59 protein-coding genes and 2 tRNA genes are annotated in these 56,262 nt (G+C 63.8%); 40 read left to right on the forward strand and 21 right to left on the reverse strand.

The features are described 5' to 3' along the window. The coding region (locus VLT15_07505) for a hypothetical protein (GenBank protein HSR45060.1) at window positions 1–1,507 on the reverse strand (1,507 nt) is incomplete at its 3' end. Between the two features lie 309 nt (window positions 1,508–1,816). Beyond that, window positions 1,817–2,326, reverse strand: a complete 510-nt coding sequence (locus VLT15_07510; protein ID HSR45061.1) for a hypothetical protein — start codon at window positions 2,324–2,326, stop codon at window positions 1,817–1,819. Window positions 2,327–2,597: 271 nt separating this feature from the next. Here VLT15_07510 and VLT15_07515 point away from each other — a divergent pair, with 271 nt between their 5' ends. Then, window positions 2,598–2,795 carry a hypothetical protein gene (locus VLT15_07515; protein HSR45062.1) on the forward strand — a complete coding sequence of 66 codons (198 nt, stop codon included), beginning with the start codon at window positions 2,598–2,600 and terminating at the stop codon, window positions 2,793–2,795. A gap of 25 nt (window positions 2,796–2,820) precedes the next feature. On the opposite strand, the gene VLT15_07520 is transcribed toward VLT15_07515, so the two are convergent. Together VLT15_07520 and VLT15_07525 are read right to left on the reverse strand one after the other, a co-directional pair. Next, the gene (locus VLT15_07520) at window positions 2,821–3,612 is read right to left on the reverse strand and encodes a hypothetical protein (GenBank protein HSR45063.1); all 792 of its coding nucleotides are present in this window, start codon (window positions 3,610–3,612) and stop codon (window positions 2,821–2,823) included. 88 nt (window positions 3,613–3,700) lie between these two features. Next, window positions 3,701–4,006, reverse strand: a complete 306-nt coding sequence (locus VLT15_07525; GenBank protein HSR45064.1) for a hypothetical protein — start codon at window positions 4,004–4,006, stop codon at window positions 3,701–3,703. A 305-nt stretch (window positions 4,007–4,311) separates the two neighbouring features. Between VLT15_07525 and VLT15_07530 the strand changes: the two genes are divergently transcribed. Continuing rightward, window positions 4,312–4,503 carry a hypothetical protein gene (locus VLT15_07530; GenBank protein HSR45065.1) on the forward strand — a complete coding sequence of 64 codons (192 nt, stop codon included), beginning with the start codon at window positions 4,312–4,314 and terminating at the stop codon, window positions 4,501–4,503. Between the two features lie 171 nt (window positions 4,504–4,674). Here VLT15_07530 and VLT15_07535 read toward each other — a convergent pair whose 3' ends face one another. The 5 genes from VLT15_07535 to VLT15_07555 form a co-directional block, all read right to left on the reverse strand. After that, on the reverse strand, window positions 4,675–5,625 hold the full coding sequence (locus tag VLT15_07535) for an LLM class flavin-dependent oxidoreductase (GenBank protein ID HSR45066.1): 951 nt from the start codon (window positions 5,623–5,625) through the stop codon (window positions 4,675–4,677). A 595-nt stretch (window positions 5,626–6,220) separates the two neighbouring features. Further along, window positions 6,221–7,105 (reverse strand): DUF1295 domain-containing protein, encoded by an 885-nt coding sequence (locus VLT15_07540; protein ID HSR45067.1) that lies wholly within the window; start codon window positions 7,103–7,105, stop codon window positions 6,221–6,223. Between the two features lie 41 nt (window positions 7,106–7,146). After that, on the reverse strand, window positions 7,147–8,109 hold the full coding sequence (locus tag VLT15_07545; protein HSR45068.1) for an SDR family NAD(P)-dependent oxidoreductase: 963 nt from the start codon (window positions 8,107–8,109) through the stop codon (window positions 7,147–7,149). Window positions 8,110–8,111: 2 nt separating this feature from the next. Beyond that, a complete protein-coding gene (locus VLT15_07550) occupies window positions 8,112–8,903 on the reverse strand; it encodes an anti-sigma factor (protein HSR45069.1) in 792 nt (263 codons plus the stop codon). Then, on the reverse strand, window positions 8,903–9,475 hold the full coding sequence (locus VLT15_07555; GenBank protein ID HSR45070.1) for a sigma-70 family RNA polymerase sigma factor: 573 nt from the start codon (window positions 9,473–9,475) through the stop codon (window positions 8,903–8,905). Before VLT15_07555 ends, VLT15_07550 begins: the two co-directional genes overlap by 1 nt. A 132-nt stretch (window positions 9,476–9,607) precedes the next feature. Here VLT15_07555 and VLT15_07560 point away from each other — a divergent pair, with 132 nt between their 5' ends. From VLT15_07560 to heR, 3 genes are all read left to right on the forward strand, one after another. Next, window positions 9,608–10,435, forward strand: coding sequence for a DUF4397 domain-containing protein (locus VLT15_07560; protein HSR45071.1), 828 nt, complete (start codon window positions 9,608–9,610; stop codon window positions 10,433–10,435). 68 nt (window positions 10,436–10,503) lie between these two features. After that, window positions 10,504–11,244 (forward strand): class F sortase, encoded by a 741-nt coding sequence (locus tag VLT15_07565; protein HSR45072.1) that lies wholly within the window; start codon window positions 10,504–10,506, stop codon window positions 11,242–11,244. Between the two features lie 65 nt (window positions 11,245–11,309). Further along, window positions 11,310–12,086, forward strand: a complete 777-nt coding sequence (heR, locus tag VLT15_07570) for a heliorhodopsin HeR (protein HSR45073.1) — start codon at window positions 11,310–11,312, stop codon at window positions 12,084–12,086. 52 nt (window positions 12,087–12,138) lie between these two features. On the opposite strand, the gene VLT15_07575 is transcribed toward heR, so the two are convergent. From VLT15_07575 to VLT15_07590, 4 genes are read right to left on the reverse strand one after another with little or no spacing between them, the layout of a single operon-like run. Further along, on the reverse strand, window positions 12,139–13,479 hold the full coding sequence (locus VLT15_07575; GenBank protein HSR45074.1) for a deoxyribodipyrimidine photo-lyase: 1,341 nt from the start codon (window positions 13,477–13,479) through the stop codon (window positions 12,139–12,141). Beyond that, window positions 13,476–14,489, reverse strand: a complete 1,014-nt coding sequence (locus VLT15_07580; protein HSR45075.1) for a lysophospholipid acyltransferase family protein — start codon at window positions 14,487–14,489, stop codon at window positions 13,476–13,478. Before VLT15_07580 ends, VLT15_07575 begins: the two co-directional genes overlap by 4 nt. 32 nt (window positions 14,490–14,521) lie before the next feature. Continuing rightward, complete coding sequence (locus VLT15_07585; protein HSR45076.1) at window positions 14,522–16,021, reverse strand: SDR family oxidoreductase; 1,500 nt, start codon at window positions 16,019–16,021, stop codon at window positions 14,522–14,524. Window positions 16,022–16,061: 40 nt separating this feature from the next. Further along, window positions 16,062–16,547 (reverse strand): DUF427 domain-containing protein, encoded by a 486-nt coding sequence (locus tag VLT15_07590; GenBank protein HSR45077.1) that lies wholly within the window; start codon window positions 16,545–16,547, stop codon window positions 16,062–16,064. A gap of 178 nt (window positions 16,548–16,725) precedes the next feature. Between VLT15_07590 and VLT15_07595 the strand changes: the two genes are divergently transcribed. The 4 genes from VLT15_07595 (at window position 16,726) to rsmI (ending at window position 21,011) form a co-directional block, all read left to right on the forward strand. Continuing rightward, window positions 16,726–17,319: a hypothetical protein gene (locus tag VLT15_07595; protein HSR45078.1), complete on the forward strand. Its 594-nt coding sequence runs from the start codon at window positions 16,726–16,728 to the stop codon at window positions 17,317–17,319. Between the two features lie 50 nt (window positions 17,320–17,369). Further along, complete coding sequence (locus VLT15_07600; protein ID HSR45079.1) at window positions 17,370–18,767, forward strand: NAD(P)/FAD-dependent oxidoreductase; 1,398 nt, start codon at window positions 17,370–17,372, stop codon at window positions 18,765–18,767. Window positions 18,768–18,882: 115 nt separating this feature from the next. Next, on the forward strand, window positions 18,883–20,172 hold the full coding sequence (locus VLT15_07605) for a hypothetical protein (protein ID HSR45080.1): 1,290 nt from the start codon (window positions 18,883–18,885) through the stop codon (window positions 20,170–20,172). Continuing rightward, complete coding sequence (gene rsmI / locus VLT15_07610; GenBank protein HSR45081.1) at window positions 20,169–21,011, forward strand: 16S rRNA (cytidine(1402)-2'-O)-methyltransferase; 843 nt, start codon at window positions 20,169–20,171, stop codon at window positions 21,009–21,011. The genes VLT15_07605 and rsmI overlap by 4 nt, the downstream gene beginning before the upstream one ends. A gap of 22 nt (window positions 21,012–21,033) precedes the next feature. Here rsmI and VLT15_07615 read toward each other — a convergent pair whose 3' ends face one another. Then, window positions 21,034–21,267 carry an AbrB/MazE/SpoVT family DNA-binding domain-containing protein gene (locus VLT15_07615; protein HSR45082.1) on the reverse strand — a complete coding sequence of 78 codons (234 nt, stop codon included), beginning with the start codon at window positions 21,265–21,267 and terminating at the stop codon, window positions 21,034–21,036. A 127-nt stretch (window positions 21,268–21,394) separates the two neighbouring features. Between VLT15_07615 and VLT15_07620 the strand changes: the two genes are divergently transcribed. The 7 genes from VLT15_07620 (at window position 21,395) to VLT15_07650 (ending at window position 26,756) form a co-directional block, all read left to right on the forward strand. Further along, window positions 21,395–22,147 carry a TatD family hydrolase gene (locus tag VLT15_07620; protein HSR45083.1) on the forward strand — a complete coding sequence of 251 codons (753 nt, stop codon included), beginning with the start codon at window positions 21,395–21,397 and terminating at the stop codon, window positions 22,145–22,147. Continuing rightward, window positions 22,144–22,956 carry a 16S rRNA (adenine(1518)-N(6)/adenine(1519)-N(6))-dimethyltransferase RsmA gene (gene rsmA / locus VLT15_07625; GenBank protein HSR45084.1) on the forward strand — a complete coding sequence of 271 codons (813 nt, stop codon included), beginning with the start codon at window positions 22,144–22,146 and terminating at the stop codon, window positions 22,954–22,956. Before VLT15_07620 ends, rsmA begins: the two co-directional genes overlap by 4 nt. Next, on the forward strand, window positions 22,953–23,792 hold the full coding sequence (locus VLT15_07630) for a hypothetical protein (GenBank protein HSR45085.1): 840 nt from the start codon (window positions 22,953–22,955) through the stop codon (window positions 23,790–23,792). Before rsmA ends, VLT15_07630 begins: the two co-directional genes overlap by 4 nt. Before the next feature lie 38 nt (window positions 23,793–23,830). Continuing rightward, window positions 23,831–23,902: transfer RNA gene (locus VLT15_07635), tRNA-Gln, on the forward strand. A 19-nt stretch (window positions 23,903–23,921) separates the two neighbouring features. Then, on the forward strand, window positions 23,922–25,313 hold the full coding sequence (gene glmU / locus VLT15_07640) for a bifunctional UDP-N-acetylglucosamine diphosphorylase/glucosamine-1-phosphate N-acetyltransferase GlmU (GenBank protein HSR45086.1): 1,392 nt from the start codon (window positions 23,922–23,924) through the stop codon (window positions 25,311–25,313). A 1-nt stretch (window position 25,314) separates the two neighbouring features. After that, window positions 25,315–26,286 carry a ribose-phosphate diphosphokinase gene (locus VLT15_07645; protein HSR45087.1) on the forward strand — a complete coding sequence of 324 codons (972 nt, stop codon included), beginning with the start codon at window positions 25,315–25,317 and terminating at the stop codon, window positions 26,284–26,286. Between the two features lie 65 nt (window positions 26,287–26,351). Next, window positions 26,352–26,756, forward strand: coding sequence for a YjbQ family protein (locus tag VLT15_07650; protein ID HSR45088.1), 405 nt, complete (start codon window positions 26,352–26,354; stop codon window positions 26,754–26,756). Here the strand turns inward: VLT15_07650 and VLT15_07655 are convergent. Next, a complete protein-coding gene (locus VLT15_07655) occupies window positions 26,737–27,567 on the reverse strand; it encodes a hypothetical protein (protein ID HSR45089.1) in 831 nt (276 codons plus the stop codon). The two genes, VLT15_07650 and VLT15_07655, sit on opposite strands and share 20 nt — an antisense overlap. Next, the gene (locus tag VLT15_07660; protein HSR45090.1) at window positions 27,564–28,334 is read right to left on the reverse strand and encodes a LysM domain-containing protein; all 771 of its coding nucleotides are present in this window, start codon (window positions 28,332–28,334) and stop codon (window positions 27,564–27,566) included. Before VLT15_07660 ends, VLT15_07655 begins: the two co-directional genes overlap by 4 nt. Window positions 28,335–28,442: 108 nt before the next feature. Here VLT15_07660 and VLT15_07665 point away from each other — a divergent pair, with 108 nt between their 5' ends. Genes VLT15_07665 through VLT15_07680 form a run of 4 tightly spaced genes read left to right on the forward strand, consistent with a single transcriptional unit; the run spans window position 28,443 to window position 33,238 of the window. After that, complete coding sequence (locus VLT15_07665) at window positions 28,443–28,721, forward strand: hypothetical protein (GenBank protein ID HSR45091.1); 279 nt, start codon at window positions 28,443–28,445, stop codon at window positions 28,719–28,721. Further along, window positions 28,721–29,011, forward strand: a complete 291-nt coding sequence (locus VLT15_07670) for a hypothetical protein (protein ID HSR45092.1) — start codon at window positions 28,721–28,723, stop codon at window positions 29,009–29,011. The genes VLT15_07665 and VLT15_07670 overlap by 1 nt, the downstream gene beginning before the upstream one ends. After that, complete coding sequence (locus VLT15_07675; GenBank protein ID HSR45093.1) at window positions 29,001–32,966, forward strand: FtsK/SpoIIIE domain-containing protein; 3,966 nt, start codon at window positions 29,001–29,003, stop codon at window positions 32,964–32,966. The genes VLT15_07670 and VLT15_07675 overlap by 11 nt, the downstream gene beginning before the upstream one ends. A gap of 44 nt (window positions 32,967–33,010) precedes the next feature. After that, window positions 33,011–33,238: a DUF3107 domain-containing protein gene (locus VLT15_07680; protein HSR45094.1), complete on the forward strand. Its 228-nt coding sequence runs from the start codon at window positions 33,011–33,013 to the stop codon at window positions 33,236–33,238. Window positions 33,239–33,414: 176 nt separating this feature from the next. Here VLT15_07680 and VLT15_07685 read toward each other — a convergent pair whose 3' ends face one another. Next, on the reverse strand, window positions 33,415–33,675 hold the full coding sequence (locus VLT15_07685; protein HSR45095.1) for a WhiB family transcriptional regulator: 261 nt from the start codon (window positions 33,673–33,675) through the stop codon (window positions 33,415–33,417). Between the two features lie 115 nt (window positions 33,676–33,790). Here VLT15_07685 and VLT15_07690 point away from each other — a divergent pair, with 115 nt between their 5' ends. After that, on the forward strand, window positions 33,791–34,501 hold the full coding sequence (locus VLT15_07690) for a glycerophosphodiester phosphodiesterase (GenBank protein HSR45096.1): 711 nt from the start codon (window positions 33,791–33,793) through the stop codon (window positions 34,499–34,501). Then, on the forward strand, window positions 34,498–34,953 hold the full coding sequence (locus VLT15_07695) for a GatB/YqeY domain-containing protein (protein HSR45097.1): 456 nt from the start codon (window positions 34,498–34,500) through the stop codon (window positions 34,951–34,953). Before VLT15_07690 ends, VLT15_07695 begins: the two co-directional genes overlap by 4 nt. Window positions 34,954–35,123: 170 nt before the next feature. On the opposite strand, the gene VLT15_07700 is transcribed toward VLT15_07695, so the two are convergent. Beyond that, the gene (locus tag VLT15_07700; GenBank protein HSR45098.1) at window positions 35,124–35,909 is read right to left on the reverse strand and encodes a Ku protein; all 786 of its coding nucleotides are present in this window, start codon (window positions 35,907–35,909) and stop codon (window positions 35,124–35,126) included. 94 nt (window positions 35,910–36,003) lie between these two features. Here VLT15_07700 and VLT15_07705 point away from each other — a divergent pair. Both VLT15_07705 and VLT15_07710 read left to right on the forward strand, forming a co-directional pair. Beyond that, window positions 36,004–36,075, forward strand: a tRNA-Arg gene (locus VLT15_07705). 496 nt (window positions 36,076–36,571) lie between these two features. Continuing rightward, window positions 36,572–36,817: a hypothetical protein gene (locus tag VLT15_07710; protein ID HSR45099.1), complete on the forward strand. Its 246-nt coding sequence runs from the start codon at window positions 36,572–36,574 to the stop codon at window positions 36,815–36,817. A gap of 14 nt (window positions 36,818–36,831) precedes the next feature. Here the strand turns inward: VLT15_07710 and lysA are convergent, their stop codons facing one another. Continuing rightward, window positions 36,832–38,103: a diaminopimelate decarboxylase gene (gene lysA / locus VLT15_07715; protein ID HSR45100.1), complete on the reverse strand. Its 1,272-nt coding sequence runs from the start codon at window positions 38,101–38,103 to the stop codon at window positions 36,832–36,834. A gap of 138 nt (window positions 38,104–38,241) precedes the next feature. Here lysA and VLT15_07720 point away from each other — a divergent pair, with 138 nt between their 5' ends. The 6 genes from VLT15_07720 to prfA all read left to right on the forward strand — a co-directional run bounded on the left by VLT15_07720 (window position 38,242) and on the right by prfA (window position 45,299). After that, window positions 38,242–39,528 (forward strand): homoserine dehydrogenase, encoded by a 1,287-nt coding sequence (locus VLT15_07720; protein HSR45101.1) that lies wholly within the window; start codon window positions 38,242–38,244, stop codon window positions 39,526–39,528. After that, a complete protein-coding gene (gene thrC / locus VLT15_07725; protein HSR45102.1) occupies window positions 39,525–40,910 on the forward strand; it encodes a threonine synthase in 1,386 nt (461 codons plus the stop codon). The genes VLT15_07720 and thrC overlap by 4 nt, the downstream gene beginning before the upstream one ends. Window positions 40,911–41,227: 317 nt before the next feature. Further along, window positions 41,228–42,967: a transcription termination factor Rho gene (rho, locus tag VLT15_07730; GenBank protein ID HSR45103.1), complete on the forward strand. Its 1,740-nt coding sequence runs from the start codon at window positions 41,228–41,230 to the stop codon at window positions 42,965–42,967. A 13-nt stretch (window positions 42,968–42,980) separates the two neighbouring features. Beyond that, window positions 42,981–43,235, forward strand: a complete 255-nt coding sequence (gene rpmE, locus VLT15_07735) for a 50S ribosomal protein L31 (protein ID HSR45104.1) — start codon at window positions 42,981–42,983, stop codon at window positions 43,233–43,235. Window positions 43,236–43,267: 32 nt separating this feature from the next. Further along, window positions 43,268–44,227, forward strand: a complete 960-nt coding sequence (locus VLT15_07740) for a DUF1385 domain-containing protein (protein HSR45105.1) — start codon at window positions 43,268–43,270, stop codon at window positions 44,225–44,227. Further along, entirely contained in the window at window positions 44,220–45,299 is a 1,080-nt protein-coding gene (prfA, locus tag VLT15_07745) for a peptide chain release factor 1 (GenBank protein ID HSR45106.1), read from the forward strand. The genes VLT15_07740 and prfA overlap by 8 nt, the downstream gene beginning before the upstream one ends. A 139-nt stretch (window positions 45,300–45,438) precedes the next feature. On the opposite strand, the gene VLT15_07750 is transcribed toward prfA, so the two are convergent. Continuing rightward, the gene (locus VLT15_07750) at window positions 45,439–47,169 is read right to left on the reverse strand and encodes a c-type cytochrome (GenBank protein HSR45107.1); all 1,731 of its coding nucleotides are present in this window, start codon (window positions 47,167–47,169) and stop codon (window positions 45,439–45,441) included. Window positions 47,170–47,336: 167 nt separating this feature from the next. Between VLT15_07750 and prmC the strand changes: the two genes are divergently transcribed. From prmC to VLT15_07765, 3 genes are all read left to right on the forward strand, one after another. Beyond that, window positions 47,337–48,164 carry a peptide chain release factor N(5)-glutamine methyltransferase gene (gene prmC, locus VLT15_07755; GenBank protein ID HSR45108.1) on the forward strand — a complete coding sequence of 276 codons (828 nt, stop codon included), beginning with the start codon at window positions 47,337–47,339 and terminating at the stop codon, window positions 48,162–48,164. Between the two features lie 145 nt (window positions 48,165–48,309). Beyond that, window positions 48,310–49,758 carry a thioredoxin domain-containing protein gene (locus tag VLT15_07760; GenBank protein ID HSR45109.1) on the forward strand — a complete coding sequence of 483 codons (1,449 nt, stop codon included), beginning with the start codon at window positions 48,310–48,312 and terminating at the stop codon, window positions 49,756–49,758. Between the two features lie 95 nt (window positions 49,759–49,853). Continuing rightward, window positions 49,854–50,435 (forward strand): L-threonylcarbamoyladenylate synthase, encoded by a 582-nt coding sequence (locus VLT15_07765; protein ID HSR45110.1) that lies wholly within the window; start codon window positions 49,854–49,856, stop codon window positions 50,433–50,435. A gap of 117 nt (window positions 50,436–50,552) precedes the next feature. Here VLT15_07765 and galE read toward each other — a convergent pair whose 3' ends face one another. Further along, on the reverse strand, window positions 50,553–51,572 hold the full coding sequence (galE, locus tag VLT15_07770; GenBank protein ID HSR45111.1) for a UDP-glucose 4-epimerase GalE: 1,020 nt from the start codon (window positions 51,570–51,572) through the stop codon (window positions 50,553–50,555). Window positions 51,573–51,776: 204 nt separating this feature from the next. Here galE and glyA point away from each other — a divergent pair, with 204 nt between their 5' ends. The 7 genes from glyA (at window position 51,777) to atpH (ending at window position 56,260) form a co-directional block, all read left to right on the forward strand. Next, window positions 51,777–53,051: a serine hydroxymethyltransferase gene (glyA, locus tag VLT15_07775; GenBank protein HSR45112.1), complete on the forward strand. Its 1,275-nt coding sequence runs from the start codon at window positions 51,777–51,779 to the stop codon at window positions 53,049–53,051. 405 nt (window positions 53,052–53,456) lie between these two features. After that, a complete protein-coding gene (locus tag VLT15_07780) occupies window positions 53,457–53,690 on the forward strand; it encodes an AtpZ/AtpI family protein (protein ID HSR45113.1) in 234 nt (77 codons plus the stop codon). Then, the gene (locus tag VLT15_07785; GenBank protein HSR45114.1) at window positions 53,674–54,102 is read left to right on the forward strand and encodes a hypothetical protein; all 429 of its coding nucleotides are present in this window, start codon (window positions 53,674–53,676) and stop codon (window positions 54,100–54,102) included. The genes VLT15_07780 and VLT15_07785 overlap by 17 nt, the downstream gene beginning before the upstream one ends. Continuing rightward, window positions 54,095–54,910, forward strand: a complete 816-nt coding sequence (gene atpB, locus VLT15_07790) for a F0F1 ATP synthase subunit A (protein ID HSR45115.1) — start codon at window positions 54,095–54,097, stop codon at window positions 54,908–54,910. Before VLT15_07785 ends, atpB begins: the two co-directional genes overlap by 8 nt. Before the next feature lie 18 nt (window positions 54,911–54,928). Continuing rightward, the gene (gene atpE / locus VLT15_07795; GenBank protein HSR45116.1) at window positions 54,929–55,153 is read left to right on the forward strand and encodes an ATP synthase F0 subunit C; all 225 of its coding nucleotides are present in this window, start codon (window positions 54,929–54,931) and stop codon (window positions 55,151–55,153) included. A 9-nt stretch (window positions 55,154–55,162) separates the two neighbouring features. Continuing rightward, entirely contained in the window at window positions 55,163–55,720 is a 558-nt protein-coding gene (gene atpF / locus VLT15_07800) for a F0F1 ATP synthase subunit B (GenBank protein ID HSR45117.1), read from the forward strand. After that, window positions 55,721–56,260: an ATP synthase F1 subunit delta gene (atpH, locus tag VLT15_07805; protein ID HSR45118.1), complete on the forward strand. Its 540-nt coding sequence runs from the start codon at window positions 55,721–55,723 to the stop codon at window positions 56,258–56,260. It abuts the gene before it with no gap. The last annotated feature ends 2 nt before the right edge of the window (window positions 56,261–56,262 follow it).

Below are 56,262 nucleotides of genomic sequence, written 5' to 3' on the forward strand. Positions count from 1 at the left end.
CGCATCCTTCGCTGGTTTGGAAGATGTCACCGATGTGAAGGAACCCATCTTCCAGGTTCCTGATCCCGATCCTGCACAGGTCGACGACTGTTTCATCCCAGATCAACTTGCCGGATAAGCCATCCACGAGGCTTGCAGTCAGCGGACGGGCATCCACCTCCATGAAGACGGTGTGTACCCCCGGACCCGGGTCATCGAGATTGATCCGCCACTGGACAGGCGTGAACGTGAGGGACCCCTCCGGCTGAACGAACGGTGAGGCGTGGATGATCCGGGTGGTGCCATCGAAACTGACCAGACCCTCATCAGATATGGTCCATAATGTTCCGTCGGGGATGACCTCTGCTCGGTAGCCACCCACCGGCTGGTCGAATCGGTAGGACGTCCATTCGGTGCCGTCGAACCGTGAGTATCCGTATGGGGGTCTCTCATAGTGGACAGCCCACACCGTGCCATCGGCACCTGCCGCGATCACCGCCTGGTCGGACAGCAGCCCGTCGGCCGTCGCGTAGCTGGTCCAGGTAGTGCCATCGAAACTGGCGACACCAGACCTTTCGGTTGCTGCCCAGATCGTCCCATCCCCCGCAGACGAAACCCGGACGACTTGGCCGCTGGGCAGACCATCCTCAACTGTGTATCGGGTGAAATCGGTGCCGTCGAAACGGAGTACGCCACCATTGGAATAGTTGGTGCCGGCCCACACCACCCCATCGATTCCCACCGTCAGGGAACTGGACCACGGGTAGGACACGCCGCTCCCTCGGGGAGGAAGAGGTACCTGGTGTGAGTTCCACCCTTCGCCGTCGAACATCATCAACAGGTCTTCGCCCACCGATGCATACACCATGCCATCAGGTGATACGGCCAGATCACCGATACCGTTGGCAAACTCGGGGACCTCGTTCGAGGTCCAAACCGTCCACTGCCCACAGACCGGGCAGTGATAACGAGCGACCCACCCAAGCATGCGGCCACCGGTCCACCCGTCGAGTGTCCCCCCGAACTCCTCATCATCAGCATCTGACCTGGAGTACCCGGAGAACCACACACCCGACCACACATCACCTCCGGTTGACGGACCAGTGGCAACCTGGTTGATGACCCGACCCGGCAACCCGTCATCCAATCCTGTACCGGTTGGCAGTGCATCAACATCGAGCAACTCCCAATCACCATCGAGCCAACCTATGGCAACCCCATCAGCAGCAACACCGTATACCGCCACCCCATAGGGATCGACCGCCAAATCCTGAAAGACATATACCCAGTCGTCATAGACCGCATCGACCGATTCCAGAGGCGTCGTGTCGGCTACCGACGGGGCAGTCGTGGTCGATGTCGATGGGAGAGGCGGGACCGGCGGCAGCGTTCCCGACGAAACCTCCGGCACGCCATAACTGCGAGACAGGGCAAACCCGCCCACCACCAGCACCACCACCGTCGCCCAAATCAGCCCGGCCCAACCAGGCCGTCGCCCACCCCGACCAGACGCCTCACCGTCGGTCATCTCCAAACCCGAGGGGTCTGCATCACCGCCACGAGGCGCATCAGCCGAATCCACAATCACCTCTCACACCATCAACCCCATCCTCAGCTTCTGGTCGGCAATCGCCTAGAGGCCAACGACCTTGTCACCGTCTACCTGTGTTTCCCACAGGGGTAAACGTGACAAGCCTGCGGATCACGCATCCGAAGGTCGCATCGTTCGCCCAGGTCACAGTCGGATGGTTGCAGTCCGGTTGCACGAAACCGGGCCAGAAGTCGTCGGAACTCATGCCGGCAACGTCAACGCACCCACAAACCGCCAGGTTGATGACTAGTGGTCCCGCGGCTCAGGGGCAACGGCCAGATCGACGATCTGCCAGTTGTCGTCTCCCAAATAGCTGACCGTACAAAGGAAGTCGCGCCGTTGCGTGTCTGGTGTCTCATAGTAGGAATAGACGGTGTACCGATTCGAGCCGAGTTGCAGTTTCACACGGTCACTTGGATTCGCTGGGAGCTGAGGGAACCGGGCACCAGTGGGGAGGTCGAGATTGACCGCGGCATAGCTTTCGCATTCATGCCAGGCGCGGGCCTGCGATGGTCCTTCGTCCGGCCGGACAATGAAATTGATAATCAACCCGACAGTCACAACAACAAGAAGCGCAACCGTCCACGACACCAGTGCCTGCTTCCTTCTCTGACGGTCATGAACCCTCTGATGGTGGCCGCATCGCTTTGCCCCGTCTACTTGCCATCCGACCTCCCCCTCACATTCCTCCGACCAATCGAGGCATTCCCGATCCGGCAACGAGGGAGTTTTCGGCGTCTCGACTGGGTCAGTCATGACAAACCAAGGCTAATCCGGCTGACACCTTTCGAGGACACGACCCACCCAGAGAACTATCACAAGATCGTGGGATTGTTTCCGGCGGATCGGTCCCTCGATGTCGGTGAACAGGCACGCGGCGGTCGCGTCGTCTTGTCCCCGTCCGTCCCGGCCGGCAGATCGTCCACACGGTCGACCCTCACCCGTGACCTGCCCTACTGCGGGTGTAGCCGGGAGTCGATGGTGTGGTTCAGCTACCCCGAGTTATCGGAAGCGTTTGGAACTGCAGTTGAAGGTCGAAACAAACGGGTCGGTGCTTGCCAGCCTCCCGATAGACGACTTCAGCGCATATTGGGCTGTCGAGTCACTCGGTTGGAAACGGTCGATCCTGGCAGCGCTCGGAATCGAGATAACCATCGCCAAAGCCGACCGTCATGCTCACGCTAGGTTCGATCCGTCGAGGGTCACGATCCGCTGGACTGTATAGCCCGCATTGTCGGCCCTCTGCTCCATCAGGTTGCGACGGAATCCATTGCCGCGATCGGCCAGCGACGGAATACCCACCACATCCCGGCTACGCCCAATACCGTCAGCACGACGATGGGAAGCGTGAACCCGAGGATGGGCGAATAGAGCGCGTCGCCGCGGTCGACGCCGTCGATCATCAAGCCCTGAAGGCGCATGAACAGCGGACCCGTTGCCAACGAACCGAGAAACGCCGCACCTACCCAGCTTCTGCGAGCGGGCCCGCCCGACATCATCCGTACCGCAACCACGAAACCCGCCGCCGCTGCTGCACCGAATACGACGGCGAACAGCCACCAAGGCAGTCCGGTGTACTCGGCGAGAAGCGCCTCATCGCTGCCCCCACCCCGAATTGAACTGATCATCTGATACAAACCGTGGCTGAGTCCATTCACCAACGCCAGGAGCAAGCCGAAGGCGCGCGCCCTGGGGCTCGCCGCACGCGCCGCCATCAACAGACCCACCCCAACGGCCAGCACCTGCATCAGCGGACCGGCCGCCAACATGATCGCCCACTCGGCATCAGAGGACGGCAGCGACCCAAGATACAGCCAGCTCACATCTCCCGTCGGACTCACCAACTGAGACCAACCTGTCGGATCGACCGGAGCCCGATCGGACAGTTGAATCATCGCCGTCAAACCCCAGACAGGACTGCGCCCCGTCACGGTAAGCACCAGCCAATGCCCCACCTCATGCAGAATCTGAGCACCGACGAGGTTGATCAGAGCGGCCGCCGCCAGCAGCCGGACAAAACGAGAAGTGAGCTGGTCGCGCATCGACGGAAGTGTACGCCGGTAATTCAGACGTTTCCCCAGGTAAGAGAACCGGGCTGATCTTCCCTCGAAAGGTCCGGGGGAACCGCTCCTACTTGGAGGCGCGTTGCCTCATCAGACTCGACACTCTCCGCATCAACAAGGGTGGGCCGGTGCGCAGGCCCAAGGCGAGAGCGAACTCTGCATCCTCGGTCAGATTCAGGATGACCTCCTCGCCCTCGGCCCGCAGGTGTATGCCGTCCGGCTGGGCGTTGGTCACGATCTCGCTGAGCGCCCAGTCTCCGATCTCAACCTCTCCCGACAACATGCGGATCCGTTCATCAGTCAAATCGATCTGAACGTCAATAGCTGCGCTTGAATCCCGCGACATTCGGAGTGAGCCATCGAACACCGTCACCGTGCAACCTCCCGTTTCCCGACGAACGGCCGTCAGAATACATCCAAGCTATTGAGTCGGCCACAAATCGACCGGGAGCCAGAGCGTCTGCCTGTCCCGTTCCGGTGGTGGTGACCGGGATTGGCCGTGTTGAGGAGCGCAATCCGGCGGTCAGGTGGCGAGCTGTTTGAGTCCTTGGCCTCTTGCCGGAGAGATGGTGCGGTCGTAGGTTCGCGGTCAGAGGCCGCGGGTCATCGGGTCTTCGGGGCGGGACTCGTTGTCGCCGCCCAATCTCTTGAACAACCCACACAGAAAGGTAGAACGGCTTGAAGTCCCGGCCGAGAGCAGCGGTGATGTACCTGATCGCCGCGCTCTGCTTTCTCATCGCGGGGGTCGCCGGATTCATAGGCGACACAGAGGCCAACGCGGCCGGTGCGGCGTTTATCGTCCTCTGTATCGTCTTCGCCGTCCTGGCCCTCAACGTCCGACAATCAGGGCGGGGTCCGGGCGACCGCTAGCGGGTTCGTTATCCGATCCGGCACCTCTGAGTTCGACGGGAGTTTGCGCGGCCAATTTCCCAGATCTATCGCCCATGGGACGGCGGCCATCAGCCCGGTGATTCTCCAATAAAGGCCCGACGGTCGAGTCACCCCCGGCGGCCGGACGCTCCTTCCACAGGGGGGCCGGAATCAGGCGGCGTCGACGGCGGGTCGGATGTCCCTGGCGAACCGTTCGATCGTCTCTTCGTCGACGGGTGCTGCCGTTTGGATGAAAAAGGTCGTGAACCCGATGTCCCGCCATTCGATCAAACGTTCGATCATCCGGTCCGTAGACGTGATGTAGATGTCGAGATCGTCGGGTGCCGATGCAGGGAGCCGGTTGGCTTCCATCTGGACCCTGAAGAAGTCCATCGCCTCGGCCTCCGTATCTCTCACGACCGGGCTGAGAAAAGCGGTACGTTCGATCTCGGCGTGATCGCGGCCTATCTCTTCACAGTGGCGGCGTAGCACCTCGTCCTTCTGACGCATCCGTCCGGCATCGGGATGCGCAACCCAGTTCCATCGATCGGCGTAGCGGGCAACCGTGCGCAGGGTCTTGCGCTCTCCGGCTCCACCGATCAGAATCGGTAGGTGAGCCTGGATCGGTTTCGGTAGCAGGTACGCCCCGTCGAGGGTGTAGCGGCCCCCGGTCGGTGAGGCCACGGTTTCACCATCCAGCAAGCCCCGGATGGCGCCTGCCGCCTCGTCCAGCCAGTTCAGCCGCTCCCCGGGGCTTTTCCCGAACGGGAAGCCGAAGGCCCGGTGTTCCATCTCGAGCCATCCCGCCCCGATCCCAAGTTCGGCGCGACCGTCTGAAACATGATCCAGCGTCGTGACCGTCTTGGCCAGCATCCCCGGATTGTGAAACGAGTTCGCAGTCACGAGCACACCCAGACGTACCCGCGAGGTCACCTGTGACCACGCGGTCAGCAGTGTGTATGCATCGAAGGTGTCCTGATCGGGTTCTCCCATGCAGGCGAGAACGTGTTCCCACGTCCAGAGCTCGTCGTAGCCGAGTTCCTCGCCGAGCACCGCGAGAGCGCGTGCTTCCGGCCAGGTGAACACCTGATTCCATGGGTTGAGCGCCAGTCGGATAGGCATCGAGGCCGAGGCTAGTAGGCGACGGGATGGCGTGGTCGATTCGGCAGAAAGTCGGCTTCCATCGCCGACCCGGGACGGTCGCTACCGCAGGGAGCGGGCCGGCTTCCACGACTCCCGCTGCCCGTCGTTCGGCTCTGTGGAAGCTCCGTCAGCGGGGGCGGCCCGACCGCCCCTCAGTATCTAGTCAGTTTGTCGGCGGTAGTAATGGTTCTGGAGAACTCGACGGTGAGGCCGATAGGTACCTATGAGCGTGCCTTGGAACCTCGACCGACCCGAAATCACCGACAACCGAAGTGATTCCTGTGACGTGTGTAGGGAACCGACAAACCTGAGGGTGGATGACACCCTCAGGCTTTGCGGTTCATGCGCTCGTCGACAACCGGTCATCGACACCGGGGGTTTCAGGTTGTACCGGCTGGCGGTCGGTTAGGCCCGTCGAATCGCCGCGCAGAAGCGGGAAGAACCAGTTTCAAACCGTGGCACGCCGGCGATCCGGCCGCAGAGGCTGGATGACTTCGGGTGCGCCGAAACTCGCCCCGACGATGTGCCTGTCGGGTCCAGGTACGTCGGCTCTCCATTGTGATCGGCGCAACCGTCAGGCAGATCTACCGCGAGGGGGCCGGGGAATCAGCACCGGGGTATTGGCTGTATAGGTCCGGAACTCCTGATCGCTGCCCCAGCGTTTCTCGGCCCTGGCTTCCAGCATCGGCAGACCGCTGACGCGGGTGATGAGCAGGATGACGAACACCGGCGAGATCAGGGCGACCCAACGCCAGCCCGACAGCACCGGCAGGGCCATGATGGCGATACCGATCCAGAGCGTGATCTCGCCGAAGTAGTTGGGGTGGCGTGACCACGCCCACAGCCCCGAGGTGATGAACCGGCCTTCGTTGGCCGGGTTCTTCTTGAAGGCAGATTTCTGCTGGTCGGCGACGACCTCGATGCCAAACCCGGCAATCCATACGACTATCCCGATGACCGTGACCCAGCCGATCGAGCTGCGATCGCTGCCGGTGATGATCGCCAGCGCGCAGGCCGCGGTGAGCAGCACCCACAGACCCTGCAGGGTCCAGGTCATGAAGAACCGCAAGGGGTCCGTCTTGATGCGATCGAAGCGGCCGTCCCGGCCGTCGCGCCGTACGCGACGAAACAGGAACGTGCCGAGGCGCAAAGCCCACACGACGACCATTGCCGCCACGATCACTGCCCTTGCGTCGAGGTCGTCGCTGAGCACGAGAGCGGCAACGGTTACCGTCAGATAGGTGATGCTGCCGGTGAGGTCGTAGTAGTGCTCTGTCTTTGCGCGATTGGACGGAATGAACACAATCCAGTTGATGGCAAAGGCAAGCAGCCCGCACAATGCGAACACAGCAATCGAGCCGACCTTCGTGCTGCCCTGGCTTCCGGCGAGCACGACGAGCCCGCCGATTACGATGCTTGCGGCAATTCCGACGATCGAGTTCCGGTTCTGGTCTGTCATCGAATGAACCCTAGACGCAGCGGCCGAGCAGGCGACGGCTACTAGAAACTCGCGTTGGCGAGTTTGTTGAGGCCTTCCCACAGTCCCCGGCGATCGGCATGAGCCTCGATTGTGGTCTTGAGACGATGTACCGGTCTCGGACTTCGATCGAGCCAGAAGAGGCCGCTCGATTCGCCCGCTTCCTTTGAAGCCGCCAGCCAGACGATGGTGTCGGCACCCTGCTCCGGTGTCCGGAGGAACGGCCTCGTCAGCTTGTGGAACATCGGCAGTGACGTTTCGACTCCGGGGGTATCGGCCCAACCGGGGTGCATGGCGTGAACCACCACCCCGCGGGCGGCCAGCTGCTCCGCCCACAACTCCGTGAGGATCACCTGGCCGCGCTTTGCCCGTGCGTAGGCGATCGAACCCTTGTATTCGCCTCGCTCGCTCTGGAGGTCGCCAACCCTGATCCGCTGCGTGTACATCCCGCCGGATGAGACATTGATGATCCGGGCGGGTGCGGAGTCCTGCAGGCGCGGGATCAGCAGGTTGGTCAGCAGGAAATGGCTCAGGAGGTTCGTGGCGAGAGTGAGTTCGTTGCCCTCGGCCGTCACCGTACGGTTCGGGACCAGTGCACCCGCGTTGTTGACCAACACGTCGATAGCGGGCTCGCCTGCCAGGAGAGCGGCGGCGAGGCCCCGCACCGAGCCCATGTCGGAGTGATCGGCGACGTAGACGCCCAGGTCATCGTTGGCCGTTGCCGTGCTGATCTCCCGGCGGGCGATCTCCAGCTTCGGCTGAGAACGCCCGACCAGGCGGATTGAGGCTCCGAGGCCCGCCATCTTTTCAGCCGCGACGCGCCCGAGTCCGGAGGTTGCACCGGTGACGACCACGGTCTTGCCGTCCAGAGAAGGCAAGTCATCGACCCAACGGCGCTTTCGGAGCGCATAGCCGACGTTGGTGAAGCTGCCGATCACGGTCCGATCGAGCAACTCGTCGAAACGATTTGCCGGGGGCGCTCCCACGATCAGGCGTCGAACCAGGAAACGACCGGGGCACCTTCGGATCGAGGCACTCCGCCGGACACTTCCTGAGTTATGACCAGACCTTGAAGGCCCTGCGGGTCGATGTGGAACGGAACGATGCCGGGACTGTTGCCCAGAACACCGGCAGAGATCACCTTGTCGTCGACGACGGCCCACAGCTGGTACGTCAGGTCGTCCGGTAGCTGCTCGAGGGTGTTCTGATAGACGTAGCCTGTGCCATCGGGCAGGACCACGATCAGCATGGCTCCCGAACTCCCGTCGGCCGTCAGGGTCGCCACCCGAGCGGCAGGATCGTCCAGGGCAACGCTCACCGCTTGCTGAAGGGGATCGGCTTCCAGAGCCTGCGTCAGCGAGGCGACTTCTTGTTTCTGCGCAGCCAGCTGGGAGTTGAGGTCGTTGATCTGGTTCGACTGTGAGAACACGGCGGCGCCCAGCACCGCTGCCACCGACGCGGCGACGCCGGTCAGCCAGGTGAGCGACCGAGTGCGCTCAGTCCGGCGGCTGCCGGTGAGCGGGACGACGTCGGCGAGGGGGAGGTGAGCCGGGTTGGTGTCCAGCGCACTCGTGATCCGATTCCAGACCCGTTCGGGAGCCGGCTCCATTTCGGCGCTGAACATGGCTGCAACTTCCCGATGGTCCCTCACCTCAGCCCGGCAGAAGGTGCATCCGCGCAGGTGGTCGTCGATGAGCGCTCGCTCATGGTCGTCGACGGCATCGAGGGCATAGACGCCGAGAAGCTCCTGGATTCCCAGGTGTTCTTGAATCTGCATCATCAGGTGCTCACACCTGCGGCGTCCAGCGATACCTTCAGCCGCTTCAATCCGGATCGAATCCGGCTCTTTATCGTTCCTTCGGGTTCTCCGAGCATGTCGGCAACTTCCCGATAGCTGTGTCCGCCGAAATATGCGAGCTCGATGGGCTTTCGCTCACCCTCTCCGAGGTCGGAGAGAGCCTCCTTGATTTTGTCTGCGAGGGCCATCTCCCAAACTTCTTCCTCGATGTTCCGGCTGGTGTTCACGGTCAGCCTGGCGTCGTTGTCTTCCCTTGTACGACGCGCCGACTCCGACCGGATGAAATCAATGCTGCGACCGTGTGTATGGGCGAGCAGGAAGGAACGCAACGATCCTCTTTCCGCATCGAACTTCTCCGGGTTGTTCCACAGACGTAGGAACACTTCCTGGGTGATCTCTTCTGCCAGGGTTTCATCGCGCAGGATGCGACGGGCCAGACCGTGCACAGCTCCAGAGTGGCGACGGTATGCCTCGCCGAGCGCATCTTGGGAGAACCGACCGATGGCGGTAACCAGCGGCGCGTCGCCCAGTTCTGACAGTTCTGTTGGGCTCATTGATGGCGGCCCCTTCGAAAACGATCCCTCGGCCGCACCATGTTTTTAACAACAAGTGTCATCCATGTCCAGGCGTGCCTCCGTAGACCCTCCGTAAGCAGCCCGATAATCGGGCCGAATCAAGGAGAAATCATGCGCAATCTCGGTCGCATATTCATAGTGGCACTGTTGCTGCTGGCCCTGCCGGCCGGTGCAGCCTTCGCCCAGACTTCAGACGGAACCGTCACGGTTCTGCACGGCATCCCCGGCGACGGTGGGTTCCCCGTCGACATCTACGTAAATGGTGATTACAGCGCACCGTTCATTCCCGGACTCACCTTCGCAGAGTTCGCCGGCCCGGTGACCCTCCCGGCCGCCGACTACTCGATTGAGATCTACGGTGCCGGTGCCGATCCGGCCAGCACCGACCCCGCACTCGGACCGTTGGTCGTGACCCTCCCGGCCGGAGCCAATGCCACCATTGAGGCACACCTCGATGCGAGCGGCGCACCTACTGCTTCGGTGTTCGTGAACGACATCTCTGAGATCGCCGCCGGCAATACGCGGTTGACCGTCCGTCACACCGCGGCGGCCCCGACGGTCGACGTCCTGGCCAATGATGGAGTCCTGTTCGCCGCCCTGAGCAACCCCAACGAGGCCTCGGGTGACGTCCCGGCTGCCACCTACAACGCCAAGGTCGTGCCCACCGGTGCTACCGACCCGGTCGTGTTCGAGGCGGACCTCGCTCTTGCGGAGGGTACTTCGACGATCGTCTACGCCATTGGCTCACTCGACGGCGGTAGCTTCACGGTCGCCGTTCAGACCATCTCAGGCCTGGGTGCCGCCCCTGCGGGTGTTCCCACCGGCACCGCCGGCCTGGCAACCGAGTCCTTCCCGGTCGCCCTGGCCCTGATGGGTGCCCTGGCACTGGTCGCCCTGGCCGGCTCGGGCGTTGCCCTGGCCCGCAAGTCGAGCAACTAACAGGAGCAAATGTGACAGAACCCGGGAAGGCCTCTCCTAGGTCTTCCCGGGTTCTTTACTATCTGCCCATGACCCGTCGTACGCTGACCCTCGTCTTCGCTTTCAGCCTGATCGCGCTCACTGCCGTGACGGTCGCGTACGTGAGCAACACCGAACCCGCCGAAGTGGGTGATGTTGCATCTGTGGAGGCTTTGCTGGGGCAGCGAGAGGCCTCTACCACCTCGACCTCTTCCTCGCCGACCACCGAACCACCGCCGCCGACTGATGAGGCTGCGGTCCGACCGCCCGAGGTGTCTGTTTGGTCGGGTCTCCTCGCCGACGCCGGTCCGGGACCGGCAGTAGTCCCGACCAAGCTCACTATGACCTCGATCGACGTCGAAGCACCGATCATCTCCACCGGCGTGGATACCACCACCGGCCAGATGGCGGTTCCGGGCAACGTGACCGATGTGGCCTGGTACCAGTTTGGGCCCAGGCCGGGAGAAGGCGGATCGGCGGTTCTGGCGGCCCATGTAGACCTCGCCGGACAAGGTCCGGGGGTTTTCTTCCGTTTGCGGGAGCTGGATCCCGGCGCCCTCGTCGAGGTCGAGTTCAGCGATGGCTCGGCCCGTCTCTTCCGAATCGAAGCGAGGACCATCTACGACAAAGAGGAACTCCCGCTGGATACGATCTTCTCCAGAGAAGGTTCTCCGGTGCTGACGCTGATCACCTGCGGTGGCAGCTTCAGCGAGTCGTCCCGCCATTACGACAGCAATGTGGTTGTGTACGCGGTGCCGGTTCAACTTCCGGAACCCCGTCCCCGCTTGTAACGTCGGGAAATCTCTTCATCCGGAACCGGTCCGGCAACGTATGAGATTCGATCAAAGGAGACACATTGACTTCCACCGTCGAACCAAAGCTCGTCAAGCTTCGCCGTTTCAACGTCATCATGGGGTTTTTCCACCTGGTGCAGGGGATTCTGATGCTCGTGTTGAGCAGCGACTTCGCCCTGCCGGTGACGAGTGCTTTCCAGGTGTTCGATGAAGAATCAAACCGGCTCGTATCCGACTTCAAAACCGCCTTCGATCTTCCCATTGGTCCGGTCGTGGCGGCCTTCCTCTTGTTGTCGGCCGTTGCCCATTTCGCCATCGCTTCGCCGGGCATATACCGGTGGTACTCCAACAACTTGCTGAAAGGTGCCAATTACGCACGTTGGATCGAGTACTCGCTCAGTTCGTCTTTGATGATCGTCGTCGTCTCGATGCTGGTCGGGATCTTCGACATCGTGGCGCTGATCTCCATCTTCGCCGTCAACGCAATGATGATCCTGTTCGGTTGGATGATGGAGCTCCATAACCAGACGACGAAGAAGACCGACTGGACCTCCTACTGGTTCGGGAGCATCGCCGGCATCGTGCCGTGGATCGGCATCGCCATCTACCTGATCGGCGCCGGCCAGGGGGAACAAGGCCCACCCGGATTCGTCTATGCGATCTTCTTCTCGATCTTTCTGTTCTTCAACGTGTTCGCCATCAACATGGTGTTGCAGTACCGCAAAGTAGGTAAGTGGAGCGACTATCTCTACGGCGAGCGCGCCTACATATTGCTGAGCCTGTTTGCCAAGACGGCACTCGCCTGGCAGGTGTTCGCCGGAACCTTGCGGCCCGTCTGACCAGACCCGGGCCCGATTCCTGCGGTGAGTCCCCCGCGATTCGGGCCCGGTCTCAACCCCCGGTTCTGGTTGCCCTGTAGGCGGCGATGGTCTCTTCCCTGGCTACGGCGTGGTCGACGATCGGTGGGGGGTAGGACTCCCCGATGATGACCCCATACCCGGCGAGGTCAAGACCGCCGGCTTCCCACGGCGCGTGGATCAGGCGATCGGGTAGTGAAGCAAGTTCAGGCACGTATCTTCGGATATAAGCGCCGGTGGGATCGAACTTGCGGCTCTGGGTGACCGGGTTGAATACCCGGAAGTATGGGGCGGCGTCGGCTCCGGTCCCGGCGACCCATTGCCAGTTGCCCGCGTTCTGGGCCGGATCGGCGTCGAGCAACAACCGGCGGAAGTACCGTTCGCCCCACCGCCAGTCGATCAGGAGGTCCTTGACCAGGAATGAAGCCGTGATCATCCGGACCCGGTTGTGCATCCATCCGGTCTCGAGCAGCTGGCGCATCCCGGCGTCGACGAGGGGGTAGCCGGTGTTGCCCGTCTTCCACGCTTCGAACTCGTCGGGATCGTTGCGCCACCTCATCCCGTCGTACTCCGACCGCAGGTTGGCGGTTGCCATACGAGGAAAGGCCACCAGCAGGTGGGCGTAGAAGTCACGCCAGGCGAGCTGGCGGATGAACGGCTCGGCGCGCCGGTTCTGCAATAGGCGGATGACCGTGCGGGGGCTGATGGTCCCGTACTTCAAGTCGACCGACAACATCGAAGTGCCCGGCACATCCGGACGGTCCCTGTCGACGTCGTACGCCTCAACTGCGAACGCGCGCAGGCGATTGAGTGCTCCCTCTTCTCCCGGCTCCAGGTTCGGTTCGCTATCGGCACCCGGGATACCTCTGCCCGGGTCGTTCACGATCGTGGCGGTACCGGCCTCGGGCCATGGTCGCCATTGCTTTGCAGACCAGTTCCTCCAGAAGGGAGTGAAGACTCGATAAGGTTCGCCACCGGCAGTCACAATTGCGCCCGGTGCGTGGACCAGTGACCCGTAGAAAGTGCTGACTTCGGTGCCGGTTCGCTCTCGCACGAGCCCGTCTCTGGCGTGTGCGAAGGGAGACACATCCTCGTTCCAGTAGACGGTTTGATGGGCTTCGGCTGCAGCCGGAACGATCAGGGCCGGATCGCCCAGCTCGACCCTCAGTCGACCTCCCAGTTGGCGGAGTTGACGGTCGAGCGACTGCAGATTGGCTGCCAACTGGGCGCGACGATGAGGCATCGCCCCATCCCAGAGACGCGGGTCGACGACGAACAGCGCCGCAACGGTGTCGTGATCTGAGGTGGCGGCAGCCCATGCCGGGTTGTCGGTGAGACGGAGATCCTTGCGGAACCAGACCAGACCTGAGCTCACTTCGAGGTGTCCCGTCTCTTCGACTCGTCGATCCAGGCATCGACCCTGGCCCAGGTTTCGTACAACCAGGTGATCCGTTCTTGCCGGCCGGCGGGTATGTCACTGCGCGGAATTCTCCAGAACTCCACGCGAATGGTCGCGTCGACCATTCCTCCCGCCCAGATGTCGCGCAGGTGAGCGAAACCCTCGAGGCCCTGGTGGGTCAGAACCACGACGTCGGCGGTGCCGGCCGCGTCGAGTAGGGCGAGGGGTCCGCTGAGGCGGGGAGGAAGAACGTGGCTCAGCTGCTGAGCCTGCTCGAACATGCCCGGATCTCGTTCTCTCAGTTTCTCGAGGGCCCTGGTCTGTTTGGCCCTGGTGAAGCGGGTTCCCTCCGGGTAGATCAGCACCCCTTCGTTTGGTCCAAGGCCTGTGCCGAGTTCAGAAATGGCCGCCAGTTCGGATTGCGTGTCATCCGCACCCCGCCGGACGAAGTAGTTTGGAAGGCGGTTGCCGGCCACGTCCAGGCAGGGATCGCTCAGAAGCTCCCGCTTCAGGACATATCGCAGCAGCATGCGGTGGCGTGTGCTGACCAGAACCGCCGGCAGCAGATTGTCCACGATCGAGGCATGGCGGACCATCAAGATGATCGGGCCGGGGGCAACGACCTTCTCGCCGGCTACCTCGAGCCGAAGCGAGAAGATCCTCCTGGCTGCGGCGAGCAGAGTCCCTGCCCAGGCCTGCTGGATGGCGAAAGTCCAGCTCAGAAGCGGGCGACGATACCGGCCGAAGCCGGTGGCTACCCAGGTGGCACCAAGTGCGGCCAGGCCGGCGGTTTCCGCCGCCAGGTAGACGAGTCCGAAACAGTACAGACGGATCCCCATCCAGTGTTTGCGGCTGGTCAACCAGCGCACCGCGTCGAACACGGCGATCAATGGCAGCAGGACGGGTGCCACCATGAGCATCAGGACCAGACCACCAACGAATGTCGGGATGGTCCTCAGCCGCCGTCGCAGGGTTCCATCAGCCATGGTTCTTTCTAGCGCAGTTGGAGATGTTGTGGCTAGTGGCCGGCTCGCTCACTCCGGGCCGACCCCTCGAGTACCAGCGGGGGGAGAGTGGACCGACGGGACTCGGCCGCTCCGGTGATCCCCCGAGCCATCCGCGCGAAGATGATCTCGTGGAGTGGGGTGAGGGCAAGCCAGTAGAGGCGGGCCAGCAGTCCGCGGGGGTAGAAAGACGCTCTCTGGCGCAGACGGCTCCCGTTTTCATGCGGCTCTGCTTCGAACTCCAGCCAGGCTTCGCCCGGGAGCTTCATTTCTGCGTGGAGTTGGAGGAAACGACCCGGTTCGATCGAGGAAACTCGCCAGAAGTCCACGGCCTCCCCAACCCGCAGGTCTTCCGGGTGCCTTCTCCCTCTGCGCAAACCGACTCCACCGACGAGGGTGTCCACGATCCCTCGCAACGTCCAGGCCCAATCCGCGTAGTAGTAGCCGACCTCGCCACCGATCCGGCTGAACGCCCAGAAGAGGTCGTCGGTCGACGCAGGTGTCTCGACGGTACGTTCGTCGTGTTTGACGGTGGCGCCGGCCCATTCCGGATCGGTGGGTAGGGGCTCGGCAGGGGAGGCGGCGGCATCGGACCAGCGTGTAGTTATCTGAGAAACTTCAGAAGTGTGGAGAGCCAACCGAACGGATTCCCGGTAGCCGGTCAAACCGCCGGTCTTGGACTCGGCGACCGTGTTGTCCGTCACTATTACCTCGTTCTTCAGGCTCTCGACGAGCGGCTTCGCCACCCCGGCCGGTATTGGCGTGACGAGGCCGATCCAATGCTTGGAGAGCCACGGACTGAGGACCGGCACCGGGAGAATCACGCGCCGCGGCAGGCCGGCGACCTCCGCGTAGCCTCGCATCATTTCCTCGTAGGTCAGTTGGTCCGGTCCGCCGATCTCCCACACATGGGACTCGCCTCCGGGCTCCTCGACGGCTTCCACGAGAATCTTGAGGACGTCGGCGATGGAGATCGGTTGGCAGCGGGTGCGCACCCATCGCGGGGTGATCATGACGGGAAGGACCTCGGTGAGGTGTCTCAGCATCTCGAACGACACGGACCCCGAACCGATGATGACGGCCGCACGCAGCTCGGTTACGGGCGTGGATCCGGCGGCGAGGGTACGTCCAACCTCCTGGCGGCTGTTGAGGTGCTTGGACAGCCGGTCGCCTTCGCCTAGACCACCCAGATACACGATCCGCCTGAGTTGTGCGGCAGCGGCGGATTCTGCGAAGTTCTCGGCTGCTATCCGGTCACGCTCGTCGAAGTCGGCCTGCTCCCCACCCATCGAGTGGATCAGATAGAAAGCAGCATCGCATCCATCCATGGCCGTCTCGAGGCTCGGTCGATCGAACGCGTCGGCACCGACGACTTCCACTTCGTCGATCCACGGTTGGCCGGCGAGTTTCGCAGGGTTTCGAGTCATGCAACGGACCGAGTGGCCACCGGCGAGTAATGCCGGTACCAATCTCCCACCTATGTAGCCGGATGCTCCGGTGACCAGGATCTTCAAGAGTCTGCCCTTCCTAGATTGAGTTGAGGGATGGTTTCCATCACCATCCGCGTGTACCTTCGCCGCCTTTGAACGGACCCACGACGTCGTCGGTGATCCAGCCGCCGTAGAACTCCCCGGGCTGCGGCTCGGCGCGTTCTTCGCCCAGGTAGCAGGCGTCCATGCGGCCGGGGTAGAACGACACGTGATCGGCGATCATTTCGTAGCCGCGACTCGGTTGCGGGTAGCTCCATGCTGCGGCCGGCGCGGTGACTTCGCCGGCTCGAACGTCCCAGTAATGGGCTGCGCCTTTCCACTCGCATACGGTGCGCCGCGGATTCCGCACCAGTACCCCGGGGGAAACGTCTTCGATCGGCACGTAGATGTTCGGCGGATGGCTGGTTTCGAGAACCCGGAGTGCGCGAGAACTCTCGGCGATGGCCTCGCCGTTGAAGACGACCTTCACGAGGCGCGTTTCTGCCTCGACCCGCGGAGGCCTCGGGTAATCCCACACCGATTCCCGGCCGGCTCCCGGCTCCCGGCTCATCATGACCGGCGCTCGTGCAGGACTGCTCCAACCGTGGTCGTCATCGTCTTGGGGCGGTTGGCGGTCATGTCGGTAGCTCTCTGTGAGAACCCGCCGGATGGCGGAGCGATGTTCATGTCATCTCTTCTACGCTGCCGGGGCCGTGCACGGATGACGTCATCTCCCTAGATTGAGGCGCATGGATGACAGACTCCGGCTCAAGGCAGCTCAACTGGGCCGGATGCGGGGCATGACCCGCTACTACCACGAGCGGTTCTTCTCAGACGTGCGCTTCGCCGCAGCAACGATGCCGGCGCTCTTCATCCTGGGGTGGTGGGCGGTCGAGGAGGCTTTTCTACTGGTTCCGGTGGTGGCCCTCTTCGGAGCGACGATGACGGCCTTCGATGCTTCCTACCTGCTCTTCGCCCGTCATTACGCGGCCCGGCTGGAAGCCGACCTGAACGCTGCTCTGGGCGAGGGTACGCTTCTGGCGGCCCGGATCGAGGACACCTATCTGTTTCCTCTCAACGACCGCAAGATTGTCGTGGCGGCGCTGGGCGGCGGATTCACCTGGTTCGGGTTCATGACGCTCTTCATCACCGCACTGGGAGTGGCGGGCTTCTCGTTCGGGCTGGCCCTAGGTCTGCCCGTCCTCGGCGATCATGGTCCCGGATGGGTCGTCGCCTACCTCGCCTCCCTGGGTCTCCTGGCGGCCTGTGCACTCGGGACCGGCGTTTGGTGGTTCGTCGGTGGTGAAGGCGAGCGGCGCCTCAGTTCTGTTCTCGAAACTTGACGGGGGTCGGTGGCCGTTGATCGAATCCGCCCAGGCTCGACCCTCACGCAGTGGCTGATTACCACGCCGTCGTAGTGGGTGCCGGACCGAACGGTCTGGCGGCGGCCGCCTATCTGACTCGGGCCGGGAAGCGTGTCCTGGTAGTGGAGCAGGCAGACGAAATCGGGGGCGGCACGCGGACCGCGGAACTCACTCTGCCCGGATTCCTCCACGACATCTGTTCGGCGATACATCCTCTGGGTATTGCCTCTCCGTTCTTTCGGGAGATCGGACTCGACGTCGAGTGGATTCAGCCTGATGTGCCCGTCTCGCATCCGTTGGATGGAGGGCGCGGAGCAGGACTGTTCCGCTCGCTCGAGGAGAGCGCGGCGCGTTTCGGGGGAGACGCAGCACACTATCGGAAGGTCGTCGGGCCGCTGGTCGAGAGTGCCGACCACCTCGTCGATCAGTTTCTCGGACCGCTGCGGGTCCCGCGCCACCCGGGGTCCTTCGCACGCCTGGCATCGCGCGGTGTCCTGCCCGCTTCGAGGATCATCGGTGGTTTCGCCACCGATGAGGCGCGAGCCGTACTGGCCGGTATGGCCGCTCACGCCATCGCGCCGCTGAGTTCGCCCTTCACGGGGGGAGTGGCGCTGCTCTTCGCGCTAACGGCCCACGCCTACGGGTGGCCGATGGCGAGGGGCGGATCACAGCGAATCGCCGAAGCACTGGCCGCTATCGTCGTCGATGGTGGTGGATCGATCGAGACCGGCCATCGGGTTTCGTCTCTCGATGAGTTCGGTGGGACGAGCGTCTTCCTGCTCGACTTGATGCCTGAGGCGGCGTTGAATGTGGCCGGCGATCGAGTGGGTCCCCTGCTTGCACGCCGGTGGTCCGGCCGCAAAGCCGGGCCGGCGTCCTTCAAAGTGGATTGGGCCCTCGACGGGCCGATTCCGTGGTCCGATGAAGTCAGTCCGCGCGCCGGTACCGTCCATCTCGGGGGCACCTTCGAGGAAGTGATGGCTTCGGAAGGTGAAGTCCTGGCAGGCCGGCATCCCGAGCGGCCGTTCGTGCTCGTTGCCCAACACACCCTCTACGATCGGACGCGGGCACCGGAGGGCAAGCACACCGCCTGGGCCTACTGCCACGTCCCATCTGGATCCAACCGTGACATGACCCATTCCATCGAGTCTCAGGTCGAGCGATTCGCCCCCGGATTTCGCGACCAGATCCTGGCGCGCAGCACCCTCGATGCCGGCGGTCTCGAAGCCCACAATCCGAACTACCCGGCCGGGGATATTGCCGGTGGGGAGTTCGGTATGAAGAAGGTCCTTCAGTTCGGCACAGGGCGCCCCTACAAGTTGGGCAACGGTGTCTATCTATGCTCATCGGCTACGCCGCCCGGTGCCGGCGTGCACGGTATGTGTGGCGTTTTCGCGGCGAAGGCGGCGCTGGAAGCGATGGGCTGAGCTGCCGACGAGGAGCGGCGACCGGGCGGTGCCGCGTGGCCCGACGCGGCGCGGCCGGGTCCGTCGCCCACTCCAGGCGCAAACGACAGACCGTCCGTCTCGCTAACCTCCCGGCGTGCGTCCAATCCGGATCGGTTTTCTCCTTCTGACTCTCGTGGCTGCCGGCTGCAGCAGCAGCACAGCCCTCACCACATCGACCAGCACCACGACCACGACCGCCCGAGTTTCGACCACTACGACGCTGCCGGTGGATCCTCTGACGCTGCTCATCGAAGAGCTGACGACGGTCACTGAGACCGTGCGTCAACTCGACTTCCGCTCTCCGCCCGACCTGGTTTTCGTCACGGACGCCGAGCTCGCCGTCCGGGTGCGAGCGCTGATCGAGGACGAACTCGACCCCGTTGAAACCCGACGGGATGCGCTTCTGCTCGCTGCCCTGGGACTCATCGACCCCGGAACGGATCTGGCTACCCTATATACCGACCTCTACTCCGAGCAGGTTGTGGGTTTCTACGACGGGGAGTCCGGAGAGCTCGTCGTGCCGATCGGCGACGGAGAGTTATCGCAGTTGCAGCGGCTCACACTCGTTCATGAGCTGACCCATGCCCTCACCGATCAGCATTTCCGGTTTGCCGGCGAGATGATCGAACTGGAAGACGGTCAACTATTCGAACGTCTTACCGCCCTGAGCGCGGTGGCAGAAGGCGACGCCAAGCTGACTGAGGCCCTGTACATGAAGACGCTGGCCCGGGATGCACAGCTGGAAATACTCCAGAGCTCCCTCGAGGTCGATTCGGACGTCTTCTACAGCACTCCTCGCTTCCTCCAGGAACTGCTGTTGTTCCCCTACACGGCCGGATTCGACTTCGTAACCGACGTCTGGGAGTCCGGCGGGTTCGAGGCGGTCAACGCTCTATACGTGGATTCACCGACCACGACCGAGCAGATCTTCCACCCTGCCGACTTCATGGCCGGCGAGCAGCCGGTCGACGTCGAGCCGGGCGAGTTCGTTCCGGACGGCTACGACGTTGTCGAAACGTCCGTCTGGGGCCAGGCGGCCTTCCGCGCCATGTTCGGGCAGGCTCTGGATGACTCCGTTGCGACGGCCGCCGCAGTTGGATGGGGTGGTGACACGTATCGCCTGATGTGGAACGGTGAATCGGATATCGTGTTCGATCTGGTTTTCTCGGGGGATTCCTCCATAGACAACGAGGAAATGTTCGAAGCGCTGGACTCCTTCGTTCGGCGCCAGATCGACGGTGAGATCACCGGCCTGGACGACGGCTACGTCGAGGTGAGCGGCGAAGACTTCGCGGTCGTGGACGTGTCGGACGGCCTGATCCGCTTCATCCTGGCCACCGACCCGGCGGTCGGACGGCTCGTTGTGGACTCGGTGGCGCCATGAGCGGCGTCCTCATATTGTGCGCTACCCCCATCGGCAACTTGTCGGACATGTCGCAGCGGCTGATCGAAACACTGCGGACCGCCGACGTCGTGTTCGCCGAGGACACTCGTCGTTCACGGATCTTGCTCGATGCCGCCGGTGCCTCCGTGCCGATGCGGTCCTACTTCGCAGGGAATGAGGAAGCCCGCCGGGACGAACTTGCCCGCCGGCTCGAGGGCGGCGAAACGGTGGCGCTGGTGACCGATGCCGGGATGCCCGCCATATCGGACCCGGGTCTGTCGGCGGTCCGGGTCGCCATCGAGGTCGGCGCCCGGGTCACCGCCGTTCCCGGCCCCAGTGCCGCCACGATGGCATTGGCGCTCAGCGGTTTCCCGTCTGACCGCTTCGCCTTCGAAGGCTTTCTGCCGCGCAAGGGCGCCGATCGGCGCAGGCGAATCGAGGCGCTGGCTTCGGAGGAACGAACGGTTGTCCTCTTCGTAGCGCCGACCAGGCTCGCCGCCGACCTGGCGGCCCTCGCCAAAGCTCTCGAACAAGCCCGTGAGGTGGCGGTCACCCGCGAACTGACCAAGCTTCACGAGGAAGTCTGGCGAGGCACCCTTGGAGAAGCCCTGGTCGAATGGACGGATCGCCGGGCCAGGGGAGAGTTCACGATCGTGATCGCCGGAGCCGAACCGGCGGTCCCATCCTTCGAAGATGCGGTTCAGAGAGCGAGAGACCTGATCGGCGGCGGAATGTCGAAGGCAGACGCGGCCCGCCGCGCCGCCGAGGAATCTCGAGTAGCGAGACGTCCGATCTACGAGGAACTGCTCGAGAGAGATGATCCGCCGACCGGCGGTTGATGACCGGAGACGGCGGGCTTATCTAGCCGATTTCACCACGGCACGTTATACAGATGCCCTTTCCCTTGAATGCTCCAACGTCGTCCGTCGAGCCACAGAAGGTGCAGGTGGATTCGAGCTTCTTGATGACGATGCTGTCGCCTTCGACGGCAATTGTCAGGTAGTCGCCCTCACGGATCTTGAAGAGCCTCCGCGTTTCGGCCGGAATAACAATGCGGCCCAGGTCGTCGATCTTCCGGGTCATGCCTGTGTCCATGAGACCTCGCAGATGGAAATCGGTGGCCGCCACCCCTGAGCAACGGCCTTGCTGTCCCCCTCGTTGCAAGTGTAGCGATCTAACTGGTTGAGGTTTCCATGTGGTTTTCACCACTACCCTCACGTTGATGTCGCCCCGCTGGGTGGATACCCACTGTCACCTGCAGCTAAGTCCTCGCCCCGCAGAGGACCTGATCGACCGTGCCGCTCAGGTCGCATGGATGGTCGTCCCGGGCGTTGATGTCGAATCGACTGCCGCCGCTGCGCAACTCGCCGAACGGTATCCACAGCGGCTTCTGTTCACCGCCGGCCTGCATCCTCACGACGCCCGCAAGTGGCCCGAGCAGCGTGAGGAACTCACGGACTTCTTCGAGAAGGCCGCCGCCGTCGGGGAGATCGGCCTCGACTTCTACCGCAACCTTTCTTCGCGCGAATCTCAGATCGAGGCCTTTCGCGATCAGATTCGCGCCGGCCTCGACCTCGACAAGCCCCTGGTAGTCCATGTCCGGGACGCCTTCCGGGAGTCGTTCGAGATAATCGAGGAGATGGGGGCGGGGAGGCGGACCGTGCTCCACTGCTGGACGGGCGGACCCAAGTGGACCAAACGGTTCATGGAACTCGGGGTCATGTTCTCGTTCGCCGGTCCGATTGCCTTTGAAACAGGAGACACCGTCCGGCTGGCGGCCGCCGTCGTGCCACCGGGCCGTGCTCTGGTCGAAACCGACACCCCCTACTTGTCGCCTCCGCCCTTTCGTAACGAAGACAACGAACCCGGCCGGGTGGCTCTGGTCGGCGAGGCGCTCGCCGGAGTGTGGGGAATGGATGCAGATGAAGTCGCGGAAATCACATCAGAGAACGCGACAAAAGTATTTCGATCATGACGGAGCCACAGGGCCGGCGCGAAATGCGAGATCTGCTCGAGAAACATGGTCTCGTGCCCCGCAAGGCACTCGGTCAGCATTTCCTTTCCGACCCGAACATAGTGCGCCGGATCGTTCGCCTGAGCGGTGTCGACGAGACGTCGAACGTACTCGAGATCGGCGCCGGGACCGGGACGCTCACCCGCGGTCTGGCGGCCACCGGTGCCCGGGTGATCGCCTATGAGCTGGACCGTCACCTGGAGCCTTTGCTCGAAGACACGGTGGGTGACCTTTCCAACGTCGAGATCAGAATCCAGGACGCATCGGAGATTCGACCGGAAGAGTTCGATGGTGACTGGACCCTGGTTGCCAATCTTCCATATCACGTCGGCACGCCACTCCTCCTCGATCTCTTGCGGTTCGCGCCGGGGATTCGCAGTTTCGTCGTCATGGTCCAGCGTGAAGTGGCGGATCGGTTCACCGCCAAGCCCGGCAGCAAGCAGTTCGGTTTGCCGACGGTGGTCATCGACCTGCACGCCGAGATCAAGTTCGGTTTCGCCGTCGCACCCCAGGTCTTCTTCCCGCCTCCGCAGGTCGCCTCGGCGGTGATGACGCTGAAGCGAAGGGCCGAGGTCTCGGAGTTTGCCGAGTCCGCGACGAGGCTCGCCGCAGTGGGTTTCTCGCAGCGGCGCAAGATGCTCAGATCATCGCTCAAAGGAGCCCTGGATGATCCGGTGGCCGCCTGCGCAGCGGCGGGAATTGATTCAACATTGCGAGCCGAGTCGTTGACCACGGCCGACTGGCTGGCGCTGGCCGGGGTCGGCTCATGAAGATCGAAACACCCGCCAAAGTGAACCTCTCGCTCCGCGTTCGGCGTCGCGATGAGAGCGGCTATCACCCGCTCCTGTCGATCGTGCAGGCCATCGAGCCGTTCGACACGCTCTACTTCGACGTCGTCGACGAGGATCGCCTCACCATCGAAGGTATCCGCCTGCCGGTCGAAGAAGACAACCTCATCTGGAGAGCGGTTCGCGCTGCTGTGCCGGAACGAAACCGGGGCCTGGATGTGAGGTTGATCAAGGAGATCCCAACTGCAGCCGGGCTCGGGGGAGGAAGCTCGGACGCAGCCGGCACGCTTCTCGCGGTCGAGGCGCTGTTCGGGCTCGAACATCAGCCGGCGACCGCCGCCGGAATCGGAGCGGACGTGCCGTTCTTCCGGACGGGGGGTCTTGCCCGGATGGAAGGGTACGGCGAGATCATCTCCCCGCTGGCTGCAGCGGCGGGATACCACCTGGCCCTCGTCGTTCCTCCCTTCGATCTGTCGACCCCGGCCGTGTACGGCGCCTGGGATCGTCTCGAGAACCCCAGCGGCTACGAGGTTGGCGGCTCGGCGCTGCCTCCGGCGCTCCGCCATCTCGGGCCTTTCGTCAACGATCTCTATCCGGCCGCCCTATCGTTGGTGCCGCAACTCGACGACTGGCGATCCGAGCTGGCGGCCCGCTGGAGCCGGCCCGTCCTCATGTCCGGAAGCGGCCCCTCGCTCTTTGCCTTCTTCGAGAACGCTGAGGAGGCGATCGAGGGCGTCGATATCGTCCCCGCCGGCAGCAGGTTCGCCCGCGCGGTCGCTCCCGTGGCGCACGGAGCCCGTCTGCTGAACGACGGGTAACATGGCGGCGCCGAAGGCCGCCTTGGCGGCACTGCCCATGGGGGGTGGTGTAACTGGCAGCACGACGGGTTTTGGTCCCGTTAGTACGGGTTCGATTCCTGTCCCCCCAGCGAAAAGGAGGATGCGCGAATGGGCTTGAGGGTGGCGATTCTGGCTGCCGGTCAGGGCACCCGGATGAAGTCGAGTCTTCCCAAAGTCATGCACCGGGTTGCCGGTCGCACGATGGTGGGTTGGGTCCTCGAGGCCGTTCGGGGAATCGGTGCGGATCGGGTGACGGTCGTCACCGCACCCGCCGCCGATGACTTGCGGGCCGACCTCCCGGCGGGCGTCACCAGCTGCATTCAAGAGGAGCAACTGGGTACTGGCCATGCCGCGCAGATAGCCATCGATCACCTCGGAAACCGGGAGGGCGACGCCGTTCTGGTGCTGCCCGGAGACACTCCGCTTTTGCAGGCCGATACGCTGCGCCGGCTCATAGAAGCCCACGAGGAGGATTCGCCGGCTCTCACGATGTTGACTACCCGGCTCGCCGATCCGTCCGGATATGGACGCGTGCTGCGGGACGCGGCAGGGACGGTGACCGGCATCGTCGAACACCGCGACGGCACTCCCGAGCAGCTGGCCGTCGACGAAGTCAACGCGGGCATCTACGTGTTCGACGGAACACACCTGGCCGACGCCCTCGGCAGGATCGATCGTGACAACGCTCAGAGCGAGTACTACCTGCCCGACGTCGTCGCCTTGTTCGTTGCCGAAGGGCTTCCGGTACGGGCCGTCGAAGCCGGCGAAGAGGAAGTCTCCGGCGTCAACAGTCAGCAGCAGCTGGCCGAGGTCTCCCGCGCAATGCGCAGGCGAATCAACGAGTACTGGATGGGTCGGGGAGTTTGGATGGCCGATCCCGACCAGGTCTTCATCGAAGCGGACGTGCAACTGAGCGCCGGAGTGCGGTTGTATCCCGGTGTTCATCTCGAGGGTGCCACCGAGGTGGCAGAGGACGCGCAAATAGGCCCGGACAGCTACATAGTGGACGGCAAGATCGGGAGCGGGGCTCACATCTGGTACGCGGTCGTTCGCCAGGCTGAAATCGGCGAAGCCGCCGAAGTCGGACCCTACGTGTCCCTTCGACCCGGAACGGTGCTGGGGCCTCGATCCAAAGCCGGCACGTTCGTCGAAATGAAGAATGCCGTCATCGGCGAAAAGTCGAAGGTTCCCCATCTCGCCTACATGGGCGATGTCGAGGTTGGCGTGGGCGCCAACGTGGGCGCCGGCACGATCACCGTGAACTACGACGGATACGAGAAGCACCGCACCATCATCAAAGACGGCGCCCGGATCGGGTCCGATACGATGCTGATCGCACCCGTCACTATCGGAGAGGGTGCCTATACGGGCGCAGGTTCGGTGATCAGCCGGGATGTGACGGACGGCGCTCTGGCCGTCGAGCGCTCGCAGCAGAAGGAGATCCCGGGCTACGCTGCTCGCCGGGAAGCAAAACAGCGTCGCAGGCAGGAGGAGAGCTGACATGGAGGTCGTCAGCCGAAAACGGCTCATGCTGTTTACCGGAAGTGCCAACCTCTCGCTGGCGGACGAGGTTGCGGATCTACTCGGCGTTCGTCTGGGCGGACTCGAACGGTCGGTATTCGCCAACGGCGAGATCTACGTCCGGCCCACGGACAGCGTGCGCGGTACCGACTGCTTCGTTCTGCAGAGCCACAGCGATCCGATCAACTTCCACATCATGGAACAGTTGATCGCCATCGACGCTTTGAAGAGGGCGTCCGCCCGCCGTATCACCGCCGTCGTCCCCTACTTCCCCTACTCCCGGCAGGACAAGAAGGTCATGCCCCGTGAGGCGATTGCCGCCCGCTTGATGGGCGACATGTTCATGACGGCGGGAGCAGACCGCATCGCCTCGGTAGACCTGCACACCGGACAGGTGCAGGGTTTCATCCACAAACCTTTCGACCATCTCACCGCGCTCCCGGTATTCACCGACTACCTGCGTGATCGCCTCAAGGGACCCACGACCGTCGTGTCGCCCGACGCCGGTGGTGTGAAGCGGGCTGAGAAGTATGCGCGCCAGCTCGACGCCTACGTGGCGTTCATTCACAAGCGGCGTGAGGTCGACGTCCACAACGAGTCCGAAGCGCTCGCGGTGATCGGCAAGGTGGAAGGCCGCCACGCGATCATCGTCGACGACATCATCGACACGGCAGGTACCGCGGTCAACGCCGTCAAACTGTTGAAGGAGAAGGGTGCGCTGAGCGTGACCATCGCCGCGACTCACGGAATACTCTCGGGTCCGGCGGTCGAGCGAATCAGGAACAGCGAAATCGAGGAACTGGTCGTAAGCAACACCATTCCCGCCCCACCCGGTGCCGAGTTGCTCGGCAACGTGCGTGTCTTGTCGATCGCGCCGCTTCTGGCTGAGGCGATTCAAGCCATCTTCATGGAGAGTTCCGTCTCGCAGATCTTCCTGGGCGACAATCTCTGAGTCTGCAACAGGGCCTGAGCCGTTCCATTTCTGCCGGTCCAGCCAGCGACCGTTAGTGTCGGGCCATGGATTCCGAAGTCTTCACCATCCAGACCGGCGGCCGGCGCGGCGTCTACGACATCACCCGGGAAGTAGCCGGATTCACGTCCGGCCGCGGTGACGGGCTCGTCTCTGTGTTCGTACCGCATGCGACGGCGGGTGTTGCCATCTTCGAGACCGGTGCTGGAAGCGACGGCGACGTGATGGATACCGTCGACGCGCTGTTTCCTCGCGATGGCCGGTGGCGTCACCGCCACGGTTCTCACGGACACGGCGCCGATCACGTCCTCCCGGCATTCATCGCTCCCGGCATCACGGTCCCCGTCCTGGGCGGCGTTCCGGCTCTCGGCACGTGGCAGTCGATCGTGCTCGTCGATCCGAATCAGGACAACCCTGAGCGGAAAGTCCGCCTCAGCTGGATTCAGGGCTGAAGTCGAGAACTCGCCATGAGCCTCCTTCGCTGGTGAGGGGAACGTCCAGCCGCAGCTCGTGTCCTGTGAACGTGGTGGCGACGACGCCGGCAGTCGCCAACCCGGCGTCGAGGTCGAGGCTGACGAGATGTGCCTCTGCGAATCCACCCGCCGGGGATGATCCGTTGATCGGTGCCGACTCCGTCAGGTACCAGTCGAGGTAGCCGGCCACAGTTGCGAGCATGACCTCGTCCGCCGGCAGGGACGCTTCTGATCGTGCCGGCACAGGCGACGCCACAGCCTGGGCCGACGGTGAGGGTAGGGCAACAGCCCGCAGCCCCGTTCCCGGTTCATCCACGATGCGGACCGCAAAGTGGAGCGCATCGGCCTTCGTGAATCCACCGGCCGACCGCGCCAGAACCTCGGCCCGAACCGTGACCTCCCAAGAGTTGTCCCGCACGCGCACGTCGCGCGCGGTGACGTGAGTCACGTAGAAGTTCCCCGACGCCATTCCGGTGAGGGTTGGCGCGTAGCCCAGGAAGGGACTCAGCGAATCCTCGGAGTCCTCACCGGCCGAGGAGAGGAACGTGAAGACGAAGTCCTCGGCGAATCCGGCTACCCCTACCGGTTCGATGTGTGGTCCGTCGCCCTCGACCAGGATCGTGGCTCCTGCTCCGATCAGCAGAGCGACGGCCGCCGCCGCTCCGGCCGAGACGGCGCGGCTCCTGCGACGTTTGGCGGTCACGGCGACCGGTGCAACGGGAAAATGTGCAGGGCCGGACTCGAGGGGAGGTTCGGTGAAGTCGGGGAGGGGAGATCGGGCACCGATCATGGCTCCACCACCGGAAGTGCGAGGACTTCCCCGGGGTAGATGAGGTCGGGGTCGCCCGACATCAGCCGGCCCCGGTTGGCCGCAATCAGATCGGTCCAGTAGGCGGCGATCTCTGAATCCGATGGAGACGCATCGGTGAGGCGGCTGAGGCGGTCCCGGGCAATCGACCACAGGTTCTCACCGGCGGCTACCTCGTGTGCGAAATCCGGTGGCCGGTCGAAAAGAAGATGAGTGGGAATAGCACTCGCCGTCTCGAGGCCGTGTTGGATCGGTTCTTGAGCCGGCGCTGCCGGGGCCGGGATCGACGCTCCCGGCGGAATGAAAGCGTCTCCGTCCAAGCCGACGAGAGGTTCCCCCGGCTGCTCGAATCCTGCAGGAGTGGGAATGTAGGTCTGCTCGACGGGTGGTGGTTGCTGTGCCATCGCCGGGGTGGGAATGACGAGGGTGCCGACCGAAAGGCCGACAGCCAGCGTCCCGTCCACTAGTCGGCGGATCGGTGGAAGGGTCAACCACCGGACCGCACCCAGAGCAGCCGGAATGTCGGCCAGCCGTGCAGCCAGATAGACGGCCGATGACAAGAGCAACCAGTAGGCCATGCCAAGGGCGACGAAACGCAGCCCCGAGGCAATCGCATCCTCCACCCGGGTCGCAGGCGACAGGAGATGGTGCCCGCGGACGCCGAAACCCGGCATTCCACCCAGGGCGTGCAGCGCACTGATGGCTGCGACCTCAAACAGCAGGAGAGCGGTGACTTTCCTTCGCATCATGGAGAAATGATATCGATACCTAAATAAGATTGTCAACCGTTGACAAACGTAAAATACTGCAATATGGTGCTGATGGGGCGCGAACGTGCCAGAAGAGGAGTGATACGTATGCCTGCATTCGTGGGTGGCAATCTCGAGCAACTAGCCACCTTGACCACCACCTTCGCCCGGGAGGGCGATCAAGTGCAGCGTCTGACCCGGTCCATCGACGCCAACCTCGGACAGACCCAGTGGACCGGCCTCGTCGCCGACGAGTTCAGGCGGCGCTGGAACGAGGAGTTTCAGCCGGTGCTGATGAACCTCCACGACGCGCTGCTCGAGGCTTCGCGAGTCGTTGCCGTTCGTCGCGACGCAATCGACCAGGCGACCAACCTCCATGGAGCTTGATGGAGACGGCGGCACATCTGGAACTGGTCGCAATGCGCTTGAGAGTCGAAGCGACCCGGCTCGATGGAGTGATCGTTCGGTATGTCGAGCCGGCGATGCGTTTGCTCCCGGAGGTCTGGGTCGGACCGGCGGCCGACCATCTCGAGAGGGAGTTGCTCGGCCATCGACGGCTGCTGCAAGCAGTGGTGAGCCGGCTCTGCGCCCGGGCCGGATCGCTCGAGTGGCAGGCTGCGGAACTTCGGGCCGCCGAGGCGGCCGGGGCACTCGGAGGTGTGTCTGGTGCGCTTTGAAGCGCCCGACGGCGGCATCTGCGACATCGAAATCCCTCCGGAAGCTCCGGTTGCAGAGCTCCGGAGGGCCGTCGCCGGTGAAGGAGATCTCTTCGTAGAGGGTGCCAAGGCCGACCTCGCCGACTCAGTCGGCACCCTGTGGGAAGGATCGCAACTGGGATCCGGCGGGTCCCCATCCTCCCCGGATGCCGTGGTCGAGGTGGTTGGGGTCGCCGGCATCGATGCCGGAGCCTGCTGGCGACTGGCGCCGGGCGGATACGAACTCCCCGGTCGAAGGGGCCCGTGGGTTTTCGTCGATTCGTCTGGGTCGGCCAGAGCCTGCCCGGACGGCGTGCCCCGGCCCCGCGCCGTCGAGCCGGGCGATTCGTTCGATGCCGGCGGAACCACTTGGCTGGTTCGGGCCGTTTCGATCCCGAAAGCGCGTCCCGACCCTGTGCGGGGCCGACGGTCGTTCAATCGGCCGCCGCGCAGCCTGCCGCCCGACCGGCAAGAGTTGATCGAATGTCCGGTCGCTCCGGAGGAGCCGATCGCCAGAGCGAGGATGGGCTGGGCCATGCTGGCGGGGCCGATTCTCGTCGGCGTGATCATGGCGTTCGTGTTCCGGCCGATCATGGCGGTCATCGCGTTGGCCGGGCCGGTGATGGTGGCGCTGTCGTGGATCGAGGATCGGGTTCGTCTTCGCCGATCCCGGCGCGAGAACGCTTCGATCTGGGCGGCTGAACTCGCCGCTTTCGACAGCAATCTGGGCGCGGCGGCAGAAGCGGAGTCCGCCCGGATGTCGCTACGCCACCCCGGGCTTGCCGAGGTCGTCCGCATTCCGATCGAGATGAGGTCCGTACTGTGGGAGCGACGGCCCCACCACCCGGACTATCTGCGAGTGTCGATCGGGTTGGGCCGGAGCCCGTGGAATGCACCGGTGCCTCGAGCACAGGGTGACTCGAATCCCGCGGTGGCTGCGGTCCTGGCGCGGCACGCCCGACTGCCCGTCGGTCCGGTCGAGCTGGACCTCGGTCCGGGCTCTGTCGTCGGGGTCTGCGGCGATCGTCCGGCGGCCGTCGCCATGGTCAGGGCCATACTGCTGCGACTCGCCGTTCATCACGGCCCTGCCGACATGCGAATTGCCGTGATCACGGATTCGGCGTCGGATTGGGAGTGGTGCGGGTGGCTCCCACATGCCAGGGTCGACGCCTTGTCCGGCCGGTGCCGACTGGGAGCAGACCCCACCGATGTCGAGACGGTGGCGGCCAGCCTTTCGCAGGGGGGTGATGAGAACCTGATCGTCGTCACGGACGCCGTTGGACTCGACCCGGCGATTCGGAACCGTGTCGTCGCGCTCGCCGAAGCCGGTCTGGTCTCGGGCGTCGTGGTCGAGCGATCGAGCGAGGATCTTCCCGGCGCTTGTCGGGCGGTCGTGTCTGTTACCGGCGGGTCGGGTGAGCTCAGGGTTCTCAGCGATTCGAGTTCCCCGATCGTCTTTGCCATCGACGGCGTGCAGCCGGACGTGGCAGCCGTTGCCGCGCGTCACCTATACGGCCTGGACGACCCCGAAGAAGGCGCCGCGGGCGCCGGACTTCCCGCCCAGGTCACTCTCGGCGCTCTCGTGAGCCGGGGTCCGGGTTTCGAGGATCTGCCTGCCGGGTGGACCAGCCCGCCTGACGGGTTGGTCGCAACGTTGGGAATGACCGCCAACGGTGCCTTGACAGTGGATCTGGTGGCCGACGGGCCCCACGGGCTCGTCGCCGGTACGACCGGATCGGGCAAGAGCGAGTTCCTGAGGTCATTGATCGGTGGACTAGCGGCTCGATACGGGCCCGACCGGGTCACCTTTGCGCTGATCGATTACAAGGGGGGTAGCGCGTTCGACTCGTGTCTCGGCCTGCCCCACGTCGTCGGGCTGGTCACCGACCTCGATCGGCAACTCGGCAGGCGGGCGTTGCACAGCATCAAGGCCGAGTTACGTCGTCGGGAGGAGACTCTTCGTGAGGTCGGAGCCGAAGACATCGACGGATACGCAACATTGGTGACCGGACGACCGCTGCCGCGCCTGGTCGTGGTGATCGACGAGTTCGCCGCGCTCGTCGCGGACATTCCGGAGTTTTCCCCGTCGCTCGCAGACATCTCTCAGCGGGGCCGATCGCTCGGCGTCCATCTCATCCTGGCGACACAGCGCCCGGCCGGCGTCGTCGGTGAAGCTGTCCGTGCCAACACCAATCTGCGGGTGGCGCTGCGAGTCCAGTCGGCGGCGGACTCAAGAGACGTCATCGACGATCCGGTCGCGGCGCAGCTCCCGCGCCGGTTCCCTGGGCGAGGCTTCCTGCGCCTCGGGCCGGGTGAGCTGGTTCCGTTCCAGGCGGCTCGCAGCTCCGCACCTGCCGACCCGGGGGACGGCCCGATTCCGCGGGCGCGGTCCGTCAGGTTTGGATGGGAACCCGTGCCACCCGAGCCGGATCGAGGAGCGTCCTCGGAGTCGTGCGATCTCGAGAGGTTGGCCGGCGCTGCATCGGCCGCCGTTGCCCGGTTCGGCTGGGCCCCGCCGCACCCGGTCTGGGCCCCGCCGCTTGCCGACACGGTCGACCTGGGTGAGGCCCGGGGAGCGGATCGCAATCTCATCGGAATGGTCGATGACCCTGATCGGCAGCGCATCGGTGAGCTCACCTGGAACCCTGCTGAGGGTGGGCTGCTTGCGTTCGGCGTCGACGGTTCCGGTGCTTCAGACGCAGTAATCGCCGCGGCATTCACCGCCGCGCTCGCCGCCACGCCGGACCGGCTCCATATATACGGTCTGGATGGAGGGGGAGGGGCTCTCGGAGAGATGGAAGACTGGCCACATGTCGGTGCGGTTGTCCGGATTGGAGATCGGGAACGGGCGATCCGGATGATTCGCCGGCTGCACGGCCAACTGGAAGGGCGCCGCCGGGGTTTCGAGCGGGAGCCCGAAGTGCTGGTGGTCGTCGACCGACTCGAGGCTGTGTTAGGTGCCTTTGACGGACCGGGCGACATGGAGATTCGAGAGGTTCTCGGCCGGGTGATCGTCGACGGCCCGACCTTCGGCCTGTTTCCGCTCCTCGCAACGGCGCGTCCGGGGGCGATGCCCTCTTCTCTCGCCTCATCCGTGGCCCAGCGGTTGTGCTTTCGCTTGGCGGATCCGTTCGAATATGCGGCGGTCGGCTTGGTCCCTCGTGAAGTCCCCGACCTCGGCCGGGGGCGCGGTTTCGACACGGCCGGACGCCTGATCCAGATCGGCCGGCCTTCTGCGGAAGGCCTACGCCGGCTGCTCGAAGCACGGCCTTCGGTCAACCCGCCCGCACCGATCGCGGTGCTGCCCGACCGAGTACCGGTGGAGGTGGTCTCACCCCTGGCTCGCGTCGCGGACGAGGGTCGGTTCGTCCCGATTGGAATCGGCGATCGGGACCTCCTTCCCGTCGGTTTTCGTCTGCATGCGGGTGATCATGCTCTGATCGCCGGACCTGCCCGCAGCGGGCGGACGACCACGCTCGTCTCTATTGCTCACACGGCTGCCGCAGGTGATCCGACGCTCGAGGTCATCGCGCTGGCCCGGCCCGGATCCGTGCTGGCCGAAGCAGCAGGGATCTGCTGCTCGTCTGTCGAAGAACTCATCGAGGTGGTGGGTGACAAATCCGGCGTGGCTCTGGTGCTGATCGACGACGCCGAACGGGTGGACCATCCGCGATTGAACGACGTGTTCGGGCTTCACCAGAGCCGGCTGCACGTGATCGCCGCCGGCAGGGCAGACGCCCTGCGGGGCCTCTATCAACACTGGACTCGGGATCTACGCCGATGCCGTCTCGGAGTGTCGCTCCGTCCGCAACCGGAGGTCGACGGAGAGCTGTGGCAGACACAGTTCCCCCGGCGCGGGCCGGTCTTTCATCAGCCGGGCCGTGGGTACCTGGTTTCCGGTGGAGGGATCGAGGTCGTGCAGGTCGCCGCATCCTGACCGGCGAGCGGTACGATGGTGTGTCCGGCAAACAAGGAGACGACGTGCGCGTCCGCATCGGCATCAGTGACAGCAGGGAGATCGAGCTCGAGGTCAAGGACGAGAACTCGTTCAGGGCTGAAGTCGAAGCCGCCTTCTCGCAAGAGTCGTCGCGGGTGCTCTGGGTCACCGACACGAAAGGCAGGGCGGTGGGAATCCCGGCGGACAAGATCGCCTATGTGGAGGTCGAGACCCAGGACAAACGGCAGAGCGTGGGTTTCTCAGCCGACTGAACACCGCTTTTCTCGTCAATACTGTTAACGCTGGGGAACCACAGCATTGCTGAGAAACTGCCTCCCGTTTTCTCGGCAATACTGATAACGCTGGGGAACCACAGCATTGCTGAGAAAAACCGAGCATATGAAAGGCCGGCGCATTGCGCCGGCCTTGCTGTTGAGCGTCGGGGTTGTCAGCTGGCCCGGCGGCGGCGTTCCGCCAACCAGCGCTTCCGCAAGCGACGGCGCTCGTCTTCTGCGTATCCGCCCCAAACGCCCGACTCCTGATTGGACTGGAGGGCGTACTGGAGGCAATCTTCCTGGACCGAGCAGGAACCGCAAATGATCTTCGCCGAGGCGATTTGTTCTAGTGCGTGGCCGGTCGTTCCAATTGGAAAGAACAGAGTTGGATCAGAATCGCGACACGAGGCGAGCTGGCGCCATTCGGTAGCAATGGTTTGAGTGAGCACAGGTAACTCCGGTTTGAAGGATTGTGAGGTTTTTCACAAGTAGCTTGGAAACTGTAACGTCTGGGCCGCTACTACACAAGGATAAATTTCCGAAATCCTGATGAATGAGAAACAGACCAAGAAAACTCAATTCGGCGCCCATCGCGGCCTTCGACTTTCTTATCCCGACAATACGCTGGAAGGCGTCACCGCGGCGGCTCTAGTCGCAGATTTCGTGGAACTCGACGTCCGCCGGACTGCCGACGGACGAATGATCCTCTCTCATGATCCCACTTTCGGAGAGGTTTTGGTGCACGAATCTCACTGGGAGGCTCTGCGCCTCATCGATCTCGGCGACGGTTGTCACCCCGCACTCCTCGATGAGGTTCTCGAAGCTCTGCCGGCGTTTCCGCTCGACATTGAGATCAAGAACTCGCCGTTGCAGCCGGGTTTTGACGCCGAAGGGGAGTTCGCCGTCTCCGTTGCCCGCCTGGCCCGACCGTTCGATGTGGTCACGTGCTTCTTCTGGCCGACGATGGATACCGTCAAGGCCGCCCTCCCGCACGTTAGAACCGGCTTGCTGGTCGACGAGGGAGGCTCCGTCGCCGATGCAATGGGCGCAGCCGTCGCCGGCCGGCATGAGGTGATCGCTCCCCACTTCAGTCTCCTCGCCGGAGCGGAAGGCCATCTGATTGAACTCGCCCACGATGCCGGACTCGAGGTCGTGACGTGGACCGTGAACGACTCTGCGATTGCCGGTCGGCTCGCTGCGGCAGGTATCGATGGCATCATCAGTGACGACCCGGTGCGGATTCAACAGGAGCAATCATGAGTATCGAGCACGAACTAGCCGAAGAATTGAAGGATGCGCTGCGTGCGGGCGACGCCCGGCGCAAGAACGTAATCCGCGCCGTTCAGACCGAGGCCTCCCGGGCCAAGAGTGCATCGGGATTCTCGGGCAAGACCGACGACGCCTTCTATCAGGCCGTCATCGGATCTTTCGTCAAGAAGATGGACAAGTCCAGGCAGGAGTATGCGGAGTTGGGTGAACGGGGCGAGCAGATGGCTGCCGGCCTCGCCTTCGAAGTCGACTACCTGGGCCGCTGGCTCCCGAAGACACTGGACGAAGCTGCAACAGCCGAGTTGGTCAGAGGTGCGATCGCCGAGCTCGGTGCGTCCGACCCGAAGGAGGCAGGCAGGGTCGTCGGCTTCATCATGAAGGCTCATCAGGGCGAGGTCGACGGCGGGCTGGTGAACCGTCTGGTTCGTTCCGAACTCGAGTGAGCCTTCCCTTCAACTAACCCATGCTCGCCGCTCCGCGGCGGGAACCGTTCTCGGATCCGAACTGGACGTTTGAGGTCAAATGGGACGGGGCGCGCGTCGGACTCGGCCGGGATGGTTCGAGCGTCACAGCACGGAGCCGCACTGGTAACGATCTGCTGTCGTCGTTCCGGTCAGGCGCTGGCCCGTTTCGCCTTCGTGGCTTCCACGCTGGCTCTGAGCGCCTCCAGCAAATCGACGACCTTGGTGGGTTCCGGCGCGTCGGGGGCGATGATCTCTTCACCATCGACCTTCCTCTGCGCCAGTTCTTCGATGGCTTCCCGCGTCTGGTCTTTCCATTCCTCTGGGTCGAAGTCCCTCGACAGGTTCTCGATGATCATGTTGGCCATCTGGACCTCTTCTTCCCTGACCTCGACTTCCTCTTCGAGCGTCTCGAATGTTGCTTCCCGGATCTCGTCCGGCCAGTACATGGTTTCGAGGACCAGAACGCCGTCGTTGGGCCGGACCGTCGCCATGTATTGCTTGTCCCGGAGGGCAACCTTGGCCAGGCCGATCTTTCCCGAGGCGGTCAGAGCTTCGAAAAGTATTCGGTAGGCCTTGACGCCGGTCTGCTCGGGAGCGAGGTAGTAGGAAGACTTGTAGAAGATGGGGTCGATGTCCGACTCGTCCACGAACTGGACGACATCGACGGCTCTGGCAGTTCCCTTGGCCGTCGCGGCCTGAAGTTCCTCGTCGGTGAAGACGACGTAGCGGCCCTTTTCGACTTCGAAGCCGCGAACGATCTCCTCCCAGGCGACTTCCCGGCCGTCGGACTCGGCGACACGACGATATCTGATCGGACTGCCGTCGGACTCCCGCAGCATCTTGAACTTCGGTGTCCGGTTCTCGGTGGCCGAATAGAGGCCGACGGGAATCGTGACGAGGCCAAAGGTGATGGCCCCCTTCCAGATCGATCGCATGGGTCGATTCTACGTCTGATTGGACTATCGGCCAGGGGTTCTTCGGCGATGGCCCGATCGGGCGACCGTCACCCGCTACTACAATCAGGGATTCGCCCTCGTAGCTCAGGGGATAGAGCACCGGCCTCCGGAGCCGGGTGCGCAGGTTCGAATCCTGCCGGGGGCGCTGCCATCTTCGGCCGCCCGTCCGGGTGGGCCGTGATTCCGCCCCGGACGTTCACGCACTCGGCGAGACGGTCAGGCCTGTTGCCGCGCCGGGTTTGTCGGTTCGGGACGGGCCGCCTCGACCAGATACCTGTTTCGTGTTCGATCTCGTGGCCTGTGCGAGCAGGCGGCGAGGTTCACGGCAACCGGCCGGCCGGCAACTGCTGTCTGGGCGGTGCACCGGTTGTCGTGGATCGGACAGGCATCGGACACCGTCAAACGTTCAGTTCCATTCGAAACGTTCAGTTGGCCGGCGAGTTGTTGTGAGGCGCCTCCGGGGATAGGTTCCCCAAGAGGCCATCCGGATCGGTTCCACTTGATCCGGGGTGACCGTCGATTGCTGAGAGGGGACCCAGCATTCTCGACTGCCACGCTCGGTTCGGCTTCTCGGGAAATCGTCGCGATGATTCACACAACCGTCCTCCGCCTATGCGCGGGTCTCGGTAGAGAAGAGAACCATGCAAAGACTCGGATCGAAGGCACGCGTCACCAGGTACGAGGTACGCCGGGCGAGGGCGGCGAATCCGCTGAACGCACTCGACTTGTCCAATTTGCCCCTGGGGCACACCCGGCCGCGGTTGGCGGAGGCAGTCGTCGACGGTTGGTCGGCCTGGCAGCCGGCTTTTCGAGCAGGGGGAGTTGCCCGGGTGGCAAAGCCGGCGGTATCAGTCGAAGCCCTGAGGCTTCTCGTTGAACCCGAGTAGCGAGGGACCGTCCGCTACTCCGCGTCCAGCCTGATCAAGTCCTCGTAGGTTTCGCGTCGGACCACCAGCCTCGCCGCGCCGTCCTTGCAGAAGACGACGGCCGGTCGCAGGACCTTGTTGTAGCCGGAGCCCATCGAATGGCCGTAGGCGCCGGTCACCGGGGTTGCCAGTATGTCGCCGACCCTGAGGTCGTCCGGTACGAAGCCGTCCCTGACGAGCACGTCGCCGGACTCACAGTGTTTGCCAACAACGGTTACGGTCTGAGGCCGTTGCGCATCGACTGCCCCCGGCACGAAGGTCTCGTAGCCGCTGCCGTACAGCACCGGACGCGGGTTGTCGCTCATACCGCCGTCGACGGCTACGTAGGTCCGAATGCCCGGCAGCACTTTGATCGTTCCAACCCGATAAAGCGTTATCGCCGCTCCTGCGACGATGGCCCGGCCGGGCTCTGCCATGATCCTGGCGGTCACACCTTGCTCGGCCGCCACCTGCCGGATGGCTTCCGCCCACGCCCTGATTGTCGGGGCGGATTCACCTTCCACGTAGGCCACGCCGAGGCCGCCGCCGATCGACAGTTCGTCCAGTTCGAACCGCCCGGCGAAACCGGCGATCACTCTGGCCGCTTCGACGAATGATGCGAGTCGAAAGACCTGGCTGCCTATGTGAGCATGGATTCCGAGCACGTTCATGGCCGGCGAATCGATGGCCCTGGCCACGGCCGCAGCGGCGGCGCCGGTGGACACGGTGAACCCGAACTTGGTGTCGTCGTGCCCCGTGGCGATGTAGTCGTGCGTGTGCGCCTCCACGCCGGGCGTTATTCGGATAAGTACCGAAGCGGGGCCAAGACCCCGGCCGTGAAGGGTTTCGAGAAGGTCCATCTCGTCGGACGAATCAACGACGATCCGCCCGACACCGGCTTCGAGGGCCATCCGCAGTTCTAGTTCGGATTTGTTGTTGCCGTGCAGAACCAACCGGGCGGCGGGCACTCCGGCATGGAGTGCAACGAACATCTCTCCGCCGGTCGCGACGTCGAGCAGCATGCCTTCCTCGTGGGCGAGCCGGGCCATCGCAGTGCACAAGAAGGATTTCGTGGCATACGCGACCCCGTCACCGAACGCCTCGACGGCTTCCCGGCAACGGGCTCTCATCTGTTCTTCGTCGTATACAAACAGAGGTGTCCCGTACTCGGCGGCGAGTTCAAGCACGTCACATCCGCCGATCGACAGGCGCCCGTCGGCCACCGAGCTGTTGTCGGGAAGGAGGTATCGGGGAATCGGGCCGGCCATGGATGGGAGGGTACAGGCAAGGTCGCTGAGTGAGTCTCTTTAGGTGCCCCCGGGTGGTTGTCGAAGGTGATTCGGTGTTCAGAACCTGGAACCCAGAACCCGTGGGTTACCATCCCGGGTGACCTCAAGGAGACGCACTTGTTGACAGTCGGAGTTGGTGTTTTAGGCGGTGGTGTAGTCGGTGGCACGCTGATTCGCCGTTTGCTGGAGGATGGCGATGCCATCGCGCAGAAGGCGGGCTTGCGGCTGGAGGTGAGACGGATCGCGGTACGTTCGCTCGAGAGGGCCCGCCCGTTCGATGCCCCGCCCGGGATTCTCACCGACAAGGCCCACGAAGTCGTCGATGATCCAACCGTCGAACTGGTCGTAGAAGTGATGGGCGGGCTCGACCCGGCCGGGGATCTGGTTCTGCGTGCTCTCGATGCCGGCAAACCGGTGGTGACCGCCAACAAGGAACTGGTCGCCGCCCGGGGTCTGGAGTTGGTCGCTCGCGCCGAACAGCGGGGCGTCTCGCTTTTGTTCGAGGCTTCGGTCGGCGGGGGTATCCCGATCATCCGTCCCCTGTCGGAATCTCTGGCTGGTGAACAGATCAAGAGGGTGATGGGCATCGTCAACGGCACCACCAACTACATCCTCACCAAGATGCTCGAGGAAGGCGCCGGCTACGAGGAAGCGCTGGCGGAGGCACAGGTGCTGGGATTCGCGGAGTTCGATCCTGCCGCCGACGTCTCCGGGGCCGACGCCGCCGCCAAAGCCGCCATTCTCGCAAGCCTTGCTTTCGGAACCTGGGTGGCGGGCGATTCGGTGTTCCGCGAGGGAATCGAGGGACTTCATCCGGCGGATTTTCGCTTTGCCTCGGATCTCGGATATGTTCCGAAACTGCTGGCGATTGCCGAGGACACTCCCGCTGGTGTTCTCGTTCGGGTCCACCCGACGCTGGTACCCCTCGCTCACCCGCTCGCCTCCGTGCGCGGCGCCAACAACGCGATATTCCTGGAGGGCCCTGCGGTCGGTGAGCTGCTGTTCGCCGGCCCGGGGGCCGGGGGAGATCCCACCGCCACCGCCGTGCTCGGCGATGTCATCGATGCCGCCCGCGAGTTGCTGGCCCGCTCGCAGGTAGCGCCCCGGATCCGTTTTGCCCCCGGTCGTGTTCTCGCTTTCGAGGAGGCCGTCACGAAGTGGTATCTGCGACTGGAGGTCGAGGATGCTCCGGGCGTGCTGGCCAGCATCGCCGGGGTATTCGGAGAGCATGGTGTTTCGATTGCGTCTGTATGGCAGGACGGTCGAGGTGACGAGGCGACGTTGCTGATCGTCACCCACGATGCCCGGGAAGGGGAACTCGGCGGGGCTCGCAGGGCACTCGACGAACTTCACGCAGTGCGGCAGGTCGCCTCGGTGATCCGGGTGCAGAGCGACGCTCCGTGAGGTATGTCTCGACGCGGGGCACCGCACCGGAAGTCGATTTCGAGGGGGCCTTGCTGACCGGGCTCGCCCCGGATGGCGGACTATACGTTCCGGTTTCCTGGCCGAAGCTCCCCGAGTTGAGGACCGGCGCTCCGTATGCCGAGGTTGCTGCGGCTGTGGTGGCGCCTTTCGTTGAAGGTGTCTTCTCGCCGGATGAGACACTGGACCTCGCGGCCGACGTCTACGGCAGGTTCCGGCACGATGCCGTGGCTCCGCTGAGCCCCCTGGGCGAGGGCGAACTGCTGCTCGAACTGTTCTGGGGTCCGACCCTTTCGTTCAAGGATTACGCGCTTCAGCTGGTCGGTCGTCTACTGGACGAGGTGTTGCAGCGCAGGGGAGAGCGGGTCACGGTGATCGGGGCGACTTCCGGTGACACGGGATCGGCGGCGATCGACGCTCTGCGGGATCTCGATTCGATAGAGGTCGTCATGCTGCATCCCGAGGGCCGGGTATCGGATGTCCAGCGGCGGCAGATGACCACCGTCGCTTCGCCGAACATCCACAACCTGGCGGTGCGGGGCACGTTCGATGATTGTCAGGACCTGGTCAAGGCCATTTTCATCGACCCGGCTCTGAACGCCGAGGTGAGGCCGGCCGCCGTCAACTCCATCAACTGGGCGCGCATCATGGCCCAGACCGCCTACTACGTCTGGTCGGCCCATCAGCTCGATGCCCTCGACGGAGCCATCACGTTCGCAGTCCCGACCGGCAACTTCGGCAATGTCTACTCGGCCTACGCCGCTCGCAACATGGGAGTCCCGATCGAGCAGCTGATCGTCGGGAACAACGCCAATCACGGCCTGGCCGATTTCCTCACTTCCGGCAGCCTGCCCATCGGCCGGGTCGTTCCGACTCTGGCGCCGGCGATGGACATTCAGGTGCCCAGCAATCTCGAGCGTCTGTTGTTCGATGTCTTCGAGCGGCGCGGGGCGGTGCTGGCGTCGCTGATGACCGACTACCGGGCGGCGGGGAGCCTGGATGTCATGCCGGTGCAGATGACGGGTGTGCGCGCCCTGTTCTCGTCCGGCTTCGCCGACGACGAGGCGATTCTCGATGTGATCCGTGACGTCTACGGAGAATCCGGCGTGCTGGTCGATCCGCACACGGCGACGGGGATCGCCGCAGGCCGGGCCGGGAGGAGTGATCGCGACCATCCGATCGTGTTTGTGGCCACAGCCCACCCTGCCAAGTTCCCGGAAGCGATAGAGCAGGTCCTTCACATAGAGCCCGCCCTACCGGACGACCTGGCGGACCTAATGGAGCGGGAAGAGCGGTACGAGGTCGTGGATGCGGACTTGGACGAAGTTGCGCGCCTCGTGAGGGAAGTGGCGGGCAGGGAATAGGCAACCGGCCTCCTGGTGCAGTCGGGGTCGTGTTCCCGGGCTCCAGGCCATGAGTTATCGGCCGGAGGATACCTGTACCTGTTATCGACCTCCGTAAACGTGTTGTTGCCTCGATCGGCTCTTTCCCCTACAATGCCAGCGATCCCGGAACCCCCAATCGCCGTTCACGGCGCACGAGGTCGTTTCCCCGCATTCTCCAAGGTTCCCTTGCTGATGCAGGACGGGAATTCACTCAAAGCTGATTCATTCAGTCACAGGACGTCGGTTCGGGTAAAGCAAAGCCGCTAACAGGCACCGGATCGGGCGGAAAGGACGACATGACCACCAGATCTGAGCTCCAGGGCAAGACGATCAAAGACCTGCGCGAGATCGCGTCGGCACTCGAGATCGATACGGCAGGGCTTCAGAAGGCGAAGCTGATCGGGGCCATCATTGGTGCCGACGGGTTCGAAGGAAGCGACGAACCTGCCCCCGTCGAACTCCCGGCAGCCGAACGCACGGGCGCGCCCTCCGGCGATGTCGCCGGTAATAACGGCGGATCCGCCAAGGCAGACAAACCCGAGGCCGAAGACGGGGAACCTGCAGAAGATGAGCCCAAAGACGGCGATGATCCGGTGGAAGCCAAAGATCACGCCGGGGATGAAGTAGCTCAGGCGGATGCCGATGAGGCCGAAGTCGCAGACGGCGGCGAGGACTCTTCGGACAGAGAAGGCGAGAGCTCGCAGGATTGGGACCGCTCCAACCGGTCCGGTGGTCACCAGCAAGGCCAGCGCCAGGACAACGACCCCAATCGTCGCAAGCGCCGCCGGCGCAGCGGACGGGGCGGCCAGGGCGGCCAGGGCGGTCAAGGCAACCAGGGCGGCCAAGGCAACCAGGGCGATCAGGGGAACCTTCGCGGCCAGGGCGGTCAGCAGCACTACGAGCAGATCCCCGAAGGTGAACTCGAGGAGCGTGAGGGCGTTCTCGAGATTCTTCCGGAAGGCTACGGATTCCTTCGCATCGTTCGCTATCTGCCGGGTGATCAGGACGTGTACGTGTCTGCCAGCCAGATCCGCAAGTTCGGGCTGCGCCGCGGTGACATGATCCGCGGTCCGATCCGTCCCCCACGTTCGCAAGAGAAGTTCGCCGCGATCACCCGCATCGAGTCGGTCAACGGCATGACCGTCGAGGATGCACGCAAGCGGCCCCGTTTCGACAAGCTGACTCCGCTGTTTCCCGACGTGCGCCTGCCGCTCGAGATCGACGGCCATCCCGAATGGGTGTTGCCGAGGATCGTCGACATCATCGCTCCGATCGGTAAGGGCCAGCGTGGCCTGATCGTGTCTCCTCCCAAGGCAGGCAAGACGACCGTCCTGAAAGAGGTCGCTCGTTCGATCAGCACCAACAACCCTGAATGCCATCTGATGGTCGTGCTCGTGGATGAGCGCCCGGAAGAGGTCACCGATATGCAGCGTTCGGTGAAGGGCGAGGTCATCTACTCGACGTTCGACCGTCCGGCCGAGGAGCACACCCAGGTGTCGGAGCTGGCTCTGGAGCGGGCCAAGCGTCTGGTCGAGATGGGCACCGATGTTGTGATTCTGCTCGACTCAATCACCCGTCTCGCCAGAGCTCACAACCTGGCGACACCGGCGAGCGGCCGTATCCTCTCGGGTGGTGTCGATTCCACGGCTCTCTACCCGCCGAAGCGCTTCTTTGGTGCGGCCCGGAATATCGAGGAGGGCGGAAGCCTTACGATCCTTGGAACGGCCCTGGTCGAAACCGGGTCGAAGATGGACGAGGTGATTTTCGAGGAGTTCAAGGGCACCGGCAATATGGAGCTGAAGCTCGACCGCAAGCTTGCCGACAAGCGGGTTTATCCCGCCATCGACATTGCGGCCTCGGGAACACGTCGCGAGGAGTTGCTGTTCGACAGGGCAGAACTTGCGCAGGTGTGGAAGCTGCGTAGGGTGCTTCTGGCATTGGAGTCTGGTCCGGCTATCGAGTTGTTGATCGACCGGCTGAAGCAGGCGAACTCCAATGCAGAGTTCCTCATCGAAGTCGCCAAGAGCGGGAATTAAGGAGAAACAGGACATGAAGACAGGGATTCATCCCAACTACGTGGAGACGAAGGTCACCTGCTCGTGCGGCAACACGTTTACGACGCGCTCGACCCAGGACGAGATGCACGTCGAGTTGTGCAACGAGTGCCACCCGTTCTTCACCGGCCGTCAGAAGCTGGTTGACACCGGTGGTCGCGTCGAGCGTTTTCAGAAGCGCTACGGCGACAAGGCCCAGGTCAAATCGAAGAAGACCTCGAAGGCCGACGTCGAGAACGCAGAGGCGTAGCATCGCTCGCCGGCTCTAGCCGGCGGCGTCTCATGAGTCGTCACCCCAATTCCACCGTCGGCGGCCAGGCCGTAATCGAAGGCGTAATGATGCGCGCTCCGGCCGGTTGGGCCGTTGCCGTGCGCACCCCTGAGGGGTCGATCGTCACGATGTGTGAGGACCTGCCGCGTCTTTCCGAACGCAAGCGGTTGGCTCGCTGGCCGATGGTGCGCGGCGTTCTCGTTCTGTGGGAGTCGCTCTCGCTCGGCATGCGGGCCCTCACCTGGTCGGCCGAGAAGGCCGTCGGTGAAGAAGAGGAACCCATCACCAAGTGGCAGCTGGCTCTGTCGATCGTGATCGCCTTCGCCGCAGTTGCGGTGCTGTTCGTCGGTGCGCCGCTGCTGGCGGCTCGCTGGCTTGCAGGAGAAACGACGATAGGCCTGAACGTGGTCGAAGGCCTGATACGGATCGCCTTGTTCGTCGGCTACATCTGGGCGATCGGCCGGTCATCCGAGATCAAACGTGTCTTCGAATATCACGGCGCCGAACACAAGACGATCCACGCCTATGAGGCCGGAGATCCCTTGATCGCCGCCGAGATCCAGAAGTACTCCCCGGCGCATCCACGCTGCGGAACCAGCTTCCTGCTGCTCGTAGTGCTGGCCTCGATCGTGGTGTTCTCATTCGTGCCGCACACGCTCGGCGTCGGGTGGCTGGTCATGAGCCGCTTGCTGTTGATCCCGGTCATCGCCGGAGTTTCCTACGAGATCCTCAGAGCGTCCGGTTTGCGGGCAGATGCACTGTTCGGCCGTATCGTCGCCGCGCCCGGATTGTGGTTGCAGAAGCTGACGACCGGTGAACCCGACGATGATCAGGTCGAGGTGGCCGTTGCCAGTTTGCTGGCGGCGCTCGACGATGAGTCCGCCGGTGAGGTTCTCGCCCGCGGTGAGGTTTCAGCCGGCGCTATGGAGGCGTTTGAAGCAGGCTGTGTGAGGGACTCCACGGATGGATGAGGCGCTCGTCGCCAGACTCGAAGAGGTTGAAGCGACGTTCAACGAGGTCGAGCAGCAGCTCGCAGATGAGGGAGTCCTCGACGATCAGACCCGTTTCATAGAGCTCGGGCGCAGGCACTCGGAACTCAAGCCCATCGTCGAAGGTTTCATCGCCTATCGGGCTGCCTTGTCCGACGCCAGGGAAGCTGCCGAGCTGGCCGCCGTCGAGACCGATGCGAAGATGACCGGCGATCTCCAGCACATGGTCGCCGAACGCAAGGCTGAGGCCGAACGTCTGGAACGCGAGCTGCGCGTGGCGCTGATTCCCCGTGATCCGAATGATCTGAAGGACGTCATCGTTGAGATCCGGGCCGGTACCGGGGGAGATGAGGCAGCGCTGTTCGCCGGGGATCTCCACAGGATGTATCACCGTTATGCGGAGTTGCACGGATTCAAGACCGACTCGATGGACTCGTCGGAGTCGGAAGCCGGTGGTTTCTCGAAAGTGACCTTCGCCGTCAAGGGTGCCGGAGCGTTTTCGAAACTCAAGTTCGAAGCCGGCGTCCATCGCGTTCAGCGAGTTCCCAAGACCGAATCCCAGGGACGCGTCCACACGTCCACCGCCACGGTGGCGGTTCTGCCTGAGGTGGAGGCCGTTGAGATCGATCTGGATCCGAACGACGTTCGGGTGGACGTGTTCCGCTCGAGCGGCCCGGGCGGACAGTCGGTGAACACGACCGACTCGGCCGTGCGGCTCACGCATGAACCCACCGGGCTCGTCGTGTCTTGCCAGGATGAGAAGTCACAACTCCAGAACAAAGAGAAGGCCTTCCGGATTCTGCGTGCCCGTCTCTATCAGATGGAACTCGAGAAGCAGCAGACCGAACTGGCGGAGAACCGCCGCTCCCAGGTGGGCACCGGCGGCCGCTCTGAGAAGATCCGCACATACAATTTCAAGGAGAACCGGGTGACCGATCATCGGATCGGCCTGACCATCAAACAGTTGCCGTCCATCCTCGACGGCGAACTGGACCCCTTCGTCGAAGCCCTCACCGCCGACGACCAGGCCCGCCGTCTGGCCGACGGCACCTGAACTTCCTTCGTCTCGCTCCGTTCGGGTTGCCCGTTCGCCTTCCCATCTTCGGGACGGCGTTCCTCCCTCACCGCAGGTGGGGGAGGTGGTTTCGCCGTTAGGCGAAAGCGGAGGAGGCGGCTCGCTCGGAAGGGGTCCCCTACCGAGCCGGACCCTGTGCCGACCGCCACCAGAAAAACCCGATACCGCCGACAACGCCGAAGGCGATGAGGCCGAGTACAGCGACCACGAGGAGCGACGGCCCTTCTTCCGGGGTGGCCTCGTCGTCGAGGACCAGTGACAGGGTGCGGCCGTCGTCCTCACCGGCTGCGACAACCTCGCCCCCCTCCGCCGACGCCAGAGCTCCGTTGATGATCGACCGCGTCTCATCGACCAGGGCGCTCATTTCGTCGTCGGTCAGGTCCGGGTGTCCGGGCATGCCGTAGGTTCCGTTGCGGATCAGGGCGCCGAGTTCGGCGGCGCTGATGTCTTCGCCGATGAGTTTTCCTCCGATACCGCCCTCGCCGGCCGGGCCATGGCAGGAGGCGCACAGGGTCGCGTAGGTGTGTCCGCCGCCTTGGAGAATCGCGTCCGATCCGGACAGGCTGAGGACGAAATCGGCGATGGCTGTGATCTGTTCGGGCGCCAGGCGATCCGAGAAGGCGGGCATCGAGGCGCCTCCATTGGTGGTGAGTGTGATCACGTCCGGCCGGGTCAGTGTCGTGCCGGCGACCGCACCGCCGGACCCGCCTTCGCCCTGTGCGCCGTGGCACATCGAGCAGTAGGTGGCATAGAGGGAGGTACCGTCGGCGCCACCTGTGTCGGAAGTCGTGGAGGAACCCCCTAGCGACGACAGGTAGGCGACGACGGCATCGATCTGTGCGGAGCTGAGCCGGTTCCCGAATCCCGACATGGATCCTCGCCCGTTGACGGTGACCGATCGAAGCTGGGCGTCGGTCAGCAGGTGTCCGACCAGGTTGCCCCCGCCGGCCCCGTGGCATCCGGCACAGGATTGCGCGAAGACCGCCGATCCGCTCGGGGGAGGCGATCCGGGAGCCGTCGTGGTGGTCGTCGGGGCGGTGCCGCCGAGCGCAGCCACATAGGCAGCCACTGCGTCTATCTGGGCGGCGGAAAGGCTCGACGAGAAGCCGGGCATACCGGTGGTGCCGCTGGTGGTCACCGAAACGACTCGCGTGGCACTGAGGCCTCTACCGACCAGGTTTCCGCCGGCGGCGCCGTGGCACCCGGCACACGAACCAGCCCAGACCGTTGCGCCGTCCGGGACGAATCCGGGAACCGTGGTGGTAGTCGTGGTCGGAGCGCCGTTCCCGCCGAACAGGAACTCAGACACCAGCTGGATGTCGGCGCTGCTCAACGTTCCGGAGAACGCCGGCATGTTGCCCCGGCCGCCGGTCGTTATCTCGACGAGTTGTGACAGGCTCAGCGAGGTCGGGACGAGGTTGCCCCCGTTGCTCCCATGACAGCCGGCGCAGTTGGCTTCGAAGATCGCCGCTCCGCTGCCGGTCGGCGGTGGGACGTATGTGTTGGGGTTGTCCGATGCGTCACCGGGAAAGGTGCCTGCCTGGATCTCCTGGTAGTTGGTGAAGCCGTCGCCGTCGGTGTCGAAACTCTGGATCGCAGGGAAGCTCTTGTCGGCTTCTTCGTATTCATCGGCGAACTGGTTCTCGTCCCATTTGCCGTCGGAGTTGGTGAAGTGGCAGAGCGAACAACCATCCAGACGTGTGCCTGCCGCGGCCGGATAGGTTTGCCGGAAGTCGTCCAGGAACCTCTCTTTGGCTTCGGCGCGATTGCCGAGCACGATCAGAAGAGCAACGGTCAGGGTCCCCACCAGCGTAAGCGATGCGATGGCTCGCGCCTTCATGCCGTTCATCCCTGTATTCGATTGGTTTCTACCCGCTGTCAGTATCGGTCGAATGTGCCTAACCCATTACCAATGAATGGTTAACGCCGGGATAAACGCCGGGTTTGCGTGTCCTCTCGCTTCGGCCGCTGCCGGCGGGACACCGTTTATCTCCTTGCCCCTGCGAATATGGCCGGGTGAACTCGACGAATCTGCTCGCCAAATCCAATCTGCCTCGCCATGAAGCGGAGCGTCTGTTGATGTCGGCGACGGGGAAGCCACGGGCAGACCTCCTCAGCGGTATCGATCTCGCACCCGAAGACGAAAACACCTTCGAGTCCCTCGCCTCGCGCCGGGCAGCAGGGGAACCACTCCAGTACCTGGAGGGCACGGTGGAGTTCGGTCCGATCGAACTCGCAGTCGACGAACGTGCGCTCATCCCGCGCCCGGAGACCGAAGCCGTCTGGGACGAAGCGAGACGGATGCTCGGCGAAGCCGGCAAAGGAACTGTGATCGTCGATCTCTGCACGGGGAGCGGGGCGATGGCGCTCGCGTTGAAGGCGGTCTTTCCGGAGGCGCGTGTCTTCGCAACCGACATCAGCGAACCCGCATTGTCCCTGGCCGAGGACAATGCAGCTCGCCTCGGTCTCGATATCGAGTTCTTCCACGGCGACCTGTTCGAAGCTCTCCCGAAGTCGATCTACGGCCGGGTCGACCTGCTGGTCAGCAATCCCCCCTATATAGAGGAGGGGGAGTGGGATGGCCTCCCTCCGGATGTTCGCGACCACGAGCCCCGCCGGGCGCTGGTCTCCGGACCGGAAGGCACGGAGATCCTCGAACGCATTGCCAACGACATCTACTGGTGGCTCGGAGTCGGCGGCTGGGTTCTCTGTGAGATAGGAGAGACCCAGGGCCGACGCGCCGACGAGCTGTTCGGCCAGTGGCTGGACACCGAGGTTCGCCCCGACCTCACCGGTCGCGACCGCATCCTGGTCGGCCGCAAGGGCGCCCGCTGCTGCGTCTAGTCGTTTCTCTCCCGCCGTGCGGGGGATGTCCGTCAGCGGGAGTTTGCTGCCGCCGGGCAAACCCGCCGGTGACGAGCCCTTCGGCGGCCGGGTCCATGCCCTACATCTTCTCCGGTGCCGGTAGGCTGGCCCACTCGGAGGTGGTTTGATCAAGGCTTCAAAACGGCAAATGGGTAGTTTCCGGCGGCTCAGCGGACTGCTGTTGTCGATGCTGCTGCTCGCTGCATGTTCCGACGGAACCAGCGCCCCTGCTCCGCCGGCATCCGACGTGCCGGTCGTCGTAGTCGAGGAGGACTATGCCCTGGACTGCGTTGCAGCAGGCACCTGTGTCGATGCCGACGAGGTCCCAACTCGTGAAGCAGAACCCCTCGCCGGGGAACCTTCTGCAGACTACGACGGTCTGGCCGTCGGGTTCACCGACGAAGGGTACGCCCGACTGGGCGACCCGGACGCACCGGTGTCGCTGGTCGAGTTCTCCGACTATCTATGCCCCTACTGCGGGCGGCACTTCAAAGAGACCACCCCTCTGCTCATCGACCGGTACCTTCGTAGCGGCCGGGTCAATCTGGTGTTCCGTGACTTCCCGCTGGTCGAACTGCACCCGACCGCCCCCGCCGGCCATGCCTCGGCCCTATGCATTGGCGAGCAGAGTGCTGCCCTGTTCTGGGCCTATCACGATGCCCTGTTCGCCCGGCAGGGGGAGTGGTCTTCGCTGCCGGACAACAGTGGCTTCCTCGCCACCGTCGCCGGTGAAATCGGCGCCGACATCGAGGCATATCAGGCCTGTGTGGCTTCCGGGCACACCGCTCCCATGGTCGAGCAACGAGTCGCGCAGGGACGAGCTCTGGGCTTTTCAGGGACGCCCAGTTTCCACGTTGTCGACAACGTCAACGACGAGACCTTCGAGATCATCGGAGCGCAGCCGCTCGACGTCTTCGCCTCCGCCCTCGATGCCGCCCTCGCCGGCGAGACCCCCGTCGTCGAAGAGGAACCCGCCCCGGATCTGCCCTTCTGGGCCAATGCCGACGGACTGGCCCCCGATCCCGGCCGGGCCGGCTACAACCTGGCCGGCGATGCCTATCGGGGCGATCCCGGGGCGCCGCTCGTGGTGGTCGAGATCTCCGATTTCCAATGCCCCTTCTGTCGCCGGCACGCCCTCGAGACGCAGCCCGCCCTCGACGAGATTTACGTGGACACCGGTCAAGTCATGTGGGTGTTCAAGAACCTCCCGCTGGCCAATCATCCTCAAGCGCCGGCGGCGGCGACCGCTGCCGAATGTGCCGGGGAGCAAGGTGAGTTCTGGGCGATGCACGACCTGCTGTTCGAAGCCGTCGAGGAGTGGGCGGTCGAACCTCCGGACTCTGCGCTCGAATCGCTGGCCGCCGAGCTCGGTCTGAACAGATCGGCCTTCTCGTCGTGCCTGGGCAGCCGCGCCCCGCTCGAGAGAGTCCTCGACGACCTGTACGACCTCAGCACCATCTTCTCCACCACGCCAACCTTCGTGGTCCTGTTCGACGGGAGGGCGTCCGTCATCGAAGGGGCCCAGCCGCTCGAGCAGTTCGTCGCCAGGTTCGACGGTTTGCTGGGGGAGTGACGTAAGCCGCCGGTTGCCCTGCCGAGAGTTGGCCCCGCTGCCGACTGGAGGTGGCCCGATTCCTCTGCACGGGGATGACACTTAGAATCGCAGCCATGACCACTATCGATGCCGGCGTAGCCGCCATCCGACGAGGGCTCATCGTCGGACTGCCGACCGACACCGTTTACGGGGTTGGCGTTGACCCGTTCAATACCAAGGCGGTGGCATCGCTCTACGAGTTGAAGGGCAGACCCGATGAGAAGGCCATTCCGATCCTCTGCGCCACCGTCGCCCAGGCTTTGGAGATCGTCGACATACCACCGGAGATCGAGGATATGGCTCTGGTGCACTGGCCGGGCCCTTTGACCCTGGTCCTGCGGCGCCATGTCGAGTTGCCGGAGTGGGTCGGGGACAACACGCTGGGCACCGTAGCCGTCAGGATTCCCGACCATCCGATCGCCTTGGACCTGCTGGCCGCCGCCGGCCCCCTGGCCGTCACCTCGGCGAACCGAAGCGGCAACCCTCCAGCTCTAGATGAGGTTGAAGCTCGCGGGTTGCTCGGCGATGGAGTTGCCGTGTATCTGGAAGGGCGGTGCCCCGGAGGTGCGTCCAGCACCGTTGTGGACATGACTTCGGTCCCTCCGCGCATACTGCGTGAAGGACCGGTGGACTTCCGGGAGCTCCTGGACGGGTAGAGCCACGTACCCGCCCGTCGGCGCGGCGGATCCACCCCTTCTCCCCCTGCCGCCAGGTCGGTTGTCGTGTGGGAGAGATCAACTTCGGCCGAGGCGTGAGGACAGGACCGCAATAGGTCAGTCGGCGGCCGGCAGTCCGTCGGGGTTCATCGATTGCCAGCGCCAGGCGTCGGTGCACATCTCATCGACCGTGCGGCCGGCGGTCCAGCCGAGGACCCGTTCGGCTTTCGAGACGTCTGCCCACACCTCGGCGGCGTCGCCGGGCCGGCGGTCGACGAAGCGGTGAGGGATCTCGACGCCGGAGGAACGCTCAAAGGCGTGCACCATCTCCAAGACAGATCGACCCCGGCCGGTGCCCAGGTTGATCGCGTCGTATCCGGGTGATCTGCCGAGGTGGTCGAGGGCGGCGAGGTGGCCCTCCGCCAGGTCGGTGACGTGTAGGTAGTCGCGGATCGCCGTGCCGTCGGGAGTGGGGTAATCGTTGCCGAATACGTCCAGCATCTCGCGGCGTCCCACCGCGACCTGGGAGATGAACGGCAGGAGGTTGGCGGGCTTCCCCTGCGGATCCTCCCCGATCATTCCCGAGATGTGAGCCCCGACGGGATTGAAGTAGCGCAGAGACACGATGTTCCAGCGGGAATCGGAAGTGTGGAGGTCCTCGAGCAGGTACTCGCACACCAGCTTGGTGCGTCCGTAGGGGTTCAGTACCGACAGCGGGGAGTCTTCGGTGACGGGCAGTTCTTCGGGCAGGCCGTAGACGGTCGCGGACGAGCTGTATACGAAGTTGCGGACACCATGGCGGTCGAGCACCTCGCAGAGAGTCGCGGTGCCTCCCACACTGTTCCGGTAGTAGTGGAGCGGACGCCTGACCGATTCCTCGACCGCCTTCGGGGCGGCGAAGTGAATTGTTGCGTCGAAGGAGCGAATCCCCATCAGTTCCTCGAGCGCCTGCTCGTCCTGGACGTCGATCTCGAAGAAGTCGATGTCGGTGCCGGTGATGTCGCGCAGACGGTCGAGGACCGCAGATTTGCTGTTGGAGAAGTTGTCGATCAGCGTGGTTTGATGTCCCGCCTCGATTAGTTCGACGGCGGTATGGCTGCCGATGTATCCGGTGCCGCCGGTCAGTAGGACTCTCATTTGATTCTCTCTGGATGGACTTGATTGAAGGCTAACGCTTCGACGGCGTCCTCCCCGCTCGGCGGCATCTGCCGGCGCCGCCTTCCTCAGACCCCGGTCTCGCCCGGAGACCCTCCCTTGCTTCGGATGCGGCGTGCCGTCGGGGATAAACCGGGAGTGATGAGCCGACTACCCTTCACGGGACCGCATTCCTGAAGGACTCTCATGATCGATCCCCGAACAATCGAAGAGGTCGACCCTGCAATGGCAGAGTTGATCAGGCGTGATGCCGAACGGCAGAACACCGGCATTCACCTGATCGCCTCCGAGAACTTTGTTTCCAAGGCAGTGCTGCAAGCCACCGGATCCGTGTTCACCAACAAGTACGCGGAGGGGTATCCCGGTCGCCGCTATTACGAGGGCTGCGGGATCGTCGACGAGATGGAACGGCTCGCCCAGAAGCGAATCCTCGACCTGCTCGGTGGCGTTCACGCCAACGTCCAACCCCATTCCGGCGCCCAGGCCAACATGGCCGTCTACTTCACGCTCCTCGACATCGGCGACACCGTGCTCGGAATGCGTTTGGACCAGGGCGGCCACCTCACCCACGGCTCACCGGTCAACTTCTCCGGCCAGTACTACAACTTCGTCGCCTACGGCGTCGATCCCGCCACAGAGCGCATCGACATGGACGAGGTTCGCAAACTCGCCCTGGAGCACCGTCCGAAGATCGTCCTCGCCGGTTACTCGGCCTATCCCCGTCATCTCGAATACGACAAGTTCCGCGAGATAGCCGACGAGATCGGTGCCGTGTTGATGGTCGACGCAGCCCACTACATCGGCCTGGTGGCAGGCAAGGCGTATCCCAACCCGGTCGAACATGCAGACGTCGTCACCTTCACGACCCACAAGGCGCTGCGCGGCGCCCGCGGTGGAGCCGTCATCACCAACAGCGAGGAGATGGGCCTCGACATCCAGAAGGGCCTCTTCCCGGCCGCTCAGGGCGGATCGCTCTACAACCAGATCGCCGGAAAAGCTGTGTGCTTCCACGAAGCCGCCCAGCCGGAGTTCCGGGCCTACGCCCGGCAGGTGATCGACAACGCCCGGGCGCTGGCGTCCAGGTTCATCGAGAACGGCGTCCGCCTCGTGTCCGGCGGCACGGACAACCACATGATGCTGCTCGACCTCCGATCGATCGACGAGGAACTCACCGGCAAAGACGCCGCCAAGATGCTCGACCGCATCGGCATAACCCTCAACTTCAACACCATCCCCTTCGACCCCAGACCACCGTTCCGGGCCTCCGGGCTCCGGATCGGCACTCCGTCGGTGACCACCCAGGGGATGAAAGAGGCGGAGATGGTGCAGGTCGCCGATCTCGTCACCGAGGCGCTGCGCAACCACGGAGAGGAGCGTGTCCTGGCCGCCACCGAGTCCCGGATCCGTGAACTCGCCAAACAGTTTCCGCCTTACCCGGAGGGTTTTGTTGGACACGTGTAGGCGCGGTAGCAGGAAACAGGTGCCCCCTCCGACCTCGCTCCGCTCGGCTACCTTCCCCAGCTTCGCTGAGGGAGGAAGTCTGGTGTGCCGCGAAGACCCGGCACGTCCCGCGTCTCCGCCGGGGCAGCACTGCAATGGCCCAGGGAATGTGCGGGCCGGCGAAAGTGTTCAGATGATTGTGAAGGGATTCACAAGCGACTCGAGCGAGCCAACCGCTTTCTCCCACCGCTGTGAGGCGGGGGGAGTCCGCCGGATTCGAAGAATCCGGGGGGAGGGGGGCTCTTGCGAAGCTGCCCCCTCTGCCTCGAAGACTCGGCATCTCCCGCGCCTGCCGGTGCGGGAGAAAAGCCCCCTCCCGCGACTCGCGACTCGCGACTCGCGACTCGCGACGAGGAACCCGCCACCATGAAACGCGACAATCCGCACCAGGTCGTCACCGGGGCCGTCAGTGACGGGTGGGTCGAGGGGTCCAGTTTTCTGGGTTCGATACTGGCCGGGTGGCTGCTCGGATGGCTGCTGGACCGGTGGCTGGATACGGATCCGTGGTTCATCGTGATCGGGATCATCGCCGGGTCGGTCAACGGGTTCTATCGCATGTGGATCCATGCCACGAAGGATGACGATGTTCGAGAACAGTGAGGCGGAGGCCTTCGTAGCCGGGCAGCGACCGGTCGAGCTGGACACGGCCAAGAGCACCGTGCGCAGATCGGTGATCGTCGGGCCCGTGATCACCGCAATCGCCTGGCTCATCTGGGGCTGGGACGGCGCCTGGTCGGCGGCCCTCGGTGTAGCCGTCGTGGTCGGCTACTACATGATCACGGGAGTGTTCCTGTCTATGGCTGCACGAATCTCTTTCGCGGCCTACTATGCCGCTGCGCTCCTCGGTTTCATCGTTCGATTGGGCCTGATCGCGGCAACGATGTATCTTCTCGCCAACATCTTGCCCGTCGACCGGCTGGCTTTGGGAGTTTCGGTCGTTGTGGCCTATCTTGCACTGTTGATTCTGGAAGCTAAAGCACTCGCGGGGAAGCGACGAGGAGACCATGGTTGAGCAAATGATTCTGGCTAGTGAATGCGACGTCGCCAACGAGGTGATATGCGCTCCTGCCGACGTCAAAGAACTCTTCGAACTGCCGACGATCTTCTACATCGGCGACATCGCCATTACCCGTACGATCATTCTCATCTTCCTGGCGGCCTTCATCGTCATCGCCTTGCTCTACTTCGGGCTCCGCAAGGGCAGTGTCATCCCCTCGAAGTTCCAGGCGGTCGTCGAGAGCCTCGTCCAGTTCGTCCGCAAGGATGTGGCCGGAGACATCATCGGTCCGGAAGGCGTCAGGTACGCCCCTTACCTGACCGCAATGTTCCTGTTCCTGCTGGTCGGCAACCTCTTCGAGATCACGCCGCTCGTCAACTTCCCGATCACCTCGCGTATGGCCATCCCCGCCTTTCTCGCAATCGTCACCTGGCTGATCTTCGTGATCGTAGGGTTCTACAAGAACGGCTTCAGCTACTTCCTCGACATCGTCTGGCCCAAGTCGGTTCCGGTCGGCCTGCGCTGGCTGGTTGGTTTGATCGAGCTCTTCTCGGTCTTCCTGCTGCGTCCGTTGACGCTGGCAGTCCGACTCTTCGCCAATCTGGTGGCCGGTCACCTGATGCTCACGCTCCTGCTGGGTTCGGGCGCAATCTTCATCTGGAACTTCGCAGACGCCGGGGCCAAGAGTCTGGTCGGCGTCGCCTGGTTCGCCTTCGGCCTCGGCATCTACCTGTTCGAGATAGTCGTCGCCGTGTTGCAGGCCTACATCTTCACGCTGTTATCCGCCGTCTACATACAGTCTTCGGTTCACCCAGAGCACTGACCAAGGAGGAGAAGGGAAATGGAAGGATCAATTGAGGTCCTCAAAGGAGGACTTGCCCTGATGGGTTACGGCCTCGCCGCCGTCGGGCCCGGTATCGGCATCGGCATCGTGGTCGGCAACGCCATAACCGCCATGGCACGCCAGCCTGAAATGGCCGGAACGGTGCGGACCACCATGTTCCTCGGCATCGCATTCACGGAGGCGCTGGCCCTGATCGGCTTCGTGCTCTTCTTCATCGCCTAGGAGGCCACCGTGTTGTACGCATTGTCCACGGTGCTCCTGGCCGCTGAGGAAGCCGAAGAAACCGGCAACATCGGCCTCGTGCTGCCCGAGCCCTACGAGCTCGTAGCCGGCATCATCGCCTTCGGCATCGTCTTCTTCTTCGTATGGAAGTGGGCGTTCCCGGCCATCGACAAGATGCTCGAAGACCGCCAGCGTGCCATCAAAGGCCAAATGGAAGATGCCGAGGCCGCCAAAGCCGAGGCACAGAGCCTGCTCGATGACTATCGCAAGCAGCTCGCCGAAGCCAAGGCCGAGGCCGCCGGGATCATCAATGAAGCTCGCGAAGCCGCGGAAGCTATGAAGGCAGACATCCTCGCCAAGGCACAGACCGAGTCCGCAGAGATCGGTACCAAAGCACGCGCGGACGCCGCCACCGAGCGCGACCGTGCTCTTGCCTCGGCCCGGGTCGAGGTCGCCAATCTGTCCATCGACCTCGCCGAGAGAGTGGTGGGGGAGAACCTCGACCGCGCCGCCCAGCTGGGCCTGGTCGAGCGCTACCTCGCCGATCTGGAGAGGATGTCCGACTAGATGGCCGCCGAAGACCGCATCCAGGGTTACGCGTCTGCGATCTTCGAGATCGCACGCGGCGAGGGCGACCTCGAGCGCGTCGAGAGCGAACTGTTCCAGATCGCCCGCACGTTCGAGACCTCAGCCGATCTACGCGAAGCTCTCACCGACCCCCGCCTGCCGCAAGATCGCAAGCAGGGCATCGTCGACGACCTGCTCGGTGCCCGTGCCTCCGAACTGACCGTGTCCCTCGTAGGGTTCATCGTCAGCAGCGGCCACGCCTCCGAGCTGCCTGAGATAGTCGACGGGTTCGTTGCCAGGGCTGCCGCCGAGCGGCACCGGGCAGTCGCTGAGGTGCGGTCGGCCATTGAGCTCGACGCTGAGACGGTCGCCCGTCTCGAGTCGGCGCTCGCCAAAGCGACCGGTAAGAAGGTCGAAGTCAAGGTCGTCGTGGACCCGAAGGTCCTCGGCGGCATCGTCGCCCGCGTTGGCGATATCGTGATCGACGGCTCGGTTCGTAGCCGTCTCGACACGCTGCGAGACACGCTAAAGAGCCGCTAAGG

The sequence above is a fragment of the Acidimicrobiia bacterium genome, assembly GCA_035471805.1.
Classification (GTDB): domain Bacteria; phylum Actinomycetota; class Acidimicrobiia; order Spongiisociales; family JAHEDJ01; genus JAHEDJ01.

Coding starts and splice junctions, on each gene's coding strand:
- VLT15_07650 (HSR45088.1), top strand. CDS start 26,352: ATGGATTCCGAAGTCTTCACCATCCAGACCGGCGGCCGGCGCGGCGTC.
- rsmA (HSR45084.1), top strand. CDS start 22,144: ATGACGGAGCCACAGGGCCGGCGCGAAATGCGAGATCTGCTCGAGAAA.
- VLT15_07665 (HSR45091.1), top strand. CDS start 28,443: ATGCCTGCATTCGTGGGTGGCAATCTCGAGCAACTAGCCACCTTGACC.
- VLT15_07630 (HSR45085.1), top strand. CDS start 22,953: ATGAAGATCGAAACACCCGCCAAAGTGAACCTCTCGCTCCGCGTTCGG.
- VLT15_07620 (HSR45083.1), top strand. CDS start 21,395: ATGTCGCCCCGCTGGGTGGATACCCACTGTCACCTGCAGCTAAGTCCT.
- VLT15_07655 (HSR45089.1), bottom strand. CDS start 27,567: ATGATCGGTGCCCGATCTCCCCTCCCCGACTTCACCGAACCTCCCCTC.
- VLT15_07660 (HSR45090.1), bottom strand. CDS start 28,334: ATGATGCGAAGGAAAGTCACCGCTCTCCTGCTGTTTGAGGTCGCAGCC.
- VLT15_07740 (HSR45105.1), top strand. CDS start 43,268: ATGAGTCGTCACCCCAATTCCACCGTCGGCGGCCAGGCCGTAATCGAA.
- atpB (HSR45115.1), top strand. CDS start 54,095: ATGGTTGAGCAAATGATTCTGGCTAGTGAATGCGACGTCGCCAACGAG.
- VLT15_07780 (HSR45113.1), top strand. CDS start 53,457: ATGAAACGCGACAATCCGCACCAGGTCGTCACCGGGGCCGTCAGTGAC.
- VLT15_07615 (HSR45082.1), bottom strand. CDS start 21,267: ATGGACACAGGCATGACCCGGAAGATCGACGACCTGGGCCGCATTGTT.
- VLT15_07645 (HSR45087.1), top strand. CDS start 25,315: ATGGAGGTCGTCAGCCGAAAACGGCTCATGCTGTTTACCGGAAGTGCC.
- VLT15_07510 (HSR45061.1), bottom strand. CDS start 2,326: ATGACTGACCCAGTCGAGACGCCGAAAACTCCCTCGTTGCCGGATCGG.
- rsmI (HSR45081.1), top strand. CDS start 20,169: ATGAGCGGCGTCCTCATATTGTGCGCTACCCCCATCGGCAACTTGTCG.
- VLT15_07565 (HSR45072.1), top strand. CDS start 10,504: ATGACCCGTCGTACGCTGACCCTCGTCTTCGCTTTCAGCCTGATCGCG.
- VLT15_07765 (HSR45110.1), top strand. CDS start 49,854: ATGACCACTATCGATGCCGGCGTAGCCGCCATCCGACGAGGGCTCATC.
- VLT15_07700 (HSR45098.1), bottom strand. CDS start 35,909: ATGCGATCGATCTGGAAGGGGGCCATCACCTTTGGCCTCGTCACGATT.
- atpE (HSR45116.1), top strand. CDS start 54,929: ATGGAAGGATCAATTGAGGTCCTCAAAGGAGGACTTGCCCTGATGGGT.
- VLT15_07540 (HSR45067.1), bottom strand. CDS start 7,105: ATGACAGACCAGAACCGGAACTCGATCGTCGGAATTGCCGCAAGCATC.
- VLT15_07580 (HSR45075.1), bottom strand. CDS start 14,489: ATGGCTGATGGAACCCTGCGACGGCGGCTGAGGACCATCCCGACATTC.
- prfA (HSR45106.1), top strand. CDS start 44,220: ATGGATGAGGCGCTCGTCGCCAGACTCGAAGAGGTTGAAGCGACGTTC.
- atpH (HSR45118.1), top strand. CDS start 55,721: ATGGCCGCCGAAGACCGCATCCAGGGTTACGCGTCTGCGATCTTCGAG.
- VLT15_07750 (HSR45107.1), bottom strand. CDS start 47,169: ATGAACGGCATGAAGGCGCGAGCCATCGCATCGCTTACGCTGGTGGGG.
- VLT15_07520 (HSR45063.1), bottom strand. CDS start 3,612: ATGCGCGACCAGCTCACTTCTCGTTTTGTCCGGCTGCTGGCGGCGGCC.
- VLT15_07590 (HSR45077.1), bottom strand. CDS start 16,547: ATGAGCCGGGAGCCGGGAGCCGGCCGGGAATCGGTGTGGGATTACCCG.
- VLT15_07560 (HSR45071.1), top strand. CDS start 9,608: ATGCGCAATCTCGGTCGCATATTCATAGTGGCACTGTTGCTGCTGGCC.
- VLT15_07785 (HSR45114.1), top strand. CDS start 53,674: ATGTTCGAGAACAGTGAGGCGGAGGCCTTCGTAGCCGGGCAGCGACCG.
- galE (HSR45111.1), bottom strand. CDS start 51,572: ATGAGAGTCCTACTGACCGGCGGCACCGGATACATCGGCAGCCATACC.
- VLT15_07695 (HSR45097.1), top strand. CDS start 34,498: ATGAGTATCGAGCACGAACTAGCCGAAGAATTGAAGGATGCGCTGCGT.
- VLT15_07550 (HSR45069.1), bottom strand. CDS start 8,903: ATGATGCAGATTCAAGAACACCTGGGAATCCAGGAGCTTCTCGGCGTC.
- VLT15_07690 (HSR45096.1), top strand. CDS start 33,791: ATGAATGAGAAACAGACCAAGAAAACTCAATTCGGCGCCCATCGCGGC.
- VLT15_07535 (HSR45066.1), bottom strand. CDS start 5,625: ATGCCTATCCGACTGGCGCTCAACCCATGGAATCAGGTGTTCACCTGG.
- lysA (HSR45100.1), bottom strand. CDS start 38,103: ATGGCCGGCCCGATTCCCCGATACCTCCTTCCCGACAACAGCTCGGTG.
- VLT15_07555 (HSR45070.1), bottom strand. CDS start 9,475: ATGAGCCCAACAGAACTGTCAGAACTGGGCGACGCGCCGCTGGTTACC.
- VLT15_07595 (HSR45078.1), top strand. CDS start 16,726: ATGGATGACAGACTCCGGCTCAAGGCAGCTCAACTGGGCCGGATGCGG.
- rho (HSR45103.1), top strand. CDS start 41,228: ATGACCACCAGATCTGAGCTCCAGGGCAAGACGATCAAAGACCTGCGC.
- glyA (HSR45112.1), top strand. CDS start 51,777: ATGATCGATCCCCGAACAATCGAAGAGGTCGACCCTGCAATGGCAGAG.
- VLT15_07710 (HSR45099.1), top strand. CDS start 36,572: ATGCAAAGACTCGGATCGAAGGCACGCGTCACCAGGTACGAGGTACGC.
- glmU (HSR45086.1), top strand. CDS start 23,922: ATGGGCTTGAGGGTGGCGATTCTGGCTGCCGGTCAGGGCACCCGGATG.
- VLT15_07670 (HSR45092.1), top strand. CDS start 28,721: ATGGAGACGGCGGCACATCTGGAACTGGTCGCAATGCGCTTGAGAGTC.
- rpmE (HSR45104.1), top strand. CDS start 42,981: ATGAAGACAGGGATTCATCCCAACTACGTGGAGACGAAGGTCACCTGC.